This is a genomic window from Bounagaea algeriensis, from assembly GCF_054491375.1.
Genome location: NZ_CM137102.1, coordinates 4,392,615 through 4,450,285, shown reverse-complemented (window position 1 = coordinate 4,450,285; position 57,671 = coordinate 4,392,615). Strand labels below are relative to the sequence as shown.

Sequence of the window (57,671 nt, the reverse complement as noted above, 5' to 3'; positions counted from 1 at the left end):
CCGGCGGGTCCTCTTCCGGGGCCTGCTCGGTCGGTTCCGCGGCGAGGCTGAGCTCGGGCCCGGCAGAGGGCTCCGCCTGCTCCGCGGTGCTGGACTCGGGCTGCGCCGCGGTGCTGGACTCGGGCTGCGCCGTTGCCGCGGTTTCTCCGCTGTCGCTCAGGAACCCGAAGGCGTGCTCCGTGAAGTCGTGGACGTCGATCTCCGGGAGCTCGCCGAGCTCCTCGTTGATCTCCTGGAAGATCGGGGTTTCCGAGTCGGGGATGGTCTGCACGCTTCGCCCTCCCGTGTCGCTTCGCACGCTGCACCGAGCCCGCGAACGCGTCGCGAGTCCCGGCCGCCGAGTCCGGGCCACGCTGCCCGGCTCGGATGACGCGGTGGCCGCAGGGGCCACGTCACCGCATGGGCACCTCATCGATCACCGCATGGGTCACGTCATGGTGACGCGCACGGACGTTCGGCGTGACGCGACACCCTTGAACTCACTCGGTCGAGTGAGTGAGCAGTTTGTGCGTACGCGATCGCACAAGCCCAGGGCATGATGCAATCTCACGTCGTCGCTCGCTTGGCGGTTGTGCGATTCGGCACCGTGTCAATCAACACGTAACACACCGTTCACCCGCCGGTGCCCTGGGCGAACGCGCAGGAGAGCCGGCGCAGGAGGACCCGGCGCAGGAAGGATCAGCGCAGGAAGATCCAGGCGCAGGCGGGTGCGAGGGGCCGTGCCGCGACGGCGACCCGGGTGCGAGCACCCGACGCGCCGTCGCAGGCCGGCGAGCGCGCGGAGCTCCGGTCAGGCGATGTGCCGACCGGACAGAGCCCGGGCGATGACCAGCTGCTGGATCTGCTCGGTGCCCTCGAAGATGTCGTAGACCTTCGCGTCCCGGTGCATCCGCTCCACCGGGTATTCGCGGGTGTAGCCGTTGCCGCCGAGGATCTGGATCGCCCGCTCGGTCGCCCACGTGGCCACGCGCCCGGCCTTGAGCTTGGACATGGAGCCTTCGCCGTGCTGGAAGCCCTCGTTGCGGCCCTGCCAGGCCGCCCGCCACACCAGCAAGCGCGCCGCGTCGATCTCCGTGCGCATGTCGGCGAGGGTGAACGCGATGGACTGGTTGTCGATGATCGGGCGGCCGAAGGTCTCGCGCTGGCCGGCGTAGTCGAGCGCGTGCTCGTAGGCGGCGCGGGCGATGCCGAGGGCTTGCGCCCCGACCGCGGGCCGGGACAGCTCGAAGGTCTTCATCGCCGCCTGCTGGGAGGCGCGGTTCCCCTCGCGGGCCCGGGCGATCCGCTCGTCGAGCTTCTCCTTCTCCCCGAGCAGGCACCGGCCGGGGACGCGCACGTCGTCGAGGAAGACCTCCGCGGTGTGCGAGGCGCGCAGCCCGTGCTTGCGCAGCTTGCCGGGCGAGCTCAGCCCCTTCGTGCCCGGCGGGACGACGAACGCCGCCTGCCCGCGCGAGCCGAGCTCGGGATCCACCGCGGCCTGCACGACGTGCACGTTGGCGATGCCGCCGTTGGTGGCCCAGGCCTTCTGGCCGTTGAGCACCCACTCGTCGGTGGCCTCGTCGTAGACCGCGCGGGTGCGCATCGCCGACACGTCCGAGCCCGCACCGGGTTCGGAGGAGCAGAACGCGGCGACCTGCGGTTCGTCCTCGTCGCCGTAGCACTGCGGCACCCATTCGGCGAGCTGGTCGGGCGTGCCGGCGGCGAAGATGCCGGCCACGGCCAGCGTGGTGCCGAAGATGGCCATGCCGACACCCGCGTCGCCCCAGAACAGCTCCTCGTTCGCGATCGGCAGGGACAGCCCGGTGTCGTCGGCCCAGAACGTGGCCAGGGATTCGAAACCGTAGAGGCCGATCTTGGCGGCCTCCTGGATGACGGGCCAGGGGGTTTCCTCGCGTTCGTCCCACTCCGCGGCGGCGGGGCGGATCGTCCGCTCGGCGAACCCGTGCACCCATTCGCGCAGGTCGCGCTGCTCTTCGCTGAGTTCGAGGGAGAAGCTCATCGTCGTGCTACGCCTTCGGGATCTGGAACAGTTTCGTCAGGCCGGCGGCGAACCCGAGATCCCCGGCGACCTTGAGCTTGCCCTTCATGAACAGGGCGGGCGGCGAGGCGTTGCCGGAGGCCAGTTTCAAGAAGTCGGTGCCGCCGAGGGTGATCGTCGCGCGCGGTTCGTGCTGCGGTTCGCGGTTGACCGTGCACTGCCCGGCGCTGAGCACGCACTCGTAGCGGCGGTGCTCATCGGCCGAGGGCGGGCCGATGCGCCAGCGGATGACCGCCTCGGTGTTCGCGCCGGCCTTGTCGGCGCGGTAGTGCTCGCTCATGCGCCGGAAGACCTCGTCGAGGATCCGGTCGGCGAGTTCGGGGTGCGCCATGACCGCGTCGATCTGCTCGGTCGAGGCGCGGGAGATGAGGCGGGCGAACTGCTCGGGGGAGAGCGCGCTGAGGTCGACGTCGGCGTTGTCGCGGGCGGCTTCGGAGGCGGCTTGCAGCAGGGCGACGAACCGTTCCTGATCGACCTGGCGGGGGTCGAGGTCGCCGAGGGCGGTGATCGGATCGGTTTCGTTCATGACCACCTCCATTGTCTACTCGTGAGTAATACTACTTTTGAGTAGGTTGACGCGCAAGGGTGGCTCGAGATCCGATGAGCAGCAGCTCGCGCAGCACCCTGTGCTGCTGAGAACTGTGCTGCTGCGAACTGCGCTGCTGCGAACATGTCGCCACCGCGGTGCGGCGCCCCCCGGGACGACGACCCGCGCGCCGAACGAACGAGGTGAGATGTCCGAACACGCCGAACGGACCAGGCCCCGCACTCGCCGCCTGCCGCGCGAGGTGCGCGAACGCCAGATCCTGGACGCGGCGGTGCACGTGTTCGCCACGCGCGGCTACCACCCCGCGTCGATGGACGAGATCTCGGAGAGCGCGGGCGTGTCCAAGCCGATGCTCTACTCCTACCTCGGGGCCAAGGACGAGCTGTTCCTCGCGTGCCTGCGCCGCGAAGGCGCCCGCCTGACCGAGGAGATCCATTCCGCGGTCGACACCGAGCTGGACGCGGCCGAGCAGCTCTGGCGCGGCCTGCGCACCTTGTTCGAATACGTGCGCGACGATCCCGACGGCTGGACCCTGCTGCGGCGGCAGACCAACGCCCAGGGCGATCCGTTCCTCGCCGAACTCGCCCAGTGGCGCCAGAACATCGTCCGGCTCATCGCCGAGATGCTCTCCCGCGCCACCGAAGGCGGCGCCACCCCGCGCAGCACCGACCAGCTCGAACCGTTCTCGGCCGCGCTGGTCGGGGCCAGCGAATCCCTCGCGAACTGGTGGTTCGAACACCCCGAGCACACCGCCGACGGCATGGCGCGCAGGTTGATGAACATGGTGTGGATGGGATTCGGCGATCTCGTCCAGGGCAACTACTGGGAGCCGGGAACGGGCGCGTGAACCGCCGCACCTCGGAGGCGTCGCCGCTCCGGCAGCGACTTCAGGACCGCGAAGTCCCCGTCAGGTGTGGTTTTCCGGAGCGCGAGTACACGCCGAAGTCGAAACCGCCCTCCTGCTCCCGTGCCGCGAAGTCCACCGTGGACGGAATCGTGAGCGGTTTGCCGAACTCCACCGATACCGTGCCGGTCGACGACGCGCGCCCCTGCAGCGAGGCCAGGCACCGCGCCAGCGTCCACATGCCGTGCGCGATCGCCCGGTTGAAGCCGAAGGCCTTCGCGCTGAGCGGGTGCAGGTGGATCGGGTTGCGGTCACCGGAAACCGCCGCGTAGCGCCGGCCGATGTCGCCGGGCACGCGCCACTGCTCCGCCGGCTCACCCGGGTCGGTCGGCGCCTTCCCGGTGCGTTCGCCGGACCCGCCGCCGCGGCGCAGGTACGTGCTGCGCTCGGACCAGACGAGTTCGTCGTCCACAGTGGTCTCGGTGCACACGTCGAACTGCGTGCCCTTGGGGTGCGGGCGCTCGTTGTCCACCCGCACGCGTTGCGTGGGCAGTTCGGTGACCTTCAGCGGCCGGAACTGCTCGATGGTGTTGGCCACGTGCACCAGCCCGACCAGCGGGTGCGGGAACCCGCGATCGGTCATCAGTTGCACCGACAGCGGAAACGACAGCACGTGCGGGTAGGTCGCCGGGACCTCGTCGCGCACGCCGAAACCGCAGACCCGGTTGTAGGCGGCCAGGTGATCGAGGTCGATCGGCACCTCGCGACGCACGTACTCCGTGTCCGGCAGGCCGCCGCCGCGGCGGATCGGCGTGGTGGCCGCGGCTTTCGCGTACAGCGCGGCCAGGTTCGGGGCTTTCGTCAGTTCGGGCACGTCACGCTCCCAGCAGGCTCTGTCCGCACACGCGCACGAGGTTGCCGTTGACCCCGGCCGAGGCCGGGTGGGCGTACCAGGCCACGGTCTCGGCCACGTCCACCGGCAATCCGCCCTGCGACATGCTGTTCATCCGGCGTCCGGCTTCGCGCACCACCAGCGGGACGGCCGCGGTCATCTTCGTTTCGATGAAACCGGGGGCGACGGCGTTGATCGTGGCGCGGCGCTGCGCGGCGCGTTCGCCGTGCGCGCGGACGTAGCCGAGCACGCCGGCCTTCGACGCCGCGTAGTTCGCCTGGCCCACGTTGCCGGCGATACCGGCGACCGAGGACACGCCGATGATGCGCCCGTCGGCGCGCAGCGGCGAGTCCTCGGCGGTGAGCAGCTTCTCGTTGATGCGTTCCGGAGCGGTGAGGTTGACCCGCAGCACCGCGTCCCACTGCTCGCGGGTCATGCGCTTGATCGTCTTGTCCCGCGTGATGCCCGCGTTGTGCACCACCACGTCCAGCCCGCCGTGCCGCTCGGTGAAGTGCTCGGCGATGTGCTGCGGCGCGTCCTCGGCGGTGATGTCCAGCTGCAGCGCGGAACCGCCGACCCGGTTGGCCACGGTGGCCAGTTCGCCGCCCTGGGCGGGCACGTCCAGGCACACCACGTGCGCCCCGTCGCGGGCCAGCGTCTCGGCGATGGACGCGCCGATGCCGCGGGAGGCGCCGGTGACCAGGGCGGTCCTGCCGCGCAGCGGTGCCTCGTCGGTGAGGTCGCCGGCCACCTCGCCGCGGGCGCCGACGCGGACCACCTGGCCGGAGACGTAGGCCGAGCGCGCCGACAGCAGGAACCGCGCGGTCGAACCGATCGCGTTCTCCCCGCCCGCGGAGACGAGCACGAGCTGGGCCGTGGCGCCGCCGCCGATCTCCTTGCCGACGGTGCGCACGAAGCCTTCCAGCGCGCGCTGGGCGGTGGCCGCGCGGGCGTCGTCGAGCTCCTCGGGCGGCGTGCCGAACACGATGACGCGGCCGCAGCGCTGCACCTGGCGGATCGCCTCGTGCACGAACTCGTACAGCTGCCACAGGTCCTCGCTGGCCGCGATGCCCGTGGCGTCGAAGACCAGGCCGGCGTAGCGCTGCTCGTCCGCGCGGGTTTCGGCGGTCTCCGCGGACAGCGTGCGCAGCACGCCGCGCAGGCTGTCGCCGAGGCGGCCGTTCGCGGCGGCGCCGAGCAGCACCGGGCCCTGCACGACCGGCGCGCCGGGGTGGTGCCGTTGCAGCGGAGTCGGCGTCGGCAAGCCCAACCGCTTGGCGAGCGGGCGTCCCAGGGAGGAGGAGGTGAACTGCTGGTACCGGTCGGTCATGCGTTTCTCCTGCGAATGGTTCACGGCGCGGTGCCTGCCCGGTGTGGCGGGAGCGGGGCTCCTGCCCGCGGATGCTGCGCGTGGAATTGCCACACCTTAAGCTACCCACGAGTAGGTTAGTCTGTCGTACGCGGGTCGCACCAGTCCGGCCGCGCCCGACGACCTCGGGCAGCAGTCGGTCAGCACGTGCACCACATCGTTCGGCACGCACAAGGAGCCAGGGATGTCCCCACAGCGAGTCGCCATCGTCGGCGCCAACCGAATCCCTTTCGCCCGCGCCGGTGGGCCGTATGCGCACGCGTCCAACCAGGACATGCTCACCGTCGCCCTCGACGGTCTGATCGCCCGCTACGGTCTGGCCGGGCAGCGGCTCGGTGAGTTCGCCGCCGGGGCGGTGCTCAAGCACAGCCGCGACTTCAACCTCGCCCGCGAGACCGTGCTGGGCTCCCAGCTCGACCCGCGCACCCCGGCGCACGACGTGCAGATGGCCTGCGCGACCGGCCTCGAATCGGTGATCTCGGTGGCCAGCAAGATCGCGCTCGGCAAGATCGAGGTCGGTGTGGCCGGCGGCGTCGACTCCGCCAGCGACGCCCCGATCCAGGTCAACGAGGACCTGCGCAAAGTGCTGCTCGAGGTGAATCACGCGCGCAGCCTCGGCGGGCGGCTCAAGGCCCTCGCCGGCCTGCGCCCCGGGCAGATCGTGCCGGAGATCCCGCGCAACGCCGAACCGCGCACCGGGCTGTCCATGGGCGAGCACGCGGCGCGCACCGCACTGGCCTGGGGCGTCTCGCGCGAGGCCCAGGACGAGCTGGCCGCGCGCAGCCACCAGCGCCTCGCCGCCGCCTACGAGCGCGGGTTCTTCGACGACCTGGTCACGCCCTTCCACGGGCTCACCCGCGACCAGAATCTGCGGCCGGACTCCACGGCGGACAAGCTCGCCAAGCTCAAGCCCGTGTTCGGCAGCGGCCCCGCGTTCGGCAACGGATCGGAGGCCACGATGACCGCGGGCAACTCCACCCCGCTGTCCGACGGCGCCGCCACGGTGCTGCTGGCCAGCGAGGACTGGGCGCGCGAGCACCGGCTGCCCGTGCTCGCCTACCTCAGCGACTTCGAATCGGCGGCCGTGGACTACGTCAGCGGCACCGAGGGGCTGCTCATGGCGCCGGTGTACGCGGTGCCGCGGATGTTGGAGCGGGCCGGTCTCGGCCTCGGCGACTTCGACTTCTACGAGATGCACGAGGCCTTCGCCTCGCAGGTGCTGTGCACGCTGCAGGCCTGGCAGGACCCCGAGTTCTGCCGCGAGCGGCTCGAGCGGGAGGCGCCGGTGGGTGAGATCGATTCGGAGCGGCTCAACGTCAACGGCTCGTCGCTGGCGGCCGGGCACCCGTTCGCCGCCACCGGCGGGCGCATCGTCGCCACCCTCGGCAAGCTGCTGTCCGAGAAGGGCTCCGGTCGGGGGTTGGTCTCGGTGTGCGCCGCGGGCGGCCAGGGAACCGCGGCCGTGCTCGAGCGGGAGTGAGTCAGTGCCCAGGGTGTTTCCCGCTTCGGTGCATGTTGCTCGGATGACGGCGGAACGAGCGGCTGCACCGCCGGCGGAACGGGCCGCAGGTGCAGCTCGGTGTGATGTAGGGCACATTCGGCTATGCGTGTAACGCCAGGCCGAGGGCCGGCGATACACAGGACGACCCCGCGATGCTGTCGGACCCCCGACCTGGCAGCGTCGCGGGGTTTTCCATGTTCGGGGTCGTGCAGGCATTCGCGATCTGTGCGGAACGCGCCCCTGGTACCGGGCGTTGCTGCCGTGATCACGCACGTGGAACGCCTCCGGCAGCGACGCGGCCTCCCGCCCACTCTGGACTCGTTCCAGAGAGCACAATTTTCATGAAAATTGTGAGTTGTCCCCACACGAGTGGAGCAACCCTTGTCCACAGGGGTGCGGGTTGTCCACAGGGTTCCGGCGTGTCGGCGGGGGGTAACCCGAGGTCGGCCCAGCTGCGGAGGAGGAACTCGTGGACACCACCGTCACCGACCGGCCCGAACAGGCTCGCTACGAGATCATCGCCGATGGCGAGTCGGCCGGTTTCGCCGAGTACGAGCGCGACGACCGCGAGAGCGATGTGCTCGCGTTCCTGCACACCGAGGTCGGCGAACAGTACTCCGGCCACGGGTTGGGCAGCGAGCTGATCCGCTTCGCGCTGGACGACGCGCGCCGGCAGGGCCTGCGGGTGCGCCCGTTCTGCCCGTTCGTGCGCGGGTTCATCGCCCGCAACACCGAGTACCGGGACCTCGTGCCGTCCGAGGAGCACGCCCGCTTCGAGCTGTGACGACCGGCCTCGCCAGCGACCGGCCCGCCTCGGACCGATGCATCTCATCGTGGGCCGGGCCGGTGCACCGCAGGCCTGCGCACCGCGGGCCGGATTGTTGTGCCGCGGGCTCGCGCACCGCGGCGCACCGCAGCGCACCGCAGCGCAGCCACCGCAGCCACCAGCGCAGCCGCCAACGCAGCCACCAGCGCAGCCGCCAACGCAGCCACCAGCACAGCCACCAGCGCAGCCGCCAACGCAGCCGCCAACGCAGCCGCCGGTGCTCGGGCCGGCGCGCACCGCTTCAGCGGGACGCGCCGCGGGGCTTGAGTCGCGTGGTGGGCAGTTCCGGGGCGGGCAGCGTGCTGTCCCAGGCCGCGGGGAACGCGCCGAAGTGGCCATCGGCGCTCGGCGCGGCGCGTTCGGCCTGCCACTGCTCGCGGTAGGCGGCGATGTCCTCGTGGCTGCGTCCGATGAAGTTCCACCACATGACGATCTGCTCGTCGAGCGGTTCGCCGCCGAGCAGCAGGACTCGCGTTTCGCCGGCTTCGCCCGCCCGCAAGGTCAGCACGTCCGCGCCGGCGGCCTGGTGGACGAGGTCACCGGCCGTGGCGGTCACCCCGGCGGTGGTGGCGCTGCCGGTGTCCACGAGCACGCCGTGCTCGAATCCGGGGTCGACGTCGAGGTCGAGCTGCTGGCCGGGGCGCAGCGTGATCTCCGCGCCGAGCAGCGGGGTGAAGGTGGCCACCGGTGAGGTGTGCCCGAGCAGCGATCCGAGGAAGACGCGTGCGCTGGCGCCGTCGGCCTCGAGCAGCGGCGGACTGTGGTGTTCGAAACCGGGTGCTGTGCAGCGGTGCTGCTCGGGCAGGGCGAGCCACAGCTGGGTGCCGTGCAGCGTGGTCGTGTCCGCCGTGGAGTGCTCGGAGTGCGCGATGCCCGAGCCCGCGGTCATGAGGTTGAGCTCGCCGGGGCGGACGTGGGCGTGCACGCCGGTGGTGTCGCGGTGTTCGATGGTGCCGCTGAACAGCCAGGACACGGTCTGCAGGCCGGTGTGCGGGTGGCCGGGCACGCGCATGCCGCCGCTGGTGGCCACGTCGTCGGGCCCGTAGTGGTCGACGAAGCACCAGGCCCCGATGAGCGAGCGCGCCCGCTGCGGCAGGGTGCGCCGCACGCGCATGGCGCGCGCTCCGCCGAGGGGGACGTCGCGGGGCTCGACGAGCTGCCCGCCGCGTGTTCCACCCCGTTCGGAGGTGCAGGTCACTTCGGGTGGCGCGGTCTCGAGGTTGCTCAACGGTCCTCCTCGGCAGCGGTGTCCAACCGTTCGAGGACGCGGTCGGCGATGGTTGCGAGCGTGGTGACTTCCTCGCCTGCGAGGTGGTCGAACACGAGGCGCCGGACGGTTTCCACGTGGGCGGGGGCGGCCTGTTCGATCGCCGCGCGCCCCTCGTCGGTGAGCACGATGTAGGCGCCGCGCGCGTCGTCGGGGCAGTCCTCGCGGGTGACCAGCCCGCGCCGCTGCATGCGGGCCAGGTGGTGCGACAGCCGGCTCTTCTCCCACTGCAGGGTTTCGGCGAGTTCGCCGATGCGCATGCGCGGCTCGGCCTGGTCGGTGAGCTGGACGAGCACGTCGAAGTCGCTCAGCGAGAGCCCCGCGTCGGCTTGCAGTTGGCGGTGCAGGCGCGCGGTGAGGCGGGCGTTCATCTCGAGGTAGCTGCGCCAGGCGTGTTGCTCGTGCTGGTCGAGCCAGCGGGTCTCCGTCACACGACCACCCTACCGATTTAGTTGACGCATCACCAACCGTGGTGCACCATGTAAGTGACGCATCAACGAGGTGTGGCGGCGCTGCCCGGTGCTGAGCCCCGCGCGCAGCGGGCAACGCCGGGAGCGCACCCGGGGAAGTGCGCAGTATCCGGGGACGAGGTCGCCGAGCGGAAGGAGACTGGCGATGACACTGGCCACCAGCGGACTGCACCACGTGACGGCGATCGCCGGAAACCCGCAGCGCAACGCCGATTTCTACCTGCGCGCGCTCGGGTTGCGCCTGGTCAAGACCACGGTGAACTTCGACGCGCCGGACACCTACCACCTCTACTACGGCGACGAGGCCGGACGGCCGGGAACGCTGCTGACGTTCTTCCCGTTCGACGGGGCACCGCCCGGGCGCCGCGGTGCGGGACAGGCCACCACCACGTCCTTCTCCGTGCCCGCCGCCTCGATCGGCTGGTGGCGCCAGCACCTGGAGGGTCTCGGTGTCCAGGTCGGCGAGATCGTCGAACGCGACGGCGAAGCAGCGCTGACCTTCCGCGACCCGGACGGGCTGGAGATCTCGCTCGTCGCGCACCCGCAGCCGGACCCGCGCGCCCCGTGGGACGGCGGCATCGTCCCGCCCGAGCACGGCATCCGCGGTCTGCACTCGGTCACCCTGTCCACCGCCGACGAGGACGGCACCGCGGCGATGCTGGAGGAGCTCGGGCTGCGCAGCGCCGGCCGCGAGGGCAACCGCCTGCGCTACGCCGCCGGCGACGGCGGGCCGGGATCCCTGGTCGACGTGCTGGTCACACCGGGTGCCGAGCGCGGACTCGTGGCCGGCGGCACGGTGCACCACGTCGCCTGGCGCGTGCCCGACGAGCCCACCCAGGAGAAGTGGCGCGCCGAGCTCGTCGAGCGCGGCGCCGAGGTGACCGCGATCCTGGACCGGCAGTACTTCCGGTCGATCTACTTCCGCGAACCCGGCGGCACGCTGCTGGAGATCGCCACCGACGAGCCCGGGTTCAACGCGGACGAACCGCTGCTGGAGCTCGGCCGTGCGCTGAAGTTGCCGCCGTGGCTGGAGCCGGACCGCGAGCAGATCGCCGCGGCGCTGCCGACGCTGTCGCTGCCGCAGGAGAACAACCCGGAACTGATCGGGAGGGATTCGGCTTGACGGCTGCGCTCGACCGTCCGCACGTCTGGCTGCCCGCTGCCGCGGACGCGGGCGAGGCGCCGCTGTTGCTGCTGCACGGCACCGGCGGCGACGAGAACGACCTCCTGCCGCTGCGCGAACACCTCGCCCCGGCGGCACCGGTGCTGTCCGTGCGCGGCAGCGTGCTGGAGAACGGGATGCCCCGGTTCTTCCGGCGGCTGCGCGAAGGGGTCTTCGACGAGGAAGACCTGCGTGCGCGAACCGGCGAACTCGCCGCCTTCCTCGTCGAAGCCGAGCGCGAATACGGTGTTGCGCCCGGTTCGTGGCGCGCAGTCGGGTTCTCGAACGGAGCCAACATCGCCGCGGCGTTGATGCTGCTGCGGCCCGCCGCGCTGTCCGCGGCGGTGCTGCTGGCCGGCATGGTGCCGCTGCGCGAACGGCCCGCGGTCGAGCTGGCGGGCAAGCGCGTCGCCGTGGTCAACGGCGCGGCCGACCCGATCGCCACCCCGGAGCACACGGACGCGCTGACCGCGTGGTTCTCCGGCAGCGGCGCAGAGGTGGCCCGGTTCGACCACGGCGGCGGGCACGCCATCGACCCGCAGCTGCTGCCGAACGTGGCGGAGTTCCTGGTTCAGCGGTCCTGACGGAGCTGGTGGGTCGGGTCAGGTCCTCGGGTCGGTCAGGCCGCCGGCGAACGGCATCGTGCGCCATTGCTCGATGGCGGGTTTCAGCGCCTCCGCGAGCACGGGCAGCTGCGGCGCCAGCGCCAGGCACGCCACCGTCCGGGACATGCCCACGGCGTTGACAACGCGCAGCGCGCTCTCGTCCAGCTGGCGCAGCCCCCGGCGCTGTGCGGCGGAGTTGTAGGCGGCCTCGCAATCGGGACCGAGCAGTGCCAGGTCCCATTCGGCCGGTCCGAGGGCGGTGAGCTCGAAGTCGGAGTACAACGCGCCGTCCGGGGTGGTGATGATGTTGGCCGCGGGGGCGTCGCCGTGGATCGGCTGCAGGTCGATCGCCGGGAACGCCGCCTCGAATTCCGCGCGCGAGCGCACGACCGGTTCCAGGACCTCCCACTCCCGCCGTGCGCGGTCGAGGTCATCCGGGTCGATGAGCTCGGGGTGCGCTTCGAGGGCGGCAAGGCCTTCCGAAACCATCTCCGGTTCGGCCGAGGACAGGAACGGCAGCTCGCCCGGGTAGTCGCGCAGCGCGGCGTGCAGATCGGCGGTCAGGCGGGCGTTGTGCACGAGGTCGAGCTCGACGTCGTCGTCCTGTTCGACGAACTGCCAGCACGTCATCGAGAAACCGCCGCGCTGCACGGGTTCCCGCGGCACCAGCGGACTCGGCGGGATCACCGGCTGGTTCCGTTCGGCGAGCCACGCCACCACGTCGAGCTCCGCCTGCTGCCGCGTCGCCCGGGATTCGAGGTCGGCGTACGAGGGCAGGACGGTGGGCACCCGGACCACCACCGGCGACGGGGCGAGATGCACCACGACGGAGAACATGTCGTGGAGCACTCGCGCGTCGGACACCGCGAGGCCGAGATCCCGCCCCGCGGCGACGGCCGCGTCGAAAGCACGTGACGTGCGAGCCGCGAGCTGTTCGGCTGTCATGACTGCTGGCACTGCGCGATGGTCGCACGTCGCCGCACGGGTCGGAAGCCAGGTCGCAGGTGCGCGGCGAGAACATCGATGCGCCCTCGCGGAGCGGAGCGAGCAGCTGCACCGCTGGTGCGGAACTCGGAGCTTCCGGCGCTCGAAGGTCGGTGTCACCCGTCCTGCCCGGGACTCGCGGTGGCGAACCCCAGTTGAGCGGCGGACTCGAGCAGTCGGTGCTCGTACGTCACGAGCGTCAACTCCTCGTCCGTGCCGTCGAGCAGCTGCGCGGTCGCGAGGTGAAGCGCATCAAGGGTGCGCAGACCGTGGTCCGCGTGAGCCGCTGCTGTCGCGCGCACGGTGTGGTCCATCTCGACCCGGTAGATCCGGTCGAGGATGGCGGGGACGTTGGGCAGTGCGTGCTCGGCGTGCCGGCGCAGCGCCCGTGGAACTTCCACTTCGACCAGCGCGGAGGACACGAGCGGACGTCCGCTCCGCTCCCGCAGCCACCCGACGAGTTCTTCCGTGGCCGATTCCCGGTGGCACAGTTTGACCACTGCGGCTGAATCGAGGTAGATCACCAGCGCTCCTCATCGCGGTCAGCCGCGAGGGCGGAAGCGGTGTCGGCCGTGGTGTCGTGTTCTGGCGGCATCGGAATCGTGCCGTGCACCGCAGGGCTGCTGGCGCGCCCGCGGGCGACGAGCTCGTCGAGCGCTCCTGCAGCCCGACTCGTGGGCACGAGCTGCACTCCGATCGGGTTGCCATTGCTCGTGATCGTCACCGAGCGCCCCGTCGCCGCGACCTCGCGGACGACCTCACTGGTGTTCTGGTTGAGGTTGCGCATCGAAATCACGTCCATGCGAACAGTGTAGAATCCATTGTTCTACACCTCCACCGACCGACCCCGAGAAAGCTCAGGACGACTAGCCCGCGCAACGGCATGTGTGTATGCCTCGGATGAACGTGTGGGTGCCTGATGAGCTCGCAGAGCGAGCACGCGAGGCCCAACTCAACCTCTCGGCGTTGACGCAGGCTGCCATTGCCGCTGAGTTGGCGCGCAACGCTACCGATGTCTGGTTGGCGACGCTGCCCGCGCCGCGTGGGCTCACACATGAGGCGACTGTTGCCGCGCTCGATGACGCGCGTGAGGAGTTCGGTGCGTGAGCTCAGCGATGAACGCCGTGGTGCTGGATGCCTCGGTGGCGGTCGATCTGCTCGCTGGCACCGACTGCGCCCCAGCGGCGATCGACCATCTGACCAGGACCGAGCTACACGCTCCGGCGCACCTGGACGCTGAGGTCATCTCCGCGCTTGATCGAATGCGGCGCGCGGGTGACCTCGCTGTCACCGATGTCGAATTGGCCCTGGACCGCCTCATGGCCATGCCCGTTGCTCGTCACCCGTTGCCAGATCTGTTGACGGGGCGTGGGCACGGCGCGCGGACGTGCGGCTGCTCGACGCGCTTTACATCGCGCTGGCCGACCACCTCGGACTTCGGGTGCTGACCACTGACCACAAACTGGCGAGGGTGTGCCCCGAGCTGACCGAAACCCTGCATCTACCGAACGAACAGTGAGACGCGACAACGACGCACCCCTCGGAACATCACCCGGTGCGGTGTTGTTGACTTCGGTTGTGAGTGTTGAGCAGCAGACATCCCGCCGCGCCCGCGTCCGCGCCCCCGAGCTGCGGGGGCGCCGGTGGTTGAACACCGGTGGCCAGCAGCCCGGGCTCGCCGACTTCCGCGGCAAGGTCTTGCTGTTGGACTTCTGGACTTTCTGCTGCGTCAACTGCCTGCACGTGCTCGACGAGCTGCGCCCGCTGGAGGACGAGTTCGCCGATGAGCTCGTCACGGTCGGCGTGCACTCCCCCAAGTTCGAGCACGAGCGGCGCGAACAGGCCGTCGCCGCCGCCACCGAGCGCTACGGCGTGCACCACCCGGTGCTCGACGACCCGAACCTCGAGACCTGGCAGGCCTACGCCGTCAAGGCCTGGCCCACGCTGGTCGTCGTCGACCCGGAGGGCTACGTGGTGCACGTCGCCGCCGGCGAGGGCCACGTCCCGACGCTGCGCAGCATCATCGCCGACCTGGTCGCCGAGCACGACGCCAAGGGCACGCTGCACCGCGGCGACGGCCCGTACGCGCCGCCGGAACCGGCCGGGACCGCGCTGCGCTTCCCCAGCAAGGTCATCGCGCTGGAGAACGGGCACCTGCTCGTCGCCGACGCCGCGCACCACTCGCTCGTCGAGCTCGACGCCGACGCGGAAACACCGCTGCGCCGCATCGGCACCGGTGAGCGCGGCGCCGCCGACGGTGCCGCCGACGCGGCCAGCTTCTCCGAACCCGCCGGACTCACCGCGCTGCCCGAGGAGGTCGCCGCGCGCGTCGGCTACGACGTGGTCGTGGCCGACGCGGTCAACCACCTGCTGCGCGGCGTGCGCCTGTCCGACGGGCAGGTGAGCACCGTCGCCGGCACCGGCCACCAGTGGCGCGACGAGTCCGACGCCGGCCCGGCGACGGAGGTCGCGCTGACCAGCCCGTGGGACGTGGCCTGGTGGGAACCCGTCGGCGGTGTCGTCGTCGCCATGGCCGGCAACCACACGCTGGGCCTGTTCGACCCGCAGCGCGGTGCGATCCGCCGGCTCGCCGGCACCACCGTCGAAGGTCTGCGCGACGGTGCCGCCGAGGAGGCCTTCTTCGCCCAGCCGTCCGGGCTCGCCGCGCAGGGCGAGCAGTTGTGGCTGGCCGACGCGGAGACCTCGGCGCTGCGGCGGCTGGAGCTGGATGCGACCGGCTGCACCGTGCGCACCGAGATCGGCCGGGGGCTGTTCGACTTCGGCCACGCCGACGGGCCCGCCGGCACCGCCCTGCTGCAGCACCCGCTGGGTGTGACGGTGCTGCCGGACGCCTCGGTGGCGATCGGCGACACCTACAACGGCGCGGTGCGGCGGTTCGACCCGGCGTCGCGCGAGGTTTCCACGCTGGCCGCGGACCTGGCCGAGCCGTCCGGCGGGGCGGTGCTCGACGGGGAGCTCGTCGTGGTCGCCTCCGCCGCGCACCGCTTGGAACGCCCGGTGCCGCCGGGCGTGTCGGCCGAGATCGTGCAGGGCGCGAACCAGCAGGTTGCGCGCCCGTCCAGCGAGATCTCCCCGGGCGAAGTGGAACTGGTCGTGGTGTTCACCTCGCCGCCGGGCACGAAGCTGGACGAGCGCTACGGGCCCTCCACGCGCGTCGAGGTCAGCGCGAGTCCGGAGCACCTGCTCGTCGAGGGTGCGGGCGCGGGCACCGATCTGACGCGGCGGCTGGTGATCGACGAGGCGGTCGGCGAGGGCGTGCTGCACGTGGTGGCGCAGGCGGCCAGCTGCACCGACGACCCGGAGGTGGAGCACCCCACGTGCCAGCTGAGCAGGCAGGACTGGGGCGTGCCGGTGCGCGTGCGAACGGACGGTCCGCGTCGGCTGCCGCTGGTGATGGGCGGTCTCGACGCCGGTGCTTGATCCCCCGCCCGGTGCGGCGCCGGCGGTGTGCAACCAGCTGCCGCCGTGCCGGCCGGGCCGCTGCCGCACGTCGCTGGCCACGGGGAGTAAACTTTTCGGGTGACCGATGCCAAGCTTGAGATCCAGATGCTGCACGACCGAGTCATGGTGCTCGTGTCGCAGGAATCCGCGGAACGCCGCAGCAGCGGTGGAATCGTGATTCCGGCGACCGCCGAAATGGCCAAGCGGCTCATCTGGGGCGAGGTGTACGGAGTCGGCAGCCACGTGCGCAACGTCCAGGTCGGCGATCAGGTGCTGTTCAACCCCGAGGACCAGTACGAAGTCGAAGTGCAGGGTCAGGAGTACCTGGTGATGCGGGAGCGGGACCTGCACGCGGTGGCCACCGAGCAGACCGAGCAGGGCACCGGTCTGTACCTGTGAACCGCCACGAGCGGACGCGCGGCGGGAACGTGCGTCCGCGTGCGGAAACGGGTGGGCGGAACGCGTTTTCCGCGCCCTTTCGGCGGCATTTCGGCTTCGCCGTTCGCGCGGTGGCGCAAATCTTGCGAACAACGCCGATGTTGTCCATTTCGCCGCTCGAACGGCTCGCTCTTTGTGCAGGTCAAGCGGCTTGCGCTCAGTGATGTGACCCCTGACCGGGGGAGCTGAGTGCGCACGGCATCCTGGAACGCGGTGCATTCGCACCGCGGGGCCAGCGGACGAAGGGGAAGCGGTGCCGGAAAACCACGACGAACGACGCGGCGATGAACCTTACACCGACCGGGTGTCACCTGAGTCGGGTGCTACCGCCGGTGATCAATCGGGAGCGGAGGCCTCGGACTCCGAGTCCGCCGCGGACGCGCCCGGCTCCGAGCACGGCACGGACACCGTGCGCCTGTCCGGGGCGCTCGACGCCGGGGCGCCCGGGGACAGGGTGTCCGAAGACGGGGTGTCCGAAGACGGGGCGCCCGGGGACGGGGCGGAAGCCGACGACAGCACTGCGCGCACCAGCGTGAGCGGTGAGCTCGCCGAGGGGGCGGAAGCCTCTGAGCGAGCCGGCGACGCTTCCGGCGACACCACCCCCGGCGACAGCACCCCCGGGGGCAGCGCTGCGGGCAGCGACAGCGCCGGGGACAGCGCCACGGCGGACGAGACCACCGAGCGGAACGCACCCGTGTCGGCGTTCGCCTGGCCGGAGGAGCAGGACGCGACCGCGGCGGACGCGGAACCCGCCGAGTCCGACGCCGAACGCACCGCGCAGATCGCGGCGCTGCCCTCCGACTTCCCCAACCTGTCCGAGACGACGCAGAGCATTCCGGCCGTTCCGGCCGCGACGACGGCGTACGGACCGCAGCCGGCCGCGGAACCCGGCCCGGCGGGCGGCGAGGGAGGCAAGTCCCGCCGCGGCCTCGTGCGCGGCGGGATCATCGCCGGTGTCGTGGTGCTCGCGCTGGGCCTGCTCTACCTCGGTGACGTGGTGTTCAGCAGCGGTTCCGTGCCGCGCGGCACCGTCGTCGCCGACGTGGGCATCGGTGGGATGCAGCCCGCCGCGGCCGAGAAGAAGCTGCGCGAACAGCTCGGACCGGAGCTGCACGGGCCGGTCGAGGTGCGCGCGGGCGACAACGTCACCACGCTCGACCCGGACGCCTCGGGTTTGCGGATGGACTGGCAGTCCACCGTGTCCAAGGCGGGTGACCAGCCGCTCAACCCCTTCACCCGGGTGGCCTCGTTCTTCAGCGAGCGCGAAGTCGTCCCGGTCAGCACCGGCGACCGCCAGCAGGTGGCGGCGGCGTTGCAGCGCATCAAACCGCAGCTGGATCGCGAGGCCCGGGAGGGCACGATCCGCTTCGAAGGCACCCGGCCGGTTCCGGTGCTGCCGGTGAGCGGACGCCACGTGGGCGTGGAACAGGCCACCGACGTGGTCATGTCGGAGTGGGCGAAACCCGGCCCGGTGGACGTGCCGTTCGACGAGCAGCCGGTGCGCACCAGCACCGAAGGCGTGCGGAGCACCGTCCGGCAGATCGAGCGGGGACCGCTGGCCGGGCCGGTGCAGGTCGCCGGCGACGGCAAGCAGGCCACGCTCGACCGGGAGGCGATCGCCGGGGCGTTGCGGTTCGAACCCGGCGCGAACGGGAACCTCGACTGGCACCTGGACGTCCCCGCCGCGGCGGAGGTGCTCGAACCGCAGCTGGCCGAGACGCTGCGGCCGCCGAAGAACGCCGAGATCGCCCTCGAGGGCGGCAACCCCACCGTCCGCCCGTCGGAGGAAGGGCGCGGGATCGACTGGGAGAAGAGCTTCGCGAACATCTCCGAGGTGTTCTCCCGCGACCAGGACCGCTCGGTGCGGGCGGTGTACAAGAAGGTCCCGCCGGAGTTCAGCACCGAGCAGGCCAACGACCTCGGCATCCGCGAAGTGGTCGGCGAGTTCCAGACCGGCGGTTTCGAACCGGACTCCGGCAAGAACATCCGGCGCGTGGCCGAGCAGGTCAACGGCGCGATCATCAAACCGGGCGAGACCTTCAGCCTCAACGGCCACACCGGCCGCCGCGGCAAGGAGCAGGGCTACGTCGAGTCCGGCGTGATCGAGGACGGGCGGCCGCAGAAGGCCGTCGGCGGCGGCATCTCCCAGTTCGCCACGACGCTGTTCAACGCTTCGTACTTCGCCGGGATGCAGGACGTCGAGCACAAGGAGCACAGCTACTACATCAGCCGCTACCCGGCCGGGCGGGAATCCACCGTGTTCCAGGGCCAGGACGGTTCGAGCATCATCGACGTCAAGTTCAAGAACGTCTCCGACAGCGGCATCATGATCACCACCGAGTGGACGCCGCAGTCGATCAACGTGAAGCTGTGGGGGACCAAGCAGTTCGACGTGCAGTCGCAGACCAGCGACAAGCAGAACGTCACTCCACCGCAGGAGCAGGTCGTCCCGCCGGGCGAACCGTGCAGCGAAAGTTCCGGCACCCCCGGGTTCACCGTGGTGGACACGCGCACGATCAAGAACCTCAAGACCGGCGATACCCGCACGGAGCGGGAGAGGACGGTCTACGACCCGCAGCCGATCATCCACTGCGGCGCGCCGCCACCACCACCGCCGCCGGGCGACTGACACCGGACGACCGGCACCGGAGGAGGACCGGCACCGGGCACCGGGCGCCTGGCACCGGGCGACCGGCGCACCGGCCGGAGCGCGACGCGAGCGGGGCGGACCTGCGGGTGCGCCCCGTTCCGCGTGCGTCCGCTGCTGTTTTCGGAGGAATTTCCGGCACGCGGGCGGATCACGTCGATCACGCGTGCAACCGCAGCCCCGCCGCGGACGTCACCATGAACACGAGTTCGCCGAGGAACTCGCGGTGCACCTGCGATCGGGGGTAGCTGTGCCGGGCAGATCCAGAGACCACAACGGCGCGCTGACCGACGCGGAACGGCGCGTCGACGAGGCGCTGCGCGACCGCAACGGGGCGGTGGCGCACCACTCCAGGCTGGACGTGCGCGCGGCCGAGTCCGACGGCCAGTGCGTCGTGCGCGGCGAGTACCTCACCCGCCGGCTCGTCGAGTCCACCGATGACGGCGGGTGGTGGCCGTTCTCACGGCGCTCCGGGCGCCAGCCGGTGGCCGTGGTGGAGGACGCGGTCATCACCGGGTCCCTCGACCTGCGGGCGACGGAACTGCCGTACCTGTTGCAGTTCATCCGCTGCCGCTTCGACAACCCGCCGGACCTGCGGCAGGCCACGCTGCCCGGGATGATGTTCGACGAGTGCTGGCTGCCGGGGCTGGCGGCCAGGAATCTGCGCACCGCGCACGACACGGTGCTGCAACGTTCGTTCTGCGACGGCGTGCTCAACCTCGCCGACGCCGAGTGCGGCGGTTCGCTGCTGCTGGACGACTCGGAACTGCACCGGCCGGGCCGGCGCGCGCTGTACGGCGACCGGCTGTCGGTCGCGGGCGCGCTGCTGGGCCAGCGCCTCCGCGTCACCGGGGAGCTGCGCATGCCCGGTGCGAAGATCGGCGGCAACCTGAACTTCTCCGGCGGGTGCCTGCACCGTCCCGGCGGGCTCGTGCTCAACGCCAACGGCACGCGCATCGGCGGCAGCCTGCGGTTCGACCGGGACCCGCTCAGCGCCGAGCCCGCGCGCTCCACCGGCCTGCTGTACCTGCCGAGCGCGCACATCGCCGGCGACATCCGGATGGCCGGGGCGGTGCTCGACCCGGGGGTGCGTCCGCCGTCCCGCGACGAGTCGCGCTACGACGACCCGTCGAGCACGCTCGTCGCCGACCGCGCCGACATCCAGGGTGGCGTGCTGATGCACGACGGGTTCCGCAGCAACGGCACGTTGCGCGCGGTCAGCGCCGCCATCGGCGACGACGTGCGCATGGGCGGTGCGCGGATCGACCTGACCTGGTCGCGTTCGCCGAGCGAGTTCGCCGTCGACCCGCTGCGCGCGCTGCGCTGGGACGGCACGGTCATCCGCGGCAACGTGGAAGCCGAACGGGCGGAACTGCGCGGCCAGCTCCGCCTCGTCGACGTGCACGTGCACGGGAGCTTCCTGCTCACCGGCGCGCGCGTGCACGCCCCGCGCACGGACGTGATGCGCGCCGGGCGCCTGCACATCGGCGGCGATTTCGACGGCCGCCACGCGGAGATCACCGGAACCCTGCACCTGCAGGGCGCGCGGATCGGGGCGAGCATCGACATGCGCGGTGCGCAGCTGGGCAAACCCGCCTGGCACCCGCACCGGCTGAGCTACAAACCCTCGGTCGACCTGCGCACCGCCCGCATCGACCGGGACCTCGTCTGCGCCGCGGGCGAACAGGCCTTCAGCGCCGAGGGCGAGGTGCAGCTGCGCCGCGCGGAGATCGGGCGGCAGGCGAACTTCTCCGGATGCGAGCTGGGCGAAGCCGGCACCGCCACGGCGCTCAACGCGTTCGGCCTGCTGGCTCAGGAGCTGACGCTGCTGCCGGCGGAAGCTCCGGTGGGGCGGGTCGTGCTGCGGCAGGCGCAGTGCGAGCTGCTCGCCGACAACGAGCAGCTGTGGTCCGCCTCGCGCGGGGTGCGTGCCGAGGACTTCCGCTTCGACACGTTCAGCACCCCGATCGAACCCACCGACCGGGCGCGGGTGCTGGAGCGGCTGCGGTGGTTGCGCGCCAGCTGCAGCCGGTACGCGCCCGCCCCGTACGACCAGCTCGCCCAGGTGTTCCGGCAGAACGGCACCGAGCAGCACGCTTCGGTGGTGCTGATCGAGAAGCAGCGGCGGCGCTACCAGGCGATCGCGGACTCCGCGCCGGCGCCGCTGCGGTGGGCGGTGCGGCTGTGGAGCTTCCTGCAGCGGGTCACCGTCAGCTACGGCTACCGGCCTTCGCGCGCCGTGCTGTGGATCCTGCTGCTCGTCGCGCTGGGCACGGCCTGGTTCGCCGACCACCCGCTGCAGCCGGCCGATCCGCGGGAGCGGCTCGTGTGGAACCCGTTCCTGTACACGGTCGACCAGATGATCCCGGTGGTGAACCTGGGGCACGAAACCGCCTGGCGTGCGACCGGGGCTTCGCAGTGGATCACGGTGGTGCTCATCGCCAGCGGCTGGCTGCTGGCCACCACGGCCGCCACGGGGATCACGCGCACTCTCCGCCGGACGGAAGGCGGCGATCCCCGCTCGCGGCAGTGAGGACCGTTCCGAGGACGGGTCGTTCGGCAGAACCTCCTGCACGTCCCAACTGTCCCCCGGCCACCCGCCCCGGACGGCGGAACATCGGGTCCTACGTCCCGACCAGGGCGGTGACCTGCGGTGAGTAGGCGTGGTCGAGCACGAGGGTGGCCGCGCCGACAGTGCCCGCGTCGGAACCGGTGGCGGCGGTTTCGACGGTGACCGGGCGGATGTCGGCTGCCCAGGCCACCTCGGCGATCGCCTCGGACACCTCGTCGCGGACGAGGCCTTCGACCTGGCACAACCCGGGACCGCCGAGCACCACCCGGTCCACGTCGAGGACGCTGACCACGGAGGCGAGCGAGCGGCCGAGTCGGTTGCCGGCGCGCCGCAGCACGCGGATCGCGGTGCTGTCGCCCGCGGCCGCGGTGCGGCACAGCTGCGCGTACCCGGTGGTGACGCTGCTGCTCTTCGGGTTGCCGCCCGCGGCGCGCCAGTCGGCGAGGATCGCGGGCATGGAGCAGTAGGCGTCGAGGCAACCGCGTTTGCCGCAGCGGCACCGGCGCCGCCCGCCGTGCGGCACGTGCCCGATCTCGCCGGCGTTGTTGCTGGCGCCGCGGTGCACCTGGTCGTCGAGCACGATGCCGACGCCGACGCTGCCGCCGAGGTAGCCGTAGACGAACGAGCCGTTGTGCGTGCCGTTGCCGGACCAGCGCTCACCGGTGGCGGCGGCGGTGGCGTCGTTGTCCATCACCACCGGTACGGCGGTCCGTTCCTGCACCGTGTCGGCCAGGGCGACTTCGTCCCACCCGTCGAGGCCGGGAGGTGACAGCACGTGCCGCTGGGTGGGGTCGAGCGGGCCCGGCACGGCCAGGCCGAGCCCGAGCACGCGTTCGGCGTCGGCGGTGAGGTAGCGGTAGGTGTTCTCGAGCGCGGCGACCACGGTGCGCGGCCGCGCCTGCGAGGACACGCGGCGGTGGCTGCGTGCGCGCACGGCGCCGGTGAGGTCGACGAGCGCGCCGTGCACCCGGTCGCCTTCGACGTGCAGCCCGACCGCGTAGGAGGCCTCGGGCACGATGCGCAGCTGCACCCGGCGCTTGCCCCCGGTCGGGGGGCCGTTGCCGGTTTCGCGGACGAGGCCGTCGTCGATGAGTTCGCGGACGATGTTCGACATGGTCTGCGGGGTGAGGCGGGTGGCTCTGGCGAGCTCGACGCGGCTGATCGCGCCGCCGCGGCGGATGGCGTCGAGCACCACCGCCCGGTTGAAGCCGCCGACCCGCGGCAGATTCGTGCCGTGCAAGGACTCTGCGCGCCCCATCGTGGCTCCCTCGTGTCCGTGGCATGCGGGTTGTGCGTTCGCAGACGGGCCGGTCGACCGGTGGAGCGCTTCATCGAATGGACGAAGCTCACGAGAGTGTGATGCAGATCTCTGCCGCGGCGCAAGTGCTGATCGCGGGAACGTCCGCGGCGGCGTTGGGTCCGAGCTGCTCCGGCGGCGCTGTTCCGGCGGTGCCGTTCCGGCGGTGCCGTTCCGGCGGTGCCGCCGGAGTTCGGCCTCCGCTGTCACTCTACAGTGGACTGGTGATGACGTGGGGGAATGCGGCACGAAAGCGCGAAATGCGGGTTGGTGCGCGTGCTGCGCGGGTAATCCGCGGGTGAGGCGGTGCAGCTGCCGCCGGCTCGCGGACCGTGGAGGTGCGCCGTGGAAGACCTCGCCTTATGCGCGCTCGTCGCCGTCGCGGTCATCGCCCTGTTCATGGCGTTACGCAGCGATGAGGCACGCGGCGATGAGATACGCGGTGATGAGGCACGCGGTGATGAGACCTCCCGGCCCCGGGGAGGGCGGCGTCCGGGGCCCGGCGCCCGGTCGAACCCGCGCGGAGCGCTCAGGCGCATCCGCCGACCGGGCACCGGCAGACCCTGAAGCGCAGGGCAGGCCCCGAAACGCAGGGCAGGACCCGAGCGCGCCTGGAGGAGCGGCACCGCGGCCGCTCGCAAGCACCTCACCCGAACGAGGTCTTTGAACCCGCCCGCGAAATGCGCACATGCCCCGGCCCAGCACCGCTCAGGTCCAGCACCGCCCAGGTCCAGCACCGCCCCGGCCGCGGACGGCGAAGTGGTGGGCCTCCCACGCGCGCCGAGCGGCGCACGTGGGAGGCCCACCACTGCTCGAACGTGTGAACTCGGGAGGAAGCCTCCCCGCGGCAGCCCCAGCAGGCCCCGCGGCAGCCCCAGCAGGCCCCGCGGCCTCGGCGAGCCCCGCGGGCACCTCCGGGGCGGGAGTGCGCGAGTCAGGAGTTCAGACGCTGCTTGAGGGCATCCAGCTCGTCACGCATCGACGTCGGCAGCGCTTCGCCGATCGTGTCGAACCACTCCTCGATGAGCGGGGTTTCGGCCTGCCATTCGGAACGGTCCACGTGCAGCGCCGTTTCCACGTCCTCGCGGGTGCAGTCCAGACCGGACAGATCCAGCTCCTCGGCGGCGGGAACGCGGCCCACCGGGGTCTCCGTCGCGGCGGCCTTGCCCTCGATCCGGTCGACGATCCACTTGAGCACGCGGCTGTTCTCGCCGAAGCCCGGCCACACGATCTTCTCGCCGGACTCGTCGCGGCGGAACCAGTTCACGTAGAAGATGCTGGGCATCTTGCTCGCGTCCGCGCTCTTGCCGACGTCGACCCAGTGCTGGAAGTAGTCGCCGACGTTGTAGCCGATGAACGGGAGCATGGCCATCGGATCGCGGCGCACCTCGCCGACCTTGCCCGCCGCGGCGGCGGTCTTCTCGGACGACAGCGTCGCGCCCATGAACACGCCGTGCTGCCAGTCGAACGCCTCGTTCACCAGCGGGATGGTGGTCTTGCGGCGTCCGCCGAACAGGATCGCCGACAGCGGCACGCCCTGCGGGTCGTCCCACTCCGGCGCCAGGATCGGGCACTGGTTCATCGGCGTGCAGTAGCGGGAGTTCGGGTGCGCGGCGGGCTCGTCCGAGTCGGGAGTCCAGTCGCGGCCCTTCCAGTCGGTGCAGTGCTCCGGCTGGTTCTCCATCCCCTCCCACCAGACGTCGCCGTCGTCGGTGAGCGCGACGTTGGTGAAGATGGAGTTGCCCTTCTCGATGGTGCGCATCGCGTTCGGGTTCGTGTTCCAGTTCGTCCCCGGCGCGACGCCGAAGAACCCGGCCTCCGGGTTCACCGCGTACAGCCGCCCGTCCGAACCGAACCGCAGCCAGGCGATGTCGTCGCCCAGCGTTTCCACCCGCCAGCCCGGGATCGTCGGTTCGAGCATCGCCAGGTTCGTCTTCCCGCACGCCGAGGGGAAGGCGGCGGCGACGTAGTGCACCTCGTTCTCGGGCGAGATGAGCTTGAGGATGAGCATGTGCTCGGCCAGCCAGCCCTCGTCGCGGGCCATCGCCGAAGCGATCCGCAGCGAGTAGCACTTCTTGCCGAGCAGCGCGTTGCCGCCGTAGCCCGAACCGAAGCTCCAGATCATGCGCTCTTCGGGGAAGTGCGTGATGTACTTCGTCTCGTTGCAGGGCCACGGCACGTCCTGCTGGCCGGGCTCGAGCGGAGCGCCGACCGAGTGCAGCGCGGGGACGAACTCGCCGTCCTCGCCGAGCCGGTCCAGCACCTTGCGGCCCATGCGCGTCATGATGTGCATGGAAACCACGACGTACTCGGAATCGGTGATTTCCACGCCGATCCGCGGTTCGTCCGCGTGCAGCGGCCCCATGCAGAATGGGATGACGTACATCGTGCGGCCACGCATGCAGCCCCGGTAGAGCTCGGTCATGGTGGCTTTCATCTCAGCGGGGTCCATCCAGTTGTTGGTGACTCCCGCGTCCTTCTTCTCCCGCGAGCAGATGAACGTGCGTTCTTCGACCCTGGCCACGTCGGCCGGATCGGAGGCGGCGTGGAACGAATTCGGCTTCTTCGCCAGGCGCGTGAAAGTTCCCGCCTCGACCAGGCGATCAGTCAGTCGCTGCCATTCATCGGGCGACCCGTCGCACCAGACGACCTGGTCGGGCGTGGTCAGCTCGGCTACGTCACGTACCCAGGCCAACAGGCCTTCGTGCTGTGCCGGTGCCTGATCGAGTCCCGGAATGGTCACTGCGGTCATCGCGTCTTGTCTCCTGACTGGGCGCCACAGCCCGGAATCAAGCCGACGGCGCAACCGTCGGCGCTTTCTCAGGGAATGCTTCGCCCGCCGGCGTTGCCGGACGAAGCGGGAAGGGATACTCCGAGGCTAACCGGGTGGCGGCGTTAATACGCAGGACAGCCGTGTTCGTTCGATCACAGGAACGATAAGGGGATCGATTCAGTACACGGCCAGGTCGGGAAATCCGAGTGACCACCCGGAAGTGCTGCGAAGAATTTCCGGCGAATCGTCGGCGAACTCGGGGCCGGCGCCACCGGCGTCGGACCGCGACGGTCGCGGGACGGGTGCGGTGCCCGGCTCGAACCGGGATGAACGACGGCCCGGCGGGCGGAAGCGCCCGCCGGAGAACCGGGCTCAGCGCCCCGGTGTCTGGAAATCCGCGCTGCGCACTCGGGGTGCGTCGCGGTCGGTGGCACCTCCGTCGGTAGCGCCGCCACCGGTGTTGCCGCCATCGGTGTTGCCGCCATCGGGGGTGCCGTCGGCGCTCCCGCCGCCGGCCACGGCGCCGCCCGCACCGGCGAGCTTGCCGGTCGTGGGCGCCTGCCGCGCGGGGTCGTCGCGACCGTCGTCCGCGCCCGGCGGCGGGCCGAAGTCCCAGGCTGCGTCGTCGGTGAGCTCCGCCCCGTCGGAGGCGAAGCCCCCCTGCTCGTCGAGGCGGCCGCGGTCGACCACCGTCCACTCCCCCTCGCCGGTGTGCTGCGAGACGGTGACCGCGCCGTCGGAGGTGATGCGCACGAGCTGGTCGGCCCGGCCGTCGCCGTCCGCGTCGGTGGCCAGCATCGTGCCGTTCTCCGTGGCCACGACGGCCGTGTCCGGTCGGCCGTCGTGGTCGGTGTCCTCGGTGGCCGGGCCGATCTCGTGCGGCCCGTCCGGGGTGTGCAGCACCATCGGCTCCCCGGGCGGACGCGGGTCGCCGGTGTTCTGCTCGGGCGCTTCCGCGACCCACGTGCCCGAGGTGGTGTCGAAGCGCGCCTGACCGGTGACCACGCCGTCGGTGTCGACGTGCCGCAGCACGTCCGCGCGGCCGTCGGCATCGGAGTCGACGTAGGCCACGAAGCCGTCGTCGGTCATGATCGTGACGGCCTCGTCGACGCCGTCACCGTCCAGGTCGCGGTTGGCTTCGGCGGTGTACTCGGCGCCGTCGACGGGGATCGTGATGTCGCCGTCGCCCGAGCCCTGCTCCTCCAGGTACAACCCCGTGCTCCCTCGTACCTCGTGGTCGTGCGCCGCCGTGTTCCTGCGCCTGGTCGTGCGCCGTCGTGTTCACCGTGGTGCCCCTGCCGGGTGGCTTCGCGCGGGTCCGAGGCGGTCGACGAGTGCACGCCGGCAGTGCCGAACTCGTGGCAGTGGCCCCGCACCGGGCGAGCACGCCCTGGGCACTCGCAGTCTCCCAGTTGCGACGCGTTCGCGGGAGTGCTGGTTCCCCGGGATGGCCGCGCCGCCGGCGTCACGGCCCCGCGGATTCCCCGCTGACCTGCGTCGACGCAGCGCTGCTGGGCTGCGCATGGTTGCCCTCCTGCACAGGGGCACCCTCCTGCACCGGCGCGGTGCTGCCCGCCGCGTCCTGCCCGCCGCCCCGCCCCGCGGCGGCGGCTGCGTGCGCGGGAGCTTCGGTGGTCTGCTCGCAGGCGCCCGCGCGCAGCGCGGCCGCCTCGCGCCCGTCGCGCAGGTTGCGGATGCCGGCGAGCAGGTGCTCCACCTTCTGCCGCCCGGAACGCGCCTGGTCCACGCGCTGCTTGATCTCCCGCGCCCGGCGGCCGCGTTCGGCCGCGTCCATCCGCAGCGCCCGGTCGACTTCGCGCAGTTCCTCGTCGATGGTCTCGATGCGCCGGGTGAGCACGTCGTCCAAGGCCAGCAGCAGCTGCTGCTCGGCCTCGATGAGCTGTTCGGACACCAGCTGGTCCAGGGTGGAGCGGGCGTCGGCGACGGCTTCGGTGAGCCACTGCTTGAGGTGCTGCTTGTCCGCCGCGTGCCGCCGCGTGCGCGCCATCCACCACCCGGCGCCGAGCCCCAGCGCGATCGACACGGGAAGCACGATCGGGGTCAGCGCGCCCGCGCCGAGGCCCAGCCACGGCAGCGCCACCGCCACGCGGCCGAGCCCCAACCCGCTCGAGACGCCCATGACCACCAGCAGCCTGTCCTCGGCGGTCGGCGGTCGCTTGTCCGGGGCGCGCAGCGTGACCGGGGGGTGCGCGCCCCGGGCGAACTGGGAGCGGATGACGTCGAGTTCCTCGGCGGAGAACAGCTCGGCCAGCGACCGCTCGGCCGCACCCGCCAGCCTGCCGGACAGCAGCGACGCGATGTGCGAGGCGGTGAGTTGCAGCGCGGAGTCGACCTGCGCGGGCAGTTCGGCCAGCGCGGTGCGGTCGGCCGAGTCGATGGCGCGGCGGAACCGGCTCTGCGCCTGCCGCACCTGGTCGGTCACTTCGTGCCCGATCTCCACGCGGGCGCGCTGGATCTCCCCGCGCAGCCGCACCTGCCAGCCGCGCGTGGAGGAGCGGCGCGCGGCCTGCAGCTCGTCGCGCCGGCTGCGCAGCGATTCGGCCTCGTGCTCGCCGAAGGTCAGCGCGCGGTGCTCGGCTTCCCAGCGGCCGATCAGCTCGCCGAGCACGGTGGACAGCGCGCGCAGCGTGTTCGCCTCGCCGAGCATGGCCGAGCGGTCCGCGATCGCGTCGCGCACCGCGGTGCGCAGCTCACCGATGCCGGACTGGCCGCGCAGCAGTTCGCGCGCGTGTTCGTGCGGTGCGGTTTCGGCCTGGTGCAGCATCCGGGCGGAGACGGGGAAGGTCGGGACGTGGGCGAACCGCGGCGCGTGTTCGGCCAGCAGCCGCCGGTTCTCCGCCTGGATCTCCCGCCAGCCCCGGTGCCGGTCGGTTTTCGCCAGCGCGAAGAACACGGTTTCCACGCGCGCGGCGACGGTGTTGAGGAACTCCAGTTCACCGCACGTGATCGGTGCGGAGGCGTCCGAGACGAACAGCAGCGCCGTGGCGGATCCGGCGGCTTCCAGCGCCAGCTCGCCGTGCTCGGCGCGCAGACCGCCGACGCCGGGGGTGTCCACCACGGTGATCTCCTCCAGCGCGGGCAGCGGGGCACGCACGCGGACGCGGCGCGGCGGGACGTGCCCCGCGGAGTCCGGGGTGACGACCGTCCAGTCGGCCAGGGAGTCGAAGTCCACGGGCACGGGCTCCTGGCCGGGGTAGCAGGCGTGGGCCTGCCACTGCTCGCCGTGCTCGAACCACAGGTGCGCGGCCGTGGCGCCGTTCGCGTCCGCGCTCGACAGGCCGTCGTGCCCCAGCAGGGCGTTGACCAGCGAGCTCTTGCCCCTGTTGGTTTCGCCGACGACGACCACGGTGGGTTTGTCCGGCCGCGCCCGGCGGATGTCGTCGACCCACGCGGCGACGTCCGGGGCGGTCTCGCGCAGCAGCGTGAACAACCGGTCGCGGGTCTGCCGCACCTGCTGCGGCAGCGCGGCCGTGAAGGCCACGTCCGGTGAGGTCATGCGCCACCACCCTCTGCTCGGGATCCGGGCCTGCTCGGGATACGGGCGCATTGTCCAGCAGTGCCGTCCGGCAGTGCGGCGCGGCCGGATCAGCGCAGGTGCCCCGGCGGCCGGATCAACGCAGCGGCCGGATCAACGCGGCGGCCGGATCAACGTAGCGACAGGTTCAACGTCGGCGGCCGGATCAACGTCGGCGGGTCCAGCCGGTGTCGTAGGGCGAGACCCGCGCGGGCGGCTCGTCGCCGGCTTCGCTGAACGCCTGCAGCGCGCGCACGAGCCCTTGGCGCTGTTCGTGCGGGATGCGTTCGACGATCGCTTCGATCTCGTTGCGCCGGTAGTCGGTGACCTGGTCGACGAGGTCCTGGCCGCTGCGGGTCAGCGCGATGGTGACTTCCCGGCGCGATTCGGGGTTGCTCTGCCGCTGCACCCAGCCCGCGTTCACGAGCCGGTCGACGGTGCGCGTGGCCGTCGAGGGGTTCACGCCGAGCAGCTCGGCGAGGGCGACGAGTTTCAGCGGCCCGCGGGAGTCCAGCGCCACCAGGAGCCGGAACTGCGGCAGCGTGATGCTCCCGGCGACGGCGGCGACGGATTTCGCCGACACGCCGACCAGCAGGCGCGAGGCGGTCAGCACGGCCTCGGCGATCGCGTCCACCTCGTCGTTGCCGAGGGACTCCGCACTGCCAGGGGTCTCCGCGGTGCTCATGTCGCCATTGTCACATTGACTTGCAGCGTGCAAGAATTGCATCTTGCAAACCGATGGATGGTGCGCAGGTCCTCCGCACGGCTCGCCGCTCGCTCACCACCTGGCTGTCCGAGCGCGGCGGCGGACTGCTCGTCCTGTCCCTGCTCATCGGGGCCGGCGCCGGCCTCGGCGCCGTCGTGTTCCGCTGGCTCGTCAGCACCGCCACGACGGTGTTCACCGGCCGGCACGAGTACACGACGGACCCCGGCGCGGCGCACGCCTGGCTCCCCGCGCTCGGACCGTGGTTCTTGCTGCTGGCCCCCGTCGCGGCCGGGCTGCTGTACGGACCGCTCGTCGCCTGGCTCGCCCCCGAGGCCAAGGGGCACGGCGTGCCCGAGGTGATGTACGCCGTGTCCGAACGCGGTGGACGCATCGCCCCGCAGGTCAGCCTCGTCAAAGCCCTCGCATCGGCGCTGTGCATCGGATCCGGCGGCTCCGTCGGCCGGGAGGGCCCGATCGTGCAGATCGCCTCCGCGCTCGGCTCCGCGCTCGGCCGCATCACCCGTCTCGACGACCGGAAGGTGCGGGTGCTCGTGGCCTGCGGCGCGGCGGGCGGCATCTCCGCGACCTTCAACGCCCCGCTGGCCGGCGCGTTCTTCGCGATGGAACTCGTCCTGCGCGCCTTCACCGTCGACGCGTTCGTGGCCGTGCTGATCGCCAGCGTCGCCGCCGACGTCATCGGCCGCGCCGTGTTCGGCGACGAATCCTTCCTGACGCTGCCCGCGTTCCACCCCGACAACCCGAGCCAGTTCGTGCTGTTCGCCGTGCTGGGCCTCGTCATCGGCGCGGTCGGCGTGCTGTTCTGCAAGGTCCTGTACCGCGTCGAGGACCTCTGCGACCGGATCTGGCCCGGCCCCGAATGGCTGCGCCCCGCCGCCGGCGGGCTCGTGCTCGGCCTGGTGCTGCTCGTGCTGCCGCACATGTACGGCGTGGGCTATCCCGTGCTCGGCCACGCCGTCGCCGGCGACTACGCGTTCGGCTTCCTGATCGTCCTGCTCATCGGCAAGATGGTGGCCACCAGCCTGACCATGGGCATCGGCGGTTCCGGCGGGGTGTTCGCGCCCTCGCTGTTCATCGGAGCCGCCGCCGGCAGCGCCTTCGGCGTCCTCGCGCAGGGAGTGCTGCCCGGGGTCGCCGGTTCCCCCGGGCTGTACGGGCTGCTCGGCATGGGCGCGGCCTTCGCCGGCGCCACCCGAGCACCGATGACCGCCGTGATCACGCTGTTCGAACTGACCGGCCAGTACTCGATCATCCTGCCGCTGATGTTCGCGGTCGCCCTGGCCACGGCGGCCAGCCGCGTGCTCAGCCGCGACACGATCTACACCGAGAAGCTCAGCCGCCGCGGCATCGACCTCAACGCCCCGCCCACGCTGATCGCCACCCACCGGCACGCGTAGCCGGCCGTCGGTGCGCTCAACGCCGCAAGCGGTACACCGTGACCACCGGTGCGCGCAGCACCCGCTCGCGATCGGCGAAGCCGGGCACCTCCGTGCCGAGGATCACCCCGTCGAGCGCGGGATCGGTGGTCTCGACCGTGCCTGCCGCCTCGTGCCGCGCCGGATCGAACCACGCGCCGTCCGGCCGCAGCGCCACCACGCCGACCTCGGCCAACCCCAGGGTCAGCCGCTCGGCCACCCCGGTTGAGCGAGCGCGGTCCACGGCGTACAGGCACAGTTCGATCAACCGGGCGCGTTCGGCCGAGTCCTGCGGCCGCCCGGCGTCGGCAGCTCCGTCCGGCCCGCTCGGCTCGTGCCGCGGCGCTGTGCACGGCAGCACCAGCCGCTCCGTGGAGGCATCGCTGGTCGTGGCGCTCATCTCGGTGCCCCTTCCGGTGTCGAAGTGCCGATCCGCCGCTCGGACGCGGCGGGCACCGCAGCGGTTCCACAGCGGATCCACGCTGCGGATCTACGCTGCGGTTGCACCCCGCCTGACCAGCGATGCGTACATTTCGCGAAATGTGCGCACGGCCGGCGGATCCCCACTGCCCGGCGGATCCCTACTGCGCCGACATCCGCCGCCACACCAGGAAGTACGCCCGGTGCACCACGTGCGCGACCCGCGACTGCGCCGGCGTCGCCCCGAACGTGGCGAACGAACGCCACCACTTCGCGCGCTCCAGCGCCGCCTCGGCCACCTGCGCCGGATCCGCATCGGGCAACCCCACCCGCTCGGCATCCGTGACCGCGCCACCCAGCCGCAGCACCTCGTCGACGAGGTCCTCCGGGAACTGCACCCCGCCCGAGGACACCAGCGTCAACGCCTCCAGCACCCGCAGCTGGTGCGCCTCCGGACGAGCCAGCAGCGCCTCCAGCGCGTCGTGCGCGGCCCGCCACTCCGCCGGATCCCCCGACTCGTGCACCAGCGAGGTCAGCGAGGCCAACGCGGCAGCCGCCTTCAACCCGTCCGCGCGCTCGCGGAACACCGTCTCCACCGTGTCCCGCAACCCCGCCGCCCCGGAAGCGGTGCCGAGGGCGCGCCGCAGGTCCCCGGCGCTCACCTCGGAGCAGCGGTCCAGCTCCGCCAACGCGCGCCGGATGCCGTAGAGGTCCAGCCGCTCCACCAGCCGCGTCCGCGCGCTCACCGGCACGGCGCAGTCCCACCCGGTGAACAGGTCCGCCGACAGCAGCATCGTCTCGCGCGTGTCCCGGTCCAGCCGGGCCAACTGCCGCAACGCGTCCGCATCGGCGGCGGTGAACCCGCCGGCCTCGGTGGTCTCCGCGAGCAGCCCCAGCATCGGCAGCACGTCCGCCACGCGCGGACGCAGCGCGCGCGCCTGGCTCTCGGCCAGGATCGAGGCGGCCCGCCACACGTCGCCGTCCGCGCCCGCCACCGACTCCGGCTCCACCGTGTCCGCCTTGTTCAGCACGGCCACCGCGTTCACCGGACCCGCGTCCCGGCTGGCCGTGGCCGCGCCGAACGCGGCCAGCATCTGCTCGTCGTCGGCGCGCACCGTCTGGGTCACCACGTACAGCACGGCCTCCGCCCCGGCCACCGCGCCCCGCGAGACCGGATCCAGCTCCTCGTCACCGGAAGTGCCGCTGGGAGCGCCCGCGTCCAGCAGCTGCCCCGCCCCCAACAGCTGCTCCGTGCGGGCTTTCGCCGCCTCGTTCAACGACCCCAACCCGGGGGTGTCGATCACCGTGAGATCGCGCAGCACCGCGTTGGTCAGGTACGCCTCGACGTGCGACACGCGCTCCAGGTCCACCCCCAGGTCGGCCGGCAACCCGCCGTCCGGTGCGCACGGCACCGGCTGCCGCGACCCGTCGTGGCCGACGACCTCGATGCGATCGACCGTGCCGTACTGGAACCGCGTGACCAGCCGGGTGCACTCGCCCACGTCCGTCGGCGCAACGCGGCGGCCGACCAGCGCGTTGACCAGCGTCGACTTGCCCGACTTCGCCCGTCCCACCACGGCCAGCTGCAGCGGGGCCGACATGCGCTGCAACACGCGGTCGATGCCCGTGGCGGTGCGTTGGCAGACCTGCTCGCGCAGATCGCCGCAGAGACGGGCCACGGACTCCGACAGCGGGCCGGGCGCCGCCGGGTCTGCGGGCTGCGTGCGCGAACTCACCGCCGTCCTCTCCGCTCGACCGCGTTCCAGCTCGACCACGTCCTGGTCCACCGGGGCGCGGCGGCGGGCCCCGCCGACGACCGCGCCGCGCCACCGCTCCGACGAGCGCCCATCCTGCCACGGAGGGCACCGCGGGCAGCGCGCACAGTGTCCCCTCGCCCGGAGGGCTCCCTACGACCTGAGGGGGACGAGCGGTCTCGTGCCGCGGGGCGACGCAGCGCAACGGGACGGGACCCTAGGCTCGAGGTCGTGCGCCGACTCAGTCTCTGGTTCCGTTCCCACCCGCTCGCCGGCGACGTCCTGCTGGCCGCGGGCGCGGCGCTGTTCGCCCTGCTCGTGTGGGGCGCGTACACCCCGGACTGGGCGAACCGGCTCGCCCAACCGGTGAACGGGCTGCTGTGCGTCCTGCCGCTCGTGGTGCGGCGGCGGTACCCGTTGCCGGCCGCCTGCCTGGTCCTGGCCGGAGGCGTGCTGATCTCCGGGATGAGGGCGCCCATGTACGTCGCGGAGCTGACCGCGGCGATCATGCTCTACACGCTCGTGGTGGAGGTGGGTCGGCGGTCGGCGGCGCTGTACGGGGCGGGAATCGTGGTCATGTCCGCGGTGCGGCCGCTCTTCCTCGTCCAGGAGCAGTGGCTCGAAATGCTCCCGTACTTCGCGGTCCTGGCCGGGTTCCTCGTCGGCACCGCCTGGTCCCTCGGCGAGTTCGTGGGTGCCCGGCGCAGCTACCACCGGGCCGTGGAGCAGCGCGTGCGCAGCCTCGAGTTCGAACGCGACCAGCGGGCTCGGATCGCCGTGGCCGAGGAACGCAACCGCATCGCCCGCGAGATCCACGACGTGCTCGCGCACTCGGTCAGCGTGATGGTCAGCCAGGCCGACGGCGCCGCCTACGCGCTGCGCGGCAACCCGCAGGCGGCCGAGCAGGCGCTGCAGTCGATCGGCGACACCGGGCGGACCTCGTTGAACGAGCTGCGCAACCTGCTGCGCGTGCTGCGCAATCCCGAGGACGACGGCGCGCAGGCCCCGCGGCCGGACAGCGGCGGGCTGCGCGACCTCGTGGACGGGGTGCGGCGCCTCGGCCTGCGCGTGCGGCTCGACCTGGAGGGGGACTTCGACGACCTGCCCGCCGGGGTCGGGCTGAGCGTGTACCGCATCGTGCAGGAGTCCCTGACGAACACGCTCAAACACGGCGGGCAGGCCGGCGAAGCCGTGGTCACCGCCCGCAACGACGGCCGGTTCGTGCAACTGGAGATCACCGATGACGGCGCGCCCGGTGCCGACCCGCTCGCCGGTGTCGACCCGCTCGCCGGGGACGAGCAGCGCACCGCGCAGATCACCGAGCGCCATGAGCACACTGCCGAACGCAACGGGAACGGCGGGCACGGCGTGCTGGGCATGCGCGAACGCGCCGCGCTGTACGGCGGCAGCCTGGATGCCGGCCCCCGCCCGGACGGCGGCTGGCGGGTGCACGCCCGCCTGCCCCTCACGCCGGTGGCCGCCTGAGCGGCCCCGGTCGGGGTGGGCAACGCCACCCGGGCGCCGTGCACGGGAATCCGCCGCAGCGGTGGCGACGTCCTATGCTGGGAGGTGTGCTCCGTGTGCTCCTCGTCGACGATCAGCAGCTCATGCGCATGGGTTGGCGCATGGTGCTCGACGCGCAGGAGGACATGACCGTCGTCGGTGAAGCCGCCGACGGGGCCGAAGCGGTGTCCGCGGCCGCGGAGCACAGGCCCGACGTGGTGCTCATGGACGTGCGCATGCCCGGCGTCGACGGGGTCGAGGCCACTCGCCGGATCCTCCGCGAGGACACCGCGCGGGTGCTGGTCACGACGACCTTCGACCTCGACGAGTACGTCCTGTCCGCGCTGCGCGCCGGAGCCAGCGGGTTCCTGCTCAAGGACGTGCCGCCGGAAGGGCTCGCCTCCGCCGTGCGTTCGGTGGCGGACGGCGACGCGGCCGTGTCGCCGAACGTGACCCGGCGGCTGCTGGACCGGTTCCTCGGTGCCGAGCACGCGCCCTCCCGCGACCCCGAGGTGCTGCAGGCGCTGACCGAGCGGGAGCGCGAAGTGCTCCGCCTGGTCGCCACCGGGCTGACCAACACCGAGATCGCCGGGGCGCTGGTCGTGTCCGAGGCCACGGTGAAAACCCACGTCGGTCGCGTGCTGTCCAAACTGGAACTGCGGGACCGGGTGCAGGCCGTGGTCCTCGCCTACGAGACCGGCCTGGTGAAGCCGGGCGCGGCGTGAGCGCCGCCGAACCATCCGACGACGAAGGTGGCTGATGTGTCCGCTCCGCAACTAGTAGCGCTCGACATCGACGGCACCGTGCTCGACCCGGAGACGCAGCGCGTGTCCGCTCCGGTGCGCGGGGCGATCCGGCGTGTCATCGCGGCGGGCAGCCACCTCGTCGTCGCCACCGGGCGCAGCCTCCTCGGCACCGTGCCGATCCTCGACGAGCTGGACCTCGACGGCGGTGTCGCGCTGTGTTCGAACGGTGCGATCACCGTGGACGTGGCCGCCCGGGAAGTGCTGTCCATAGCGACCTTCGACCCGTCGGCCGTGCTGCCGGAACTCACCCGGCGCCTGCCCGGGGCCCGCTACGCCGCCGAGCAGGTCGGTTCGGAAAGCCTGGTCACGGAACCGTTCCGCACCGACGAGCTGCACGGGCACCAGCGTCTGGCCACTGTGGAGGAAATCGGGCAGCGGGCGGTGCCGCGGCTGATCGCGTACTGGACGGGGCGCAGCCCCGAACAGGCCCGCGCGGCGCTGGCCGGCGCCCGACTGCCGTGCACCGTCACCGTCGACCACGAATCGGCGTGGGTGACGCTCGTGCCCGAAGGCATCACCAAGGGCAGCGCGCTGGAGAAGCTGCGGGTCGAGCTGGGCATCGACAGCGAGGCGACGTTCGCCGCGGGCGACGGCGACAACGACATCCAGATGCTGCAGTGGGCCGCCCACGGCGTCGCCATGGGGCAGGCCCCCGAGGACGTGCGGGCCGCGGCGGACGAAGTCGCCGGCCGGGTCAGCGCCGACGGGCTGGTCGACGTCCTCGCCCGCTGGTTCTGAACGCCGCCGCAAGTCTGCATCGGGTGTGATCTTCGCCTCCTCGGTGGCCGAATGCACGTCGCGTGCCCGCAACTCCTGCGCAGCTGCCGCGGGGTGGTTGCGGGGCGTCTACGACCTGGGGATGACGCGGATTCCAGCCCTGAGGCCGATGTCCGCGCGGCGGCCCGTTCGGCATCGTGGATCCTGATGGCGGTGACGCCGCGGGCGGCATCACCGGCGGAACTCGACTCGGGCGGCGCGGGTGACGACGGCCCAGCGAGAAACGGAGAGCAGACCATGATCGAGGCGAACGGCCTCACGAAGCGCTACGGCGACAAGACCGTGGTGCGCGACCTGAGCTTCACCGTGCGACCGGGGAAAGTGACCGGATTCCTCGGCCCGAACGGCGCCGGGAAGTCCACCACGATGCGCATGATCCTCGGACTCGACCGACCCACCGCCGGCGACGTGCGCGTGGGCGGCGAGCACTACCGGGACCTGAAACGACCGCTGCGGACGATCGGCGCCCTGCTCGACGCGAAGTGGGTGCACCCCAACCGCTCCGCGCGCACCCACCTGCGGTGGCTGGCGCGCAGCAACGAGATCCCGCGCAGCCGCGTGGAAACCGTGCTGGACCAGGTCGGACTGTCCGAAGTGGCCGATCGGCGCGCCGGCGGGTTCTCCCTCGGCATGTCGCAACGGCTCGGCATCGCCGGCGCGCTGCTCGGCGACCCGGGCATCCTCATGTTCGACGAACCGGTCAACGGCCTCGACCCCGAGGGCATCCACTGGATCCGCCGGTTCATGCAGGGCCTGGCCGCCGAGGGGCGGACCGTGCTGGTGTCCAGCCACCTGCTGTCCGAAATGGCGCAGACGGCCGAGGAGCTCGTCGTCATCGGACGCGGTGAACTGCTCGCCCAGTGCCCCACCGAGGAGTTCGTGCACCGGGCGGGCGCGCAGAGCGTCGTCGTGCGCTCGCCGCAGATCGACCGGCTCGCCGCGGCGCTGGCCACCGCCGGCGTCACCGCGCAGCGCAACGACGACGACGCCTTGGAGGTGCACGGGGCCAGCACCGACCAGGTGGGCGAGATCGCCGCGCAGCAGAGCTGCGTCGTGCACGAACTGGCCACGCGGAGCGGATCGCTGGAAGACGCCTTCATGCGCATGACCAGCGAAGCGGTGGAGTACTCCAGCACCGACGAACCGACCGGCGCGCACGCGCTCAGCGGGGTGAAGTGACATGACGTTGTTGGCCGTCGAACGCACGAAGCTGTTCTCCACGCGCTCCCCGTGGTGGTGCGCGGTCGTCGCGCTCGCGCTCACCATCGGGTTCGCCGCGCTGCTGGCCGGGTACGCGCGCGGCCCCGTGTCGCTGCAGATGAGCCTCGCCGGTTACCAGCTCGGGATGATGGTCGTCATGGTGCTGGCGGCGCTGGCCGTGACCACCGAATACCGCTTCGGCACGATCCGTGCGACGTTCCTCGCCGTGCCCGACCGCGTGTCCGCGCTCGTGGCGAAGACCTGCGTCGTGGCTGCTACCGCGTTCGTGATCGGTGAACTCGCGGCGTTCGGATCACTCGGCGTGACCGCGCTGCTCGCGTCCGAATCGGATCTCGCGCTCAGCGGGGCCGCGGAGTGGCGGCAGGTGGCCGGTGTCGGGCTCGTGTACGTCCTCGCCGCCGTGCTCTCCGTCGGGGTGGGCGTGCTGCTGCGCCAGTCGGCCGGTGCGGTGACACTGCTGCTGCTGTGGCCGCTGCTCATCGAGTCGCTGGTGATGATGATCCCGAACATCGGCGAGGACCTGTACTCGTGGATGCCGTTCCACGTCGTCGACACGTTCCTCGGATCGGTGCACAGCGCGGGCATGGCCAGTGATGTGCCGTTCGGACCGTGGGGATCGTTGGCGTACTTCGCCGTTTTCGCGGTGCTCGTGCTGGCCATCGGGCTCGGAGTCGTCCGCCGTCGTGACGCGTGAGCAACGCGAACCGCCCATGATCATCTGATCGTGGACTTCGGCGGGAGGGGTGATGACGAAGCGTTACCCATCCCGGCCGAGAGGCTTGTCACGTTGGCCGATAGGATCAGGGCAAAGATCGCGCCAGCGGCTTGCCGGTCCACAGTGGTGCACCTGCGGTTGTCGGGTCCACCTGGGACGCCGGGGTGTTCCTGCGACACCGGCCGATGCGCGGAAGAACGACCGACTGCACCAGCGCTCGGGGGCGCCGGCGGTCGGACGGGGGAAGGACCCGGGCTGTCATTCGGGGGACGGCCCGGGTCCACATTTTTCCGCGGCGCCGAGCGGGGGAGTCCGCGGATTGGCTGACGTTGGGGAAGCGGCTCCGCCGCTTACCCGGCGAACGGTGCGACCAAGCAGTCGACCACCGATCCGCGCGGCTGCTTGAGCCGGCTGCGGACGGAATCCGCGACAGCGCTCCACCGCCGCGCCCGGCCCTTCGGCGGGCGTGGCGTTCAGAAGCTGGGGCGGGCGATGAGGACCGGGCAGGCAGCGTGCCGCACGCACTGCTCGGCGACCGAACCGAGGAGCAGGCCGGCGAAGCCGCCCCGGCCGCGGTGCCCCACCACCAGCAGGTCCGCGTCCCGCGAGGCCGTCAGCAGCGCTTGCGGCGACGGGGAGTGCACCACGTGGATCTCCATCGGGACCTCGGCAGTACCGACCGTCTCGCTGACGATGCGTTGGGTGTCCTCGCGCACCGCCTGCTCGAACTGCTCCATGCTCGGCATGACCTGGGTGGGCACGTCCGCTGGCCGCGGGGCGGTGCGGATGCTCCACGCGCGCAGCACGTTCAGCACGGCCCCGCGCAGGCGTGCCTCCTGCACGGCCAGCACCAGCGCCTGCGCCGCGGAGGCCGAGGAGTCCAAGCCCACGACCACACCACCGTCGATGCGCACCTTTTCCACCGTCTGCTCCGCCATGCGTCCACTGCACCCGCACCGAGCGGTGTTGTCGAGCTGGGAGCTCCGAGTCCGGCCACGTCGTTGCGGACCCGTGATTTTGGACACATCGATTTTCGCTGTGCGATGCTCGTCTAACCTGGTGGCAAGGTGGTCGCGCGGTGCGACTGCGGCAGGGCAGCGCCCCGGTCGTCCTCCGGGCTGGTGGTCCTGTGCGGCCCGGTCGTCGCACCGGTGCTTCGACCGCCGCGGGCGTCGGCTCGGTCGCGGTGCAGCGATCGGTCGTGCGCGCCGTTCGAGCGGCGGGCACGGGCGCCCACGACAACTTCAGCAACGGATCGGAGCCGCCTCACGCGGGTGCGCTCTGCGCCAACAGCAGATGGGGTGGACCAATGACGCATTCGCGAACGGGTCGCGAGCGAGGGTTCGACGAACAGGATCGCCGCACGAGCGTGACGGTCCAGCTGGAACCGGTGCCCGAACTGGAGTGGTCACTGGCGACCGAAGGTCACCCCACCGCGCCTGTCGACCCCCCGCTGGGGCCGGCGGCCGTTCGCCGCGGATGGATCCACACCGCTCCGGAAGCGCGTGTGCTCGCGCTGTACCGCGAACTCCGCGACCGCGAATCCACCGAATCCCCGCTGCGCGCGCCCTGGTGGCTGCGCGTGCTGGACCGGGGCGGGCTCGCTTCCCGCCGCGAGGGGTTCGCCTTCGAGGACGAGGTGCACGCGGCGCTGGGGCGACGCGACGGCTGGGTGTTCGTGCCCTGGACGATCTTCGGCGACACCGGTTACTGGGAGTACGCCCCGTCCGATCGGGAGCCGGTGAAGGTGCCCACCACCGTGCTGTGCACTGACGAGCACCCCGGATGGCTGAACGTGCTGCCGGCCCACGGCGATGTGGAGCCGCCACCGGTCCCGTTGGACGGAACCAGCGGGCTGCTCTCGGCGATCACGCGGATCGAGTCCTGGTGAGCCCGTCGCGGGGTGGCCGCATCCGGTAGCTGCGCCGGGTGGCCGGTGCATTTGCCATACTGGTTCCTTGTGAATTCTTCTGACCAGCGGATTCGTCCTGCTCGATCGGTCGTCAGCTACGTCCACCGCGGCGGGCGGATGACCACGGGCCAGCAACGAGCCTGGGACCAGCACTGGTCCGCCTGGGGAACGGAGGTCACCGCCCTGCCGGAGGGGCCGGTGGACTTCGACTCCTGGTTCGGCCGGTCGGCGCCGCTCGTGCTGGAAATCGGTTCGGGCATGGGGGAGACCACCGCGCAGCTCGTGGGGAACCGTCCCGAGGTCAACTACGTGGCCGTCGAGGTCTACAAGCCCGGACTCGCTCAGCTGCTCTCCCGTGCGGTCAACGCCGGCCTGACCAACCTGCGGCTCCTGCGGGGCGACGCGTTGGAACTGCTGCGGCACCACGTACCGGAGGACGCGCTGGACGAGGTGCTGATCTACTTCCCCGACCCGTGGCCGAAGAAGAGGCACCACAAGCGTCGGCTCGTGCAGGGCCCGGCGATGTCGCTGATCGCCTCGCGCGTCGCGCCCGGCGGCATCGTCCACCTCGCCACCGACTGGGAGGACTACGCCGAGCAGATGCGCGAGGTCTGCGATGCCGAACCGCTGCTGCGCAACCGCTACTCGGACGAGCCTGCGCACGAATCGGTGGGCGACTGCGCCGACGACTCGGCGGAGGAATCCGCGGACGAGTCCGCCCACGAGTCGTGCGGGTGGGCACCCCGGCCGGAGTGGCGTCCGGTGACGAAGTTCGAAACACGCGCCCAGGAGGAGGGGCGCGTCGTGTACGACCTGATCTACGAGCGCCGCTGAGGACTCCGTCGCGGGCTCCGCGGGGAGCCTCCGCGGGGAGCCTCCGCCGGGAGACCGGTCGTCGTCTCCGCGTGCTCGGTGCTCAGTCCTGGCGGCAGCGGGTGGGGGCGCGCCGAGCGGCCAACCACTCGCCCAGATCGCCGAGCACGGCGCTGGCCGCCATGGCCACGAGGATGACCAGAGCGATCGCTGTGCCGATCACGGACAGGACCTGTACGAACATCGCTGCTCCTTCGGTGCGGTTCCCACCGGCTGCCGCGTTGCCGGGTGTCGCGTTGCCGGGTGTCGAGTTGCTGGTTGCCGTGCTGCTGGTTGTTGCGTTGCCGGCTGCTGCATGCCGGGTGTTCCTCCGGATTTCCGGTGGTGTTCCCAGCGTCGCGCTCCTCGGGCGGTTGACGAATCGGCCGAACGGTCGGAGGAACTTGTCCGAAAGGCCGGGCATCGACCGGTCCGCTCCCCGGGCGCTGCTCCGTCCGCGTGAGGGACCCGTTCGGGCGTAGGTCGGCAGGGTGAGCGCGGCTCGCGGGAGAAGATCGCCGCCTGCGGGAAATCGTCCGATCGGTCGGCGAGCTTGACCGTTCGACCGGGGTCCGTGCACTGCTCGTCCCCTACCGTCGGAGTCGTGAACACGCGTGCGCCGCATTCAGGTTCCCGGGCATCGGCCGGTCCGCCGGCGAATCCTCCGCCCCGCGGTGACCGCCGCGCGCCGTCCGGGCCGTCCGTCGCGCGGGCCGCCCTGCACTGGGCGGGAGCACTGCTGCGCGAGCAGTGGATCTTCGCCGCGCTGCTCGGACTGACCTGGTGCGGGGACGTGCTCCTGCTGGTGAGCGGGGGTAGCGCGGCGCTGGTGGCCGTGCCCGGGCTGACCGCCGTGGCGGTGCTGGCCCTCCTCGCCCGCCGCGCGCCCGTGACGTGCGGGCTGGCGGGCGCGGCCGTGCTGGCCGGCGCGACGTTGCTCGTGCGCGTCGACCTCCTCCCCGCGCCGGAGGGGTTCGGCCCGCTGCCGGTGCTGCTGGGGACCCGCCCGACGGAGAACCTCGCCGGGCTGCTGTTCGTGCTCGCGCTCCACCGCGGTGCGACGTTGCTCCGCGCGTTGCCGGTAACCGCTGCACTGGTGCTCAGCGCCCTCGCGGCGGTGGCCCTGCGCGGCTCGTCCGGCACCGCTGCCGATCCGCTGTGGCTGGGGTTCCTGCAGCTCATCCTCGCCGCCGGCACCGGTCTGTACCTGCGCAACGCGTTCGGCGGGCAGGGCACCTTCAGCGCGCTGCTGCGGCAGCAGTGGCCCGTCATCGCAGCGCTGTGCATCCTGCTGTTCTTCCAAGTGGCGAACGGGCAGGCCGGCCCGTACACCGTCCTGGTCCAGGTTCTCGGCTGCGCGGTCATGGGGGTGTTCGCGGTGCTGGCCCCGATGCGTCCGGTCGAAGCCTCCGGACTCGCCGCGGTCACGCTCGTGACGACGGCCGTGCTGCTGCGACTGCTGGGCGAGCCGACCCTCGGGCTGCTCGGACCGATCCCGGTCGCCGGGGTGGGTGCCGGAATGGTGCTGGTGGCCATCACCGTGCGCACCGTTGATCGGGCCACGGCGGCACGGGTCGTCGCCGGTCTCGTCGCCGCAGCCCTGGTCGCCCTGTTCGGCATCCCGGGGCAGGTGAACTACTTCGACCCGCGCGTGGCCGCGGCCCCGCTGTTCTTCGGCGGCCTGCTGCTGGTGACCGCCATCGGAACCGGCATGTACTTCCGCTCGCGGGACGCGGATCGCGCCCGATCGGTGGAGGCGGCGATCGGGTTGGCGCAGCAGAACGAACGCATGTCGCTCGCGCGCGAGCTGCACGACATCGTCGCCCACCACGTCACGGGCATCGTCGTGCAGGCCCAGGCGGCGCGGATGGTCGCCGAACGCGACCCCGGGGCGGCCACCCAGGCGCTCGACCGGATCGCTGACAGCGGCACCGAAGCGCTCACCGCCATGCGGCGGATCGTCGCGGGCATGCGCGAGGAGGGCGCGGAAGAGAGCGCGACCACCGATCTCGAGGCCGACGTGCGCGCACTCGTCGACGAGACGCTGGGGTCGCGGGCGCGACCACGCGTCTCACTGGCGACGGAGCTGGCGGAAGCGGTGCCCCAAGAGGTCGCGCGTTCGGCTCTGCGCGTGGTCCAGGAGGCGCTGACGAACGCGGAAAAGCACGCGTTGGACATCACGCACATCGACGTGCACCTGCGCACCGGCGACAACGAGCTGCGTGTCCGGGTGCGCGATGATGGCACGGGGCTGCGGCGGCAACCGGCCGGCGGTTCGGGCGGCTACGGTCTGGTCGGGATGCGTGAACGCGTCGAGTTGCTCGGAGGCACGTTCGAGGCCGGCCCGGCCGAGGACGCCGGCTGGTGCGTCGACGCGGTGATGCCGTTGGTCGAGAAGAACGGGAACCGGGGGTCATGACCCGAGTGCTGATCGCGGATGACCAGGACATGGTGCGTGCGGGCTTCCGCATGATCCTCGATTCGCAGGAGGACATCGAAGTCGTCGGCGACGTGGGCGACGGCGTCGACGCCGTGCGCATGGCCCGGGAGCTTCGTCCTGACGTGTGCTTGATGGACATCCGGATGCCGGGAATGGACGGTCTGGAAGCCACCAGGCAACTCGCGGGATCCGGTGTCACGGAGCCCGTCAAGGTCGTGGTGGTGACGACCTTCGACCTCGACGAGTACGTGGATCAGGCGCTCCGCAACGGAGCCAGCGGCTTCCTGCTCAAGGACGCCGGGCCCGCACTGCTGATCGAAGCCGTGCACGCGGCCGAGCGGGGTGACGCCTTGGTCTCGCCGCAGATCACCGTCCGGCTGCTGAGGCACTTCTCCAACAAGCCGGGACGCAGCACCGAGGCGCACCAGCCGAGCGAGGAGCTCACGGAGCGGGAACTGGACGTCGTCCGCGCCACGGCTCGGGGTTTGACCAACAGCGAGATCGGCCAGGAGCTGTACATGTCGCTGTCCACCGTGAAAACGCATCTCGCAGCGGCGCAGGGAAAGATCGGCGCCCGCAACCGGGTGGAAACCGCGGCCTGGGCATGGCGCCGCGGCCTGATCGAGGAGTGAACCGACCGCTGCGATCGCGCGGTGCTGGCCTTCCGGCTGAGGGGGATCAGCCGGAAAACCGAGGTGCGAGTCCTGTTCAAGGGACGATGCTGGGGGTATGCGACTACGAGCTCGTGATGGTGTGTATCTGGCGGTGATCCTCGGTGTGGCCGTGGCGGCAGGACTGGTGATGACGATGACGTTGTCCACGTTCACCTAGCGCTGCTTCACTGGCGGCTCTCCGAGGCCTGCGCGAGCGATACGGCACAATCGCCCCATGGCGACGACACCTCTGCGTCTGCACGCCCCACTGGTTCTGCCGTGCGACCAGGCATGTTCGGTGATCCGGGATGCTGTTGTGGACGTCGACCAGCACGGGCGCATCGCGTACTGCGGACCGCGTACCGCGGCACCGGAGTGTCCGCGGGACGCCGCTGTCCAGGACTGCGACGGCATCCTGCTGCCGGGATTGATCAACGCGCACGCCCACAGCCCGATGACGCTGCTGCGCGGCATGGGTGGGGATCTCCCGCTGATGCGGTGGCTGCAGGAGGTCATCTGGCCTGCCGAAGCCCGCCTGCGGCCCGCCGACGTGCGCATCGGCATGGAACTCGGGTGCGTGGAAATGCTGCGCGCGGGGGTGACCACGAGCGCCGAGATGTACTTCGCCGGTGAGTCCGTGGTCGAAGGGGTGCTCGCGATCGGATCGCGCGTCGTGCTCGCCGGCGCGGTGATCGACCTGCCCGATCTCAGCGGCAGCGGTGGCTGGAACGGCATGGTCGAGCAGATCGACCGGTGGATCGACGCGGACGGGCGCCGGTTCGGACCTGGGCAGCGCATCGAGCTCGCCTACGGTCCGCACTCCGCGTACATGCTGCCGATGGAGGCCCTCGAAGCGGTCGGTGAAGCCGCACAGCAGCGCGATGCGCTCGTGCACACGCACGTGGCGGAAACGGCGGCCGAGGACGCGCAGCAACGCGCCGAGTTCGGCTCGGTGCCTGCTCTGCTGGACAAGCTCGGTGTGCTCAACGGCCGCGTGCTCGCAGCGCACGGCGTGTACCTCTCGGCGGAGGACCGGGCGTTGCTCGCGCGCCGCGGCACCGGTGTCGCGCACTGCCCGGGTTCGAACGCGAAACTCGCCTCGGGCACCGCTTCGCTGGTGGAACTGCTCGGCTCCGGTGTTCACGTGGGACTGGGGACCGACGGGCCGTCGAGCAACGACGACCTCGACCTGTGGGAGGAGATCCGCCTGGCTGGACTGCTCTCGCGCACGGTGACGGGCGATGCCACGGCGCTGAGCGCGAAGCAGGCGCTGCTCTCCGCGACGCGGGGCGGGGCAGAGGCACTGCGGCGCGATGATCTCGGGACGCTGGAATCGGGGCGTTGGGCGGATCTCGTGCACCTCGACGTGGACACGCCCGCCTTCGCCACCGGCTTGGACGCGCCGGACGAACAGGTCGTGGCGAACGTCGTGTGGGCAGCGGGATCGCGGTGCGTCCGGGACGTGTGGGTCGCGGGTGAGCAGGTGCTGCACGACAAGGAGCCGACCAGGGTGGACCGCCGCCACGTGCAGGCCGCCGCGCGCACGTCGGCGCAGTACATCCGCGGTTGAGCCGGTGGCGGACCGCGCGCCCGTCGCCACGGGCAGCGCGGCCCGCCGTCCGAAGTCCCCGTCCGAAGTCCCCGTCCGGAATCCCCGTCCGGAACCGCCGGCGCTCAGGTGCGGCGGAGCACGATCTCCGTCAGGTGCGCGTCGTCGTCGGCGTGCACGGACGAGACGATCGACCGGGCCACGGAGTCGGGCTGCAGGTACCCGTGCGGTTCGTAGCTGCCGCCTTCCTGGCGACGCACGTCGCGTTGCATGTCGGTGGCGACGCGGCTGGGGAAGATCGACGTGACCTTCACGCCGTGCTGTGCTTCCTCCGCGCGCAGCGAGTCGGCGAAACCGCGGAGCGCGAACTTGCTCGCGGCGTAGGCGCTCCAGCCGGGTTTGGCGGACATGCCCGCGCCCGAGTTGACCAGCACGACGTGTCCGCGGGCGGTGCGCAGCGCTGGCAGGAGCTGCCGGGTGAGCTCGGTGACGGCGAACAGGTTCACGTTGAACGTGTGCTGCCACGTGTCCGCGGGCACTTCTTCGATCGTGCCGAGGTCGGCGACCCCGGCGCTGTGCACGAGCGCGTCGAGGCGGTCGAACTGCTGGGCCGCTTCGGCGACGGCTGCGTAGTCGGTGAGTTCGAGGGGCCACGCGGTGCTGCCGGGGATGTCCCGGCTGAGCTGCTCCAGCGCGGTGCTGTCACGACCGCCGAGGAGCACGTCGTGCGTTTCGGAGAGAGCGCGCGCGGTCGCCGCGCCGATACCGCGGGAGGCGCCCGTGACCAGGGCTAGCGGACGTTCGGTCATAGGGGGACGGTATCGCCGCTGACTCATCGCGCTGCGCGGACGGGCGCGTTCAGTGCGCGTGTCGGGCGCGTGTCGGGCGCACTCGGGTGGCCGGAGCGAGACGGCCTGCTGCTGCGTGCTCGCATCACCCGGACGTGATTACGCCGGCCTGAACGGTCGAGGAACGTTCCACGAAGGTGTGCATTCCGATTGACCTGGTGTTTTGTGTGTGGTGGGGGTGGGTGTTGGTGGGGGTGTGGGGTGGGTGTAGATTGTTTTGTGCTGGCGACGGAGCGGGCTGATTTCGGGGTTTCCTGCGGGTTTTCGTGGGGGCTGTGGGGTTGGTTCGGTGTTGCTGGGTGTTGTTTGAGGTTGATGACAATCTGAGCATGGTTGCCGTGGTGGGCGTGGTGGTTCTGCCTGTGTGGGGTGGGGTTGCTGGGTCTGCTTGCTCCTGGTGGTCGGGTGGGGTTGTTTTCCCCCCGGTGTTGGGGGTGGGTGTGGCGCGGTGTTAGGGTTGTTGTTGTGCCGCCGTTTTGGTGGTGTGTTCTTTGAGAACTCGACAGCGGATGTTTGTGTGACGCGTGTGCGTGGCTCTTTTGTTTTTGCTGGGATTTGTTGTTGGAGAGTTTGATCCTGGCTCAGGACGAACGCTGGCGGCGTGCTTAACACATGCAAGTCGAACGCTGAAGCCTGCTTCGGTGGGTGGATGAGTGGCGTACGGGTGAGTAACACGTGGGTAATCTGTCCTGCACTCGGGGATAACCTTGGGAAACCGGGGCTAATACCGGATGGGCACACGGCTCTCGCATGGGGGTGTGTGGAAAGCGGTTACGGTGGTGCAGGGTGTGCCCGCGGCCTATCAGCTGGTTGGTGGGGTAAGGGCCTACCAAGGCGACGACGGGTAGCCGGCCTGAGAGGGTGATCGGCCACACTGGGACTGAGACACGGCCCAGACTCCTACGGGAGGCAGCAGTGGGGAATTTTGCGCAATGGGCGGAAGCCTGACGCAGCAACGCCGCGTGGGGGAGGACGGCCTTCGGGTTGTAAACCTCTTTCGGTTCTGACGAAGCTCTGCGTGTTCGTGGGGTGACGGTAGGGGCAGAAGAAGCACCGGCTAACTACGTGCCAGCAGCCGCGGTAATACGTAGGGTGCGAGCGTTGTCCGGATTTATTGGGCGTAAAGGGCTCGTAGGCGGTGTGTCGCGTCGGTCGTGAAATCCTGCCGCTTAACGGTGGGCGTGCGGTCGATACGGGCACACTTGAGTTCGGCAGGGGAGACTGGAATTCCTGGTGTAGCGGTGAAATGCGCAGATATCAGGAGGAACACCGGTGGCGAAGGCGGGTCTCTGGGCCGATACTGACGCTGAGGAGCGAAAGCGTGGGGAGCGAACAGGATTAGATACCCTGGTAGTCCACGCTGTAAACGTTGGGCGCTAGGTGTGGGGACTGTCGTGGTTTCTGTGCCGTAGCTAACGCATTAAGCGCCCCGCCTGGGGAGTACGGCCGCAAGGCTAAAACTCAAAGGAATTGACGGGGGCCCGCACAAGCGGCGGAGCATGTGGATTAATTCGATGCAACGCGAAGAACCTTACCTGGGTTTGACATCCATCAGATTGCCTCAGAGATGGGGTTTCCCTTGTGGTTGGTGGACAGGTGGTGCATGGCTGTCGTCAGCTCGTGTCGTGAGATGTTGGGTTAAGTCCCGTAACGAGCGCAACCCTTGCCCCATGTTGCCAGCGGGTCGTGCCGGGGACTCGTGGGGGACTGCCGGGGTGAACTCGGAGGAAGGTGGGGATGACGTCAAGTCATCATGCCCCTGATGCCCAGGGCTTCACACATGCTACAATGGCCGGTACAGAGGGTGGCGAGTCCGTGAGGGCGAGCGAATCTCGAAAGCTGGTCGTAGTTCGGATCGGGGTCTGCAACTCGACCCCGTGAAGGCGGAGTCGCTAGTAATCGCAGATCAGCAGTGTTGCGGTGAATACGTTCCCGGGCCTTGTACACACCGCCCGTCACGTCATGAAAGTCGGTAACACCCGAAGCCCATGGCCCAACCGGATTCCGGGAGGAGTGGTCGAAGGTGGGACTGGCGATTGGGACGAAGTCGTAACAAGGTAGCCGTACCGGAAGGTGCGGCTGGATCACCTCCTTTCTAAGGAGAAACCCGTGAGTGTTTCGGGGAGTGTCCTCGAGGCGTGTGGTGTGGGTTTCGTGTTGGTTTTGTGGTGTTTTGGGGTTCGTGCGCGTGGTGGCACAGGCATTCGCTGTCGGGTTGTGAGGGAACACGGCCCGGCTGGGGTGGTGTTTCTGGGTGTTTGAGAAGTGGATAGTGGGTGTGAACATCCTGTCGTGGTGTTGTTGGTTGTGGTCCTTCGTGGTGGTAAGTTGTGAAGGGCGTACGGTGGATGCCTTGGCACCAGGAGTTGTTGAAGGACGTGGGTGGCTGCGATAAGCCTGGGTGAGTTGCCGACCGAGCTGTGATCCCAGGGTGTCCGAACGGGTGAACCTGGCCGGAGTGTTGTCCGGTCGCTGCTGTCTGAATGTATAGGGCAGTGGGTGGTAACGCGGGGAACTGAAACATCTCAGTACCTGCAGGAGGAGAAAGCAAGAGCGATTCCCTGAGTAGTGGCGAGCGGAAGGGGAAGAGGCTAAACCGGGTGCGTGGGAGAGTCGGCAGGCGTTGCGTGTCCGGGGTTGTTGGGACGGCTTGTTCCGGGGCTGCCGCTCCGGGGGATGGAAGCGTGGCTAGCCGAAGGCGTTGGAAGGCGCTGGCGGAGTGGGTGAGACCCCCGTAGGTGAAAGTTGTCGTGGAAGTCTGGGTTGTTCCCGAGTAGCACGGTGCCCGTGGAATTCCGTGTGAATCTGCCAGGCCCACCTGGTAAGCCTAAATACTCCCTGGTGACCGATAGTGGATCAGTACCGTGAGGGAATGGTGAAAAGTACCCCGGGAGGGGAGTGAAAGAGTTCCTGAAACCGTGCGCCTACAAGCCGTCAGAGCACCGGTTGGGGTGTGATGGCGTGCCTTTTGAAGAATGAGCCTGCGAGTTAGTGGTGCGTGGCGAGGTTAACCCGTGTGTGGGGTAGCCGCAGCGAAAGCGAGTCTGCAGAGGGCGGTGGAGTCGCGTGCTCTGGACCCGAAACCGAGTGATCTTCCCGTGGTCAGGGTGAAGCCCGGGTAATACCGGGTGGAGGCCCGAACCTACCAGGGTTGCAAACCTGGAGGATGAGCTGCGGGCAGGGGTGAAAGGCCAATCAAACTCGGTGATAGCTGGTTCTCCCCGAAATGCATTTAGGTGCAGCGTTGCGTGGTTCCTGGGTGGGGTAGTGCGCTGGTTGGTCGAGGGGCCCGGTGGGTTACCGAGATCAGCTAAACGGTGAATACGCCTGGGTTTCAGCGTGGCAGTGAGTCTGTGGGGGAAAAGCTCCATGGTCGAGAGGGAAACAGCCCAGATCGTCGGCTAAGGCCCCGAAGTGTGTGCTGAGTGGGAAAGGATGTGGGGTCGCTGGGACAGCCAGGAGGTTGGCTTAGAAGCAGCCATCCTTGAAAGAGTGCGTAATAGCTCACTGGTTAAGCGACTTTGCGCCGAAAATTCAGCGGGGCTGGAAAGCACACCGCCGAAGCCGCGACAAGCAGCCCCCTGGTGGGGGGTTGTTTGGGTAGGGGAGCGTTCCGGTGACGGTGAAGCATGCCGGGTAACCGGGTGTGGAGGAGCCGGAAGTGAGAATGCAGGCATGAGTAGTGTTTGAGGAGTGAGAATCTCCTCCGCCGGATGGCCAAGGGTTCCAGGGGAAGGTTGATCCGCCCTGGGTGAGTCGGATCCTAAGGCGAGGCCGACAGGCGTAGTCGAAGGGCAACGGGTTGATAGTCCCGTACCTGCCGGCGCTGATCCGCCCGGCATCGTGGTGGTGGTGTCATCGTTCGTGCGGCGTGTGGCCTTTGGGCTGCGCGTCGTGGCGGGCCGTGGCGCCGCGCTGGGTGTGCGGGCCCGCGATGGGGGGACGCAGAAGGGTAGTCCAGCCCGGCCGGTGGTTGTGCCGGGGTAAGGGTGTAGGGCGGTGTACAGGCAAATCCGTGCACCGGGTGCCTGAGACCTGATGCCGAGCCTGAGTGGCGAAGTGGGTGAGCCCATGCTGTCTCGAAAAGCCTCTAGCGGACGCGTCGGTGGTCCGTACCCGAAACCGACACTGGTGGCCAGGTAGAGTATACCGAGGCGAGCGAGCGAACCGTGGTTAAGGAATTCGGCAAATTGTCCCCGTAACTTCGGGAGATGGGGAGCCGGTTGGCGTGTACGCCCGTGGCGGCGGAAGCGCGGGCCGGCCGCAGTGACGAGGCCTGATCGACTGTTTACTAAAAACACAGGTCCATGCGAAGCGTGGTTGCGAAGTATATGGACTGACGCCTGCCCGGTGCCGGAACGTTAAGGGGAGGGGTGAGCCCCCGTGGGGGGCGAGGCTCTGAACCGAAGCGCCGGTAAACGGCGGTGGTAACTATAACCATCCTAAGGTAGCGAAATTCCTTGTCGGGTAAGTTCCGACCCGCACGAATGGCGTAACGAATCGGGCGCTGTCTCGACCACGGACTCGACGAAATTGCACGACGAGTTAAGATGCTCGTTTCGCGCGGCAGGACGGAAAGACCCCGGGACCTTTACTGCAGCTTGGCATTGGTGTGTGGTGCGGCTTGTGTAGGATAGGTGGGAGACGGTGATGCGGGCACGCCAGTGTGCGCGGAGTCGTTGGTGAAATACCACTCTGGCCGTTCCGGGCATCTAACCTAGGTCCGTGATCCGGATTGGGGACAGTGCCTGGTGGGTAGTTTAACTGGGGCGGTTGCCTCCCAAAGAGTAACGGAGGCGCACAAAGGTCCCCTCAGCTTGGTTGGGAATCAGGTGGTGAGTGCAAGGGCACAAGGGGGCTTGACTGTGAGACTGACGGGTCGAGCAGGTGCGAAAGCAGGTCTTAGTGATCCGGCACTTCCAGGTGGCTGGGGTGTCGCTCAACGGATAAAAGGTACCCCGGGGATAACAGGCTAATCATGCCCGAGAGTCCGTATCGACGGCATGGTTTGGCACCTCGATGTCGGCTCGTCGCATCCTGGGGCTGTAGTGGGTCCCAAGGGTTGGGCTGTTCGCCCATTAAAGCGGCACGCGAGCTGGGTTTAGAACGTCGTGAGACAGTTCGGTCCCTATCCGCCGCGCGCGGAGGACACTTGCGAGGAGCTGTCCCTAGTACGAGAGGACCGGGACGGACGGACCTCTGGTGTGCCAGTTGTCCCGCCAGGGGCACGGCTGGTTAGCTACGTTCGGTACGGATAACCGCTGAAAGCATCTAAGCGGGAAGCCAGCCTCAAGATGAGGTGTCCCGCCCCATGTGGGTTAAGGCCTCCAGGAGATGACTGGGTGGATAGGCCGGTGGTGCACGCTCGGTAACGAGTTCAGCCGACCGGTACTAAACGGCCGAGCGGCTTACCCCCCTTTTTTGCGGGGACACAATCCTCGAGCATCACGGGCGCGCCAGCCAGTGCTGGTGGTGGGGTGTTCACACCTGCTGATCGGCTTCTCAACCACCCACCCCCCACCCCGGTGCGGGTGTGGGGGGTTTGTGAGTTGTCGGTGGCCATAGCGGGAGGGGTAGGCCCGGATCCCATACCGAACCCGGTAGCGAAGTCTCCCAGCGCTGATGGTACTGCACCCGGTGGGGTGTGGGAGAGTAAGTCGCCGCCGACACACACCCAAAAAAGGAGGAAGAGCGGGGCACGGGGTGACCACACCCCCGTGCCCCGCTCCTTCCCATTTCACACCCCCCGCCGCGGCAAACCGCCCGCCGCGGCGCGGGATGCCCCTCCCCCGTTACTTTCTTTGTGGTCCCCGTTCCGGGGTTGCGAGGGGGTGCTACCGGCCACGCGGTCGCAGCGCCACACCGGTCCCGGGCAGAACAACGCCCGCCCGGGACGGCCGGTCGCGGGTCAGCCCCCGATCCTGCCTCCGCCCTCGCGCACGACAGTGACCACCGCGGGACGCGGCCGGGAATCGCCACCATCGGGCCAGTGCGAGGAAGGCTCGTCCGGTTCCTCCGAGTCCTCACCCGGATGTTGCACGCAGGCGAGCACGAAGTGCTCCCGGATCACCGGCCCGCAGGTCTCGGCTCCGACGGGAACTGTGAGGAACTGCTTGGTCAGACCGCGGTGGGACCCGCCGAGGGCGACGCCGAACAGCCCGTCGTTCGAGCCGAGCTCGTTGCCGTCGGTGGAGATCCACAGGTTGCCGTAGGGGTCGAAGGCCACGTTGTCCGGGCACGAGATCGGGCTGACGCGGGCCTTGTCGAATCCGCCGAAGTACGTGCTCGGGTCCTCGGGATCGCCGCAGACGAGCAGCAGCCGCCAAGCGAACCGCGTCCCGGTCGGTTCACCGTCGATTTCCAGCACGTGACCGTGCTTGTTGCCGGTGCGCGGATTCGCCTCGTCCGGCCCGGCGTGCCCTTCGGTCCCGCGGTTGCTGTTGTTCGTCAGCGCGCAGTAGACGCGTCCGTTGTGCGGGTTCGGTTCGATGTCCTCGGGGCGGTCCATCTTGGTCGCGTTCACCGCGTCCGCGGCCATGCGGGTGAAGACGTAGACCTCTTCGGCGGTGAAGCCGGGCACGTGCGACTCGTTGCCGGTGGCCAGCGGGAGCCAGGTGCCGGTGCCGTCGAATTCGCCGTCGGCGGGCAGCTTTCCGGAACCGTCGATTTCGGACTCGGGGCTGTCGCCGGTGAACCGGCCGACGTAGAGCGTGCCCTCGTCGAGCAGCCCCATGTTGTGCCGCCGGGCGTGCCCGCTGTTGCCGTGCTTCACGCGGGCCTTGGAAACGAACTTGTAGATGTACTCGAACCGCTCGTCATCGCCGGAGTACGCGACGACGCGCCCGTCCGCGCCGATCTGGATGCTGGCGCTCTCGTGTTTGAACCGGCCGAGCGCGGTGTGCTTGACGGGGGTGGAGTCCGGATCGTGCGGGTCGATTTCGACGATCCAGCCGAAGCGGTTGGGTTCGTTCGGTTCCGCGCGCACGTCCCAGCGCTGGTCGAAGCGTTCCCATTTGCGTTCGCTGGCGCCGGTTCCGATGCCGTAGCGTTCGAGGCGTTCGCGCCGCTCGGGGTCGTCGACCGCGTCGGCGTGGGCGAAGTACTGGTGGATGTTCTCCTCGCCGGAGAGGATCGTTCCCCACGGGGTTTTGCTTCCCGCGCAGTTGTTCTGCGTGCCGCGGACCTTGGTGCCGCTCGGGTCGGCGCTGGTGCGCAGGTGTTCGCTGCCGGCGGCGGGGCCGCGCAGCTCGAATTCGGTGTTGAGCGTGATCCGGCGGTTGTGGCGGCTCGCGACCGGGCGCAGTCCGCCGCTGCCGTCGTCCTCGACGGCGAGGACGGAAAGCCCGTGCGCCGCCCAGGAGATCCGCACTTGCTGCTCGGTGGGGTTGTCCTCGTCGTAGGAGGGGAACATGTGCGGTTCGGTGGTGTACTCGTGGTTGACCACGAGCAGCTGCTGGCCGCCGACCTCGACGATCTCGGCGAAGTCGTTGTTGTAGCCGAACTGCTTCTCCTGGGCCTCGGGGGTCTGGCCGTGGAAGTCGAACTCGGGCGCGTCGGCCAGGACCGGGTCGCCCCAGCGGATCACGACGTTCTGCCGGTGCTCGGCGGGGATGGTGACCGCGTCGCGCTGGTTCGGCGCGACCGGTTGGAAGCGCAGTCCCATCGGTTCGGGGCCGGCCGGGGCTGCGGTGGCCGCAGTTTCGGCGGCCGGGGCGGCTCGGGCCGTGCTGCCGAGCACTGCCGTGCCGCCGGCGCCGAGGGCGATGACGCCGGCGCCGCGCAGCGCGCCGCGGCGACTGACGACGGTGTCGACGACCTCGCCGAAGTAGGGGTTCTCGGAGGTGTTGGGGGCTTCGTGGGCGCACTGGTCACCGCAGCGGTACCGGCACGTCGTGGCGGAGCGCTTGGCGGAGAAGTGCGGCAGCAGGGGAAGCGGGATACCTCGGCCCGTGGCGGGCTGCTTTTCGGTGGACAACGGACCTCCACGCGTTTCGTCGGGAACCGGCGCGGACGATAGGCGCGCGGACCGAGTTGCGGAGGACGCCGAGGTGAACGGCGTACGAACGTGGTCCGCCGATTCGGTACCGGTCGTGTGTATCGGCGCACATGTTCGCACACGTTCGGGTGAAAATGTGCGGTTTCGGATAAATCCGTCAGAGTTCCTCGCCGACGAACGCGGCTTCGGCGGGCACCTGTTTCTCGTCGGCCTGCTGGCTGCGCAGCTCGAACGCGATCAGCACCGCGGCGATCACGCACATGATGACGCCGACGGTGTACGGCGCGCGTTGCGAGCCGAACCAGGTGGCGATGTGTCCGACGAGGGTGGCCGCGGCGGCGCCGCCGAGCCAGCGGCAGAAGTTGTACCCGGCGCTGGCCACGGGCCGCGGTGCGTTGCTGACGCTCATGGCGGAACCGGTGAACAGGGTGTTCAGCAGGCCGGAGGCGATGCCGCTGAGGATGATGGCGATGACGACCACGGGCCGCGGTCCGAGGGCCATGATGCCGAGCAGGACGGCGTAGAGGAGCACGGCGAGCAGCGTGGCGCCGACTTCGCCGAGGCGGGCGGCCAGTCGCGGTGCGAGGAAGACGCCGGCGATGGCGACGCACAGGCCCCAGCCGAAGAAGACGAGTCCGACCGCGATCGCGCCGTACTGCAGGACGAAGGGCGACCAGGCGAGCACGATGAAGAACGAGGCGGTGTAGAACGCTGATCCGAGCGAGGTGCGCAGCAGCCCGGAGTGCCGCAGGGCGCGCAGCGGGTCGAGCACGCTGATGGGGGCGCGTTCGCGGCGCGGCCCGTCCTTCGGCAGGAACGCGGCGGCGAGGACCAGTCCGATCGCCATGAGCGCGCACGTGCCGGCGAAGGGGCCGCGCCAGGAGATGTTGCCGAGCAGCGCGCCGAGCAGGGGGCCGGCGGACATGCCGAGGCCGAGCGCCGCTTCGTAGAGCAGGACGGCGGCCTGTTGTCCGCCGCTGGCCGCACCGACGATCACGGACAGGGCGGTGGCGATGAAGAAGGCGTTGCCCAGGCCCCAGACGGCGCGCAGGGCGATGAGCTGGCCGATCGTGCCGGCGAGTGCGCACAGCAGGGTGGCGACGACGATGAGGGCCAGTCCGGTGACGACGGTGCGTTTCGGTCCGTACCGGGAGCTGAACGCGCCGGTGACGAGCATCGCCACGACCTGCACGCCCAGGTAGGAGGAGAACAGCAGGGGGACTTGTTCCGCGCCCGCGTTCAGCGCGTCGGCGATGGACAGCATGATCGGGTCGACGAGCCCGATCCCGGCGAACGCGATCACGGCTGCGAACGCGGTGATCCAGACGGCCTTGGGCTGGCCTTTGAACATGTCGAGCAGTCGCGTGCTGTGCTCGCCGCTCATCGGGGTTGCTCCTTGCGGGGAAGGGACCGAAAACGAAAACTAGTTCGTTATGCTAACTTTTTATTCGGAGCGGAACAAACCCGAGTGACTCGGCTCTCAGCGCTTCGGCCGGGCATCGATGCGGGTCAGCACGCCGGCACACGTGAAAGGGGTGCCGCCCCGGGCGGGACGGCACCCCTCGATGCGCGGTGCGAGCGCAGCGGGCAGGTCGATCAGAACGCCGCTTCGTCCAACTCCATCAGCGAGTTGTCGGCGGCCTCCACGACCTTGCGGCGCGCGGTGAGCTCGGGCAGCACGTTCTTGGCGAAGAACCGCGCGGAGGCGATCTTGCCCTGGTAGAACGGCGTGTCCTTCGCCGAGGCGCCGTTGTCCAGCGCGCGCTGGGCCACTTCGGCGTGGCGCAGCAGCAGCCAACCGAGCAGCACATCGCCCATGGACATGAGCAGGGTGACCGCGTGCTGGCCGACCTTGTAGACCTCGCCGGTGTCCTCCTGCGCGGAGGTCAGGTAGCCGATCAGCGCCCCGAGCATGCCCTGGGCGTCGTCCAGCGCGGTGCCGAGCAGGTGCCGCTCCTCGGCGAACGCGTCGTTGTCGCCGCTGGCCCGCAGCGACTGCTGGATCTGCTCGGCGATCTGGCCGACCGCCGCGCCGTTGTCCTTGACGATCTTGCGGAAGAAGAAGTCCTGCGCCTGGATCGCCGTGGTGCCCTCGTAGAGGCTGTCGATCTTCGCGTCGCGGATGTACTGCTCGATCGGGTAGTCCTGCAGGTACCCGGATCCGCCGAGGGTCTGCAGCGACAGCGTGAGCATCTCGTAGGCGCGTTCGGAGCCGACGCCCTTGACGAGCGGCAGCAGCAGGTCGTTGATCGCGTCGGCGGTGCCGGTGTCCTCGCCGGCGTGCTCGGCCTGGGCGACTGCGTCCTGGTAGGTGGCGGTGTAGAGGTACAGCGCCCGCAGCGCCTCCGCGTAGGACTTCTGCAGCATGAGGATGCGCCGCACGTCGGGGTGCTGCGTGATGTTCACCCGGTCAGCGGTCTTGTCGGTCGCGCGGGTCAGGTCCGCGCCCTGCACGCGCTCCTTGGCGTACTCGAGGGCGTTGAGGTAGCCGGTGGACAGCGTGCCGATGGCCTTGGTGCCGACCATCATCCGCGCGTACTCGATGACCTGGAACATCTGCGCGATGCCCTGGTGCACCTCGCCGAGCAGCCAGCCCTTGGCCGGCAGGTCGTGCTGGCCGAAGGTGAGCTCGCACGTCGCGGAGACGTTCAGCCCCATCTTGTGCTCGACGTTGGTGACGTAGGCGCCGTTGCGGGTGCCGGGCTCGCCGGTGTTCGAGTCGAACAGGTACTTCGGCACGAGGAACAGGCTCAGGCCCTTCGTGCCCGGCTTTGCTTCGACGCCGGCCCCTTCGGGGCGGGCCAGCACCAGGTGCATGATGTTCTCCGTCATGTCCTGGTCGGCGGAGGTGATGAAG

The 57,671-nt window shown here is 70.4% G+C and carries 44 protein-coding genes, 3 rRNA genes and 1 pseudogene (2 of these 48 cut by a window edge); 25 read left to right on the top strand and 23 right to left on the bottom strand.

Features of this window, described 5'->3' with window-relative positions; all coding sequences use genetic code 11:
- From ACVGV2_RS20340 to ACVGV2_RS20330, 3 genes are all read right to left on the bottom strand, one after another.
- Positions 1 to 271: the 5' portion of a hypothetical protein gene (locus ACVGV2_RS20340; RefSeq protein ID WP_459163941.1), read on the bottom strand. Its footprint begins 182 nt before the window's first position; 271 of the gene's 453 nt are visible here — the first part of the coding sequence; the start codon lies at positions 269 to 271; the stop codon falls past the left edge of the window.
- A 519-nt stretch (positions 272 to 790) separates the two neighbouring features.
- The gene (locus ACVGV2_RS20335; RefSeq protein WP_459163940.1) at positions 791 to 1,999 is read right to left on the bottom strand and encodes an acyl-CoA dehydrogenase family protein; all 1,209 of its coding nucleotides are present in this window, start codon (positions 1,997 to 1,999) and stop codon (positions 791 to 793) included.
- 7 nt (positions 2,000 to 2,006) lie between these two features.
- Positions 2,007 to 2,564 carry an SCP2 sterol-binding domain-containing protein gene (locus ACVGV2_RS20330; RefSeq protein WP_459163939.1) on the bottom strand — a complete coding sequence of 186 codons (558 nt, stop codon included), beginning with the start codon at positions 2,562 to 2,564 and terminating at the stop codon, positions 2,007 to 2,009.
- Positions 2,565 to 2,772: 208 nt separating this feature from the next.
- Between ACVGV2_RS20330 and ACVGV2_RS20325 the strand changes: the two genes are divergently transcribed.
- The gene (locus ACVGV2_RS20325; protein ID WP_459163938.1) at positions 2,773 to 3,432 is read left to right on the top strand and encodes a TetR/AcrR family transcriptional regulator; all 660 of its coding nucleotides are present in this window, start codon (positions 2,773 to 2,775) and stop codon (positions 3,430 to 3,432) included.
- A 40-nt stretch (positions 3,433 to 3,472) separates the two neighbouring features.
- Here ACVGV2_RS20325 and ACVGV2_RS20320 read toward each other — a convergent pair whose 3' ends face one another.
- Positions 3,473 to 4,303, bottom strand: coding sequence for a MaoC family dehydratase (locus ACVGV2_RS20320; RefSeq protein WP_459163937.1), 831 nt, complete (start codon positions 4,301 to 4,303; stop codon positions 3,473 to 3,475).
- A 1-nt stretch (position 4,304) separates the two neighbouring features.
- Positions 4,305 to 5,651 (bottom strand): 3-oxoacyl-ACP reductase, encoded by a 1,347-nt coding sequence (locus ACVGV2_RS20315; RefSeq protein WP_459163936.1) that lies wholly within the window; start codon positions 5,649 to 5,651, stop codon positions 4,305 to 4,307.
- 223 nt (positions 5,652 to 5,874) lie between these two features.
- Here ACVGV2_RS20315 and ACVGV2_RS20310 point away from each other — a divergent pair, with 223 nt between their 5' ends.
- Positions 5,875 to 7,170 (top strand): acetyl-CoA C-acetyltransferase, encoded by a 1,296-nt coding sequence (locus tag ACVGV2_RS20310; protein ID WP_459163935.1) that lies wholly within the window; start codon positions 5,875 to 5,877, stop codon positions 7,168 to 7,170.
- 490 nt (positions 7,171 to 7,660) lie between these two features.
- Positions 7,661 to 7,975 (top strand): GNAT family N-acetyltransferase, encoded by a 315-nt coding sequence (locus ACVGV2_RS20305; protein ID WP_459163934.1) that lies wholly within the window; start codon positions 7,661 to 7,663, stop codon positions 7,973 to 7,975.
- 283 nt (positions 7,976 to 8,258) lie between these two features.
- Here ACVGV2_RS20305 and ACVGV2_RS20300 read toward each other — a convergent pair whose 3' ends face one another.
- Both ACVGV2_RS20300 and ACVGV2_RS20295 read right to left on the bottom strand, forming a co-directional pair.
- Complete coding sequence (locus ACVGV2_RS20300) at positions 8,259 to 9,245, bottom strand: pirin family protein (protein WP_459163933.1); 987 nt, start codon at positions 9,243 to 9,245, stop codon at positions 8,259 to 8,261.
- Positions 9,242 to 9,655 (bottom strand): MarR family winged helix-turn-helix transcriptional regulator, encoded by a 414-nt coding sequence (locus ACVGV2_RS20295; RefSeq protein ID WP_459166070.1) that lies wholly within the window; start codon positions 9,653 to 9,655, stop codon positions 9,242 to 9,244. The genes ACVGV2_RS20300 and ACVGV2_RS20295 overlap by 4 nt, the downstream gene beginning before the upstream one ends.
- A gap of 244 nt (positions 9,656 to 9,899) precedes the next feature.
- On the opposite strand from ACVGV2_RS20295, the gene ACVGV2_RS20290 reads away from it, so the two are divergent.
- Together ACVGV2_RS20290 and ACVGV2_RS20285 are read left to right on the top strand one after the other, a co-directional pair.
- Positions 9,900 to 10,877 carry a ring-cleaving dioxygenase gene (locus ACVGV2_RS20290; RefSeq protein ID WP_459163932.1) on the top strand — a complete coding sequence of 326 codons (978 nt, stop codon included), beginning with the start codon at positions 9,900 to 9,902 and terminating at the stop codon, positions 10,875 to 10,877.
- Positions 10,874 to 11,500, top strand: a complete 627-nt coding sequence (locus tag ACVGV2_RS20285; RefSeq protein WP_459163931.1) for an alpha/beta hydrolase — start codon at positions 10,874 to 10,876, stop codon at positions 11,498 to 11,500. The genes ACVGV2_RS20290 and ACVGV2_RS20285 overlap by 4 nt, the downstream gene beginning before the upstream one ends.
- 18 nt (positions 11,501 to 11,518) lie before the next feature.
- Here the strand turns inward: ACVGV2_RS20285 and ACVGV2_RS20280 are convergent, their stop codons facing one another.
- The 3 genes from ACVGV2_RS20280 to ACVGV2_RS20270 all read right to left on the bottom strand — a co-directional run bounded on the left by ACVGV2_RS20280 (position 11,519) and on the right by ACVGV2_RS20270 (position 13,307).
- A complete protein-coding gene (locus ACVGV2_RS20280) occupies positions 11,519 to 12,466 on the bottom strand; it encodes an aminoglycoside phosphotransferase family protein (RefSeq protein ID WP_459163930.1) in 948 nt (315 codons plus the stop codon).
- A 155-nt stretch (positions 12,467 to 12,621) separates the two neighbouring features.
- A complete protein-coding gene (locus tag ACVGV2_RS20275) occupies positions 12,622 to 13,029 on the bottom strand; it encodes a type II toxin-antitoxin system VapC family toxin (RefSeq protein WP_459163929.1) in 408 nt (135 codons plus the stop codon).
- Complete coding sequence (locus tag ACVGV2_RS20270) at positions 13,026 to 13,307, bottom strand: type II toxin-antitoxin system Phd/YefM family antitoxin (protein WP_459163928.1); 282 nt, start codon at positions 13,305 to 13,307, stop codon at positions 13,026 to 13,028. Before ACVGV2_RS20270 ends, ACVGV2_RS20275 begins: the two co-directional genes overlap by 4 nt.
- Before the next feature lie 89 nt (positions 13,308 to 13,396).
- Between ACVGV2_RS20270 and ACVGV2_RS20265 the strand changes: the two genes are divergently transcribed.
- The 6 genes from ACVGV2_RS20265 (at position 13,397) to ACVGV2_RS20240 (ending at position 21,585) form a co-directional block, all read left to right on the top strand.
- Positions 13,397 to 13,612, top strand: a complete 216-nt coding sequence (locus tag ACVGV2_RS20265; RefSeq protein WP_459163927.1) for a type II toxin-antitoxin system CcdA family antitoxin — start codon at positions 13,397 to 13,399, stop codon at positions 13,610 to 13,612.
- Positions 13,609 to 13,953 (top strand): type II toxin-antitoxin system VapC family toxin, encoded by a 345-nt coding sequence (locus ACVGV2_RS20260; protein ID WP_459163926.1) that lies wholly within the window; start codon positions 13,609 to 13,611, stop codon positions 13,951 to 13,953. The genes ACVGV2_RS20265 and ACVGV2_RS20260 overlap by 4 nt, the downstream gene beginning before the upstream one ends.
- A gap of 130 nt (positions 13,954 to 14,083) precedes the next feature.
- Positions 14,084 to 15,946: an NHL domain-containing thioredoxin family protein gene (locus tag ACVGV2_RS20255; protein ID WP_459163925.1), complete on the top strand. Its 1,863-nt coding sequence runs from the start codon at positions 14,084 to 14,086 to the stop codon at positions 15,944 to 15,946.
- Between the two features lie 99 nt (positions 15,947 to 16,045).
- Complete coding sequence (locus ACVGV2_RS20250; protein ID WP_459163924.1) at positions 16,046 to 16,366, top strand: GroES family chaperonin; 321 nt, start codon at positions 16,046 to 16,048, stop codon at positions 16,364 to 16,366.
- A gap of 343 nt (positions 16,367 to 16,709) precedes the next feature.
- A complete protein-coding gene (locus ACVGV2_RS20245; protein WP_459163923.1) occupies positions 16,710 to 19,034 on the top strand; it encodes a VanW family protein in 2,325 nt (774 codons plus the stop codon).
- A gap of 244 nt (positions 19,035 to 19,278) precedes the next feature.
- On the top strand, positions 19,279 to 21,585 hold the full coding sequence (locus tag ACVGV2_RS20240; RefSeq protein WP_459163922.1) for an oxidoreductase: 2,307 nt from the start codon (positions 19,279 to 19,281) through the stop codon (positions 21,583 to 21,585).
- Between the two features lie 91 nt (positions 21,586 to 21,676).
- Here the strand turns inward: ACVGV2_RS20240 and ACVGV2_RS20235 are convergent, their stop codons facing one another.
- From ACVGV2_RS20235 to ACVGV2_RS20215, 5 genes are all read right to left on the bottom strand, one after another.
- On the bottom strand, positions 21,677 to 22,882 hold the full coding sequence (locus ACVGV2_RS20235) for an ROK family transcriptional regulator (RefSeq protein WP_459163921.1): 1,206 nt from the start codon (positions 22,880 to 22,882) through the stop codon (positions 21,677 to 21,679).
- A gap of 973 nt (positions 22,883 to 23,855) precedes the next feature.
- Complete coding sequence (locus ACVGV2_RS20230) at positions 23,856 to 25,673, bottom strand: phosphoenolpyruvate carboxykinase (GTP) (RefSeq protein ID WP_459163920.1); 1,818 nt, start codon at positions 25,671 to 25,673, stop codon at positions 23,856 to 23,858.
- 393 nt (positions 25,674 to 26,066) lie between these two features.
- Entirely contained in the window at positions 26,067 to 26,906 is an 840-nt protein-coding gene (locus tag ACVGV2_RS20225; RefSeq protein ID WP_459163919.1) for a DUF6802 family protein, read from the bottom strand.
- Between the two features lie 253 nt (positions 26,907 to 27,159).
- Positions 27,160 to 29,211, bottom strand: coding sequence for a dynamin family protein (locus ACVGV2_RS20220; protein ID WP_459163918.1), 2,052 nt, complete (start codon positions 29,209 to 29,211; stop codon positions 27,160 to 27,162).
- 184 nt (positions 29,212 to 29,395) lie between these two features.
- The gene (locus ACVGV2_RS20215; RefSeq protein WP_459163917.1) at positions 29,396 to 29,914 is read right to left on the bottom strand and encodes a MarR family winged helix-turn-helix transcriptional regulator; all 519 of its coding nucleotides are present in this window, start codon (positions 29,912 to 29,914) and stop codon (positions 29,396 to 29,398) included.
- 53 nt (positions 29,915 to 29,967) lie between these two features.
- Between ACVGV2_RS20215 and ACVGV2_RS20210 the strand changes: the two are divergent.
- Positions 29,968 to 31,317: pseudogene (locus ACVGV2_RS20210) on the top strand (chloride channel protein); the annotation flags it as partial.
- 49 nt (positions 31,318 to 31,366) lie between these two features.
- Here ACVGV2_RS20210 and grpE read toward each other — a convergent pair.
- The gene (grpE, locus tag ACVGV2_RS20205) at positions 31,367 to 31,768 is read right to left on the bottom strand and encodes a nucleotide exchange factor GrpE (RefSeq protein ID WP_459163916.1); all 402 of its coding nucleotides are present in this window, start codon (positions 31,766 to 31,768) and stop codon (positions 31,367 to 31,369) included.
- Positions 31,769 to 31,949: 181 nt separating this feature from the next.
- Positions 31,950 to 33,389 carry a dynamin family protein gene (locus ACVGV2_RS20200; RefSeq protein WP_459166069.1) on the bottom strand — a complete coding sequence of 480 codons (1,440 nt, stop codon included), beginning with the start codon at positions 33,387 to 33,389 and terminating at the stop codon, positions 31,950 to 31,952.
- A 384-nt stretch (positions 33,390 to 33,773) separates the two neighbouring features.
- Between ACVGV2_RS20200 and ACVGV2_RS20195 the strand changes: the two genes are divergently transcribed.
- The 5 genes from ACVGV2_RS20195 (at position 33,774) to ACVGV2_RS20175 (ending at position 38,543) form a co-directional block, all read left to right on the top strand.
- On the top strand, positions 33,774 to 35,027 hold the full coding sequence (locus tag ACVGV2_RS20195) for a sensor histidine kinase (protein ID WP_459163915.1): 1,254 nt from the start codon (positions 33,774 to 33,776) through the stop codon (positions 35,025 to 35,027).
- Positions 35,028 to 35,113: 86 nt separating this feature from the next.
- On the top strand, positions 35,114 to 35,770 hold the full coding sequence (locus tag ACVGV2_RS20190; protein ID WP_459163914.1) for a response regulator: 657 nt from the start codon (positions 35,114 to 35,116) through the stop codon (positions 35,768 to 35,770).
- Between the two features lie 36 nt (positions 35,771 to 35,806).
- Positions 35,807 to 36,589 carry an HAD family hydrolase gene (locus ACVGV2_RS20185; RefSeq protein ID WP_459163913.1) on the top strand — a complete coding sequence of 261 codons (783 nt, stop codon included), beginning with the start codon at positions 35,807 to 35,809 and terminating at the stop codon, positions 36,587 to 36,589.
- Positions 36,590 to 36,865: 276 nt separating this feature from the next.
- Positions 36,866 to 37,807, top strand: coding sequence for an ABC transporter ATP-binding protein (locus tag ACVGV2_RS20180; protein ID WP_459163912.1), 942 nt, complete (start codon positions 36,866 to 36,868; stop codon positions 37,805 to 37,807).
- A gap of 1 nt (position 37,808) precedes the next feature.
- On the top strand, positions 37,809 to 38,543 hold the full coding sequence (locus ACVGV2_RS20175) for a hypothetical protein (RefSeq protein WP_459163911.1): 735 nt from the start codon (positions 37,809 to 37,811) through the stop codon (positions 38,541 to 38,543).
- 494 nt (positions 38,544 to 39,037) lie between these two features.
- On the opposite strand, the gene ACVGV2_RS20170 is transcribed toward ACVGV2_RS20175, so the two are convergent.
- Positions 39,038 to 39,502 (bottom strand): universal stress protein, encoded by a 465-nt coding sequence (locus ACVGV2_RS20170; RefSeq protein ID WP_459163910.1) that lies wholly within the window; start codon positions 39,500 to 39,502, stop codon positions 39,038 to 39,040.
- A gap of 431 nt (positions 39,503 to 39,933) precedes the next feature.
- Here ACVGV2_RS20170 and ACVGV2_RS20165 point away from each other — a divergent pair, with 431 nt between their 5' ends.
- Both ACVGV2_RS20165 and trmB read left to right on the top strand, forming a co-directional pair.
- On the top strand, positions 39,934 to 40,455 hold the full coding sequence (locus ACVGV2_RS20165) for a hypothetical protein (RefSeq protein WP_459163909.1): 522 nt from the start codon (positions 39,934 to 39,936) through the stop codon (positions 40,453 to 40,455).
- A 69-nt stretch (positions 40,456 to 40,524) separates the two neighbouring features.
- Entirely contained in the window at positions 40,525 to 41,310 is a 786-nt protein-coding gene (gene trmB / locus ACVGV2_RS20160) for a tRNA (guanosine(46)-N7)-methyltransferase TrmB (RefSeq protein WP_459163908.1), read from the top strand.
- An 82-nt stretch (positions 41,311 to 41,392) separates the two neighbouring features.
- Here trmB and ACVGV2_RS20155 read toward each other — a convergent pair whose 3' ends face one another.
- Positions 41,393 to 41,533, bottom strand: coding sequence for a hypothetical protein (locus ACVGV2_RS20155; protein ID WP_459163907.1), 141 nt, complete (start codon positions 41,531 to 41,533; stop codon positions 41,393 to 41,395).
- A 399-nt stretch (positions 41,534 to 41,932) separates the two neighbouring features.
- Between ACVGV2_RS20155 and ACVGV2_RS20150 the strand changes: the two genes are divergently transcribed.
- From ACVGV2_RS20150 to ACVGV2_RS20140, 3 genes are all read left to right on the top strand, one after another.
- Positions 41,933 to 43,747 (top strand): sensor histidine kinase, encoded by a 1,815-nt coding sequence (locus ACVGV2_RS20150; RefSeq protein ID WP_459163906.1) that lies wholly within the window; start codon positions 41,933 to 41,935, stop codon positions 43,745 to 43,747.
- Complete coding sequence (locus tag ACVGV2_RS20145; RefSeq protein WP_459163905.1) at positions 43,744 to 44,400, top strand: response regulator; 657 nt, start codon at positions 43,744 to 43,746, stop codon at positions 44,398 to 44,400. Before ACVGV2_RS20150 ends, ACVGV2_RS20145 begins: the two co-directional genes overlap by 4 nt.
- A gap of 256 nt (positions 44,401 to 44,656) precedes the next feature.
- Positions 44,657 to 45,991, top strand: coding sequence for an amidohydrolase family protein (locus ACVGV2_RS20140; protein WP_459163904.1), 1,335 nt, complete (start codon positions 44,657 to 44,659; stop codon positions 45,989 to 45,991).
- 104 nt (positions 45,992 to 46,095) lie between these two features.
- On the opposite strand, the gene ACVGV2_RS20135 is transcribed toward ACVGV2_RS20140, so the two are convergent.
- Positions 46,096 to 46,779, bottom strand: a complete 684-nt coding sequence (locus ACVGV2_RS20135) for an SDR family oxidoreductase (protein ID WP_459163903.1) — start codon at positions 46,777 to 46,779, stop codon at positions 46,096 to 46,098.
- A 597-nt stretch (positions 46,780 to 47,376) separates the two neighbouring features.
- Between ACVGV2_RS20135 and ACVGV2_RS20130 the strand changes: the two genes are divergently transcribed.
- The 3 genes from ACVGV2_RS20130 to rrf all read left to right on the top strand — a co-directional run bounded on the left by ACVGV2_RS20130 (position 47,377) and on the right by rrf (position 52,487).
- Positions 47,377 to 48,913 (top strand): 16S ribosomal RNA (locus ACVGV2_RS20130).
- 226 nt (positions 48,914 to 49,139) lie between these two features.
- Positions 49,140 to 52,234 (top strand): 23S ribosomal RNA (locus ACVGV2_RS20125).
- Positions 52,235 to 52,369: 135 nt separating this feature from the next.
- Positions 52,370 to 52,487: ribosomal RNA gene (gene rrf, locus ACVGV2_RS20120) — 5S ribosomal RNA — on the top strand.
- Together the 16S, 23S and 5S rRNA genes form the textbook arrangement of a ribosomal RNA operon.
- Positions 52,488 to 52,726: 239 nt before the next feature.
- Here rrf and ACVGV2_RS20115 read toward each other — a convergent pair.
- From ACVGV2_RS20115 to ACVGV2_RS20105, 3 genes are all read right to left on the bottom strand, one after another.
- Positions 52,727 to 54,793 (bottom strand): PhoX family protein, encoded by a 2,067-nt coding sequence (locus tag ACVGV2_RS20115; protein ID WP_459163902.1) that lies wholly within the window; start codon positions 54,791 to 54,793, stop codon positions 52,727 to 52,729.
- Positions 54,794 to 54,971: 178 nt separating this feature from the next.
- On the bottom strand, positions 54,972 to 56,198 hold the full coding sequence (locus ACVGV2_RS20110; protein WP_459163901.1) for an MFS transporter: 1,227 nt from the start codon (positions 56,196 to 56,198) through the stop codon (positions 54,972 to 54,974).
- Between the two features lie 212 nt (positions 56,199 to 56,410).
- Positions 56,411 to 57,671: the 3' portion of an acyl-CoA dehydrogenase gene (locus ACVGV2_RS20105; RefSeq protein WP_459163900.1), read on the bottom strand. Its footprint extends 584 nt past the window's final position; the window shows 1,261 of its 1,845 coding nt (coding positions 585–1,845); its start codon lies off the right edge, out of view; it ends in the stop codon at positions 56,411 to 56,413.

What these genes read in the sequence shown, in the direction of transcription:
- ACVGV2_RS20335 (WP_459163940.1), bottom strand. Translation starts at nt 1,999, where the DNA reads ATGAGCTTCTCCCTCGAACTCAGCGAAGAGCAGCGCGACCTGCGCGAA.
- ACVGV2_RS20330 (WP_459163939.1), bottom strand. Translation starts at nt 2,564, where the DNA reads ATGAACGAAACCGATCCGATCACCGCCCTCGGCGACCTCGACCCCCGC.
- ACVGV2_RS20325 (WP_459163938.1), top strand. Translation starts at nt 2,773, where the DNA reads ATGTCCGAACACGCCGAACGGACCAGGCCCCGCACTCGCCGCCTGCCG.
- ACVGV2_RS20315 (WP_459163936.1), bottom strand. Translation starts at nt 5,651, where the DNA reads ATGACCGACCGGTACCAGCAGTTCACCTCCTCCTCCCTGGGACGCCCG.
- ACVGV2_RS20310 (WP_459163935.1), top strand. Translation starts at nt 5,875, where the DNA reads ATGTCCCCACAGCGAGTCGCCATCGTCGGCGCCAACCGAATCCCTTTC.
- ACVGV2_RS20295 (WP_459166070.1), bottom strand. Translation starts at nt 9,655, where the DNA reads ATGAACGCCCGCCTCACCGCGCGCCTGCACCGCCAACTGCAAGCCGAC.
- ACVGV2_RS20290 (WP_459163932.1), top strand. Translation starts at nt 9,900, where the DNA reads ATGACACTGGCCACCAGCGGACTGCACCACGTGACGGCGATCGCCGGA.
- ACVGV2_RS20280 (WP_459163930.1), bottom strand. Translation starts at nt 12,466, where the DNA reads ATGACAGCCGAACAGCTCGCGGCTCGCACGTCACGTGCTTTCGACGCG.
- ACVGV2_RS20270 (WP_459163928.1), bottom strand. Translation starts at nt 13,307, where the DNA reads ATGGACGTGATTTCGATGCGCAACCTCAACCAGAACACCAGTGAGGTC.
- ACVGV2_RS20265 (WP_459163927.1), top strand. Translation starts at nt 13,397, where the DNA reads ATGCCTCGGATGAACGTGTGGGTGCCTGATGAGCTCGCAGAGCGAGCA.
- ACVGV2_RS20235 (WP_459163921.1), bottom strand. Translation starts at nt 22,882, where the DNA reads ATGGGGCGCGCAGAGTCCTTGCACGGCACGAATCTGCCGCGGGTCGGC.
- ACVGV2_RS20230 (WP_459163920.1), bottom strand. Translation starts at nt 25,673, where the DNA reads ATGACCGCAGTGACCATTCCGGGACTCGATCAGGCACCGGCACAGCAC.
- ACVGV2_RS20220 (WP_459163918.1), bottom strand. Translation starts at nt 29,211, where the DNA reads ATGACCTCACCGGACGTGGCCTTCACGGCCGCGCTGCCGCAGCAGGTG.
- ACVGV2_RS20215 (WP_459163917.1), bottom strand. Translation starts at nt 29,914, where the DNA reads ATGAGCACCGCGGAGACCCCTGGCAGTGCGGAGTCCCTCGGCAACGAC.
- grpE (WP_459163916.1), bottom strand. Translation starts at nt 31,768, where the DNA reads ATGAGCGCCACGACCAGCGATGCCTCCACGGAGCGGCTGGTGCTGCCG.
- ACVGV2_RS20200 (WP_459166069.1), bottom strand. Translation starts at nt 33,389, where the DNA reads ATGTCGGCCCCGCTGCAGCTGGCCGTGGTGGGACGGGCGAAGTCGGGC.
- ACVGV2_RS20180 (WP_459163912.1), top strand. Translation starts at nt 36,866, where the DNA reads ATGATCGAGGCGAACGGCCTCACGAAGCGCTACGGCGACAAGACCGTG.
- ACVGV2_RS20175 (WP_459163911.1), top strand. Translation starts at nt 37,809, where the DNA reads ATGACGTTGTTGGCCGTCGAACGCACGAAGCTGTTCTCCACGCGCTCC.
- ACVGV2_RS20170 (WP_459163910.1), bottom strand. Translation starts at nt 39,502, where the DNA reads ATGGCGGAGCAGACGGTGGAAAAGGTGCGCATCGACGGTGGTGTGGTC.
- ACVGV2_RS20155 (WP_459163907.1), bottom strand. Translation starts at nt 41,533, where the DNA reads ATGTTCGTACAGGTCCTGTCCGTGATCGGCACAGCGATCGCTCTGGTC.
- ACVGV2_RS20145 (WP_459163905.1), top strand. Translation starts at nt 43,744, where the DNA reads ATGACCCGAGTGCTGATCGCGGATGACCAGGACATGGTGCGTGCGGGC.
- ACVGV2_RS20140 (WP_459163904.1), top strand. Translation starts at nt 44,657, where the DNA reads ATGGCGACGACACCTCTGCGTCTGCACGCCCCACTGGTTCTGCCGTGC.
- ACVGV2_RS20135 (WP_459163903.1), bottom strand. Translation starts at nt 46,779, where the DNA reads ATGACCGAACGTCCGCTAGCCCTGGTCACGGGCGCCTCCCGCGGTATC.
- ACVGV2_RS20110 (WP_459163901.1), bottom strand. Translation starts at nt 56,198, where the DNA reads ATGAGCGGCGAGCACAGCACGCGACTGCTCGACATGTTCAAAGGCCAG.